Below are 40909 nucleotides of genomic sequence, written 5' to 3' on the forward strand. Positions count from 1 at the left end.
ATTTCTGCCAAAGAAAAAATTGGTGTTGACGATTTAAAGAATGAATTGCTTTCGTTTGTTAATACTGGCGCTCTACGAAATAATGAGACAATTGTTACCAATACTCGTCATTATGATTCTTTATTAAAAGCACTTGATGAAATCCAGAAAGTGAAATTCGGATTGGAGACTAATCTTTCCAGCGATCTGATGGCATTAGATATTCGGGAAGCTTTATATCAGTTTGGGTTGATTACCGGGCAAGTCACTAATGATGAACTGTTGGGAAATATTTTTGCTAATTTCTGCATCGGAAAGTAATTTAAATTCATCCTAAATAATTCAAAAAACCAATACATAAATTTTAACGCTATAGAATTAAAAATAACAAATTATCAATTGTTTCTATTTCCGCTGAAAATCTAGACTCATTTTAAAAAAAAAGACCAAACATTTTTCTTTAAAAACGTTTGATCTTAATGTAATATTAATCCAATTAATTATATAGCTTTAATAATTATCAAATTCTCTACGATTGTAAAAACTATCATCTTCACTATCAGACAAAAAACGAGATTCATCATCAGGATAATATGAATTCAATACTTTTCTTTCATAGTTTCTGTCGAAATTATGTTGTCTGTCGTATCTGCTTGTTTTTCTAAAAGTATCATATCCTATTTTATTAGCCATCACAATTTTGGTATCTTTATTTATGGTTACAGCCCCAATTGGAATAATAATGTGGCTGTCCCCGTCTTTATATACGAATTCCTTTCCACTATCGTTTGCGATTACATCGTGCACCTCATTAAGACTGTCTTCGATTAATTTTTTATCCAGATTTACATCTACATAAACAACGCGCTGCATATCTTTATTTACCCACAGATTATCTACTTTACCTATAGTGTGATTTTCAGCATCTACGATTTTCCATCCTCTTATATCAGAATAGTTTGAAGCAATCTTATAATCCGAAAGCTCATCTAATCTGTATAAATTTCTATCTTTCTTTTCCATACAATATTTTTTATAATTATAAATTAATTTGTCCTATTACGAGAATTATGTCACACTTATCATTGTAAGGGATTCCATAGTCATTATTAAGCTTTAGGCTTCTAATACTTCTAATAATTTCCTGAGTCGAAGAGTCATTTTCATTCCACTGCTTCAGCATTATTTTACAGTATCTGTACTTGTATTAACAGTATCTACATCTGTACTTGTACTATCAGCACTTGTAATGTTCTCAATTTTAGTGTTGTTATTATCTGTTTCTTTATCTTGAATGAAGAAGAAGTACACAAATGTTGCAATTAACAACAGGACTACAATCCACGGCCATACGGGCTTTTTTTTCTCGATTTTAATTTCTGCCATAACTTATTTCTTTAATATTAAACATTTTAACTTTCATTAAAGGTACAAATGAGGCAGTCCATAGCAATTATTTAATTTCAGACAGAAGTTATACAATTACCAGCAAAAAAATTAAAAGCAAAAAAAGGGATAAGCTTTTTCTAAATTTCTAAATTCTGAAACTTTTCAAATAAAAAATGAGTAATTCACCTATATTGTATTTTATTAGATTAAAAATTTAAAACGGCAATTACCTTTTATTTTCTCAAATTTGAGTATTATATAAGCAAGTAGGATTTTTGAGGATCGGTTTTATTTTATCTGAAAATGGAAAGAAAAAAAATCGAATTTTTAGGCAATATAAGAAAGCATATAGTTAAAGTAATCATTTAAATAAAGAACCCAAAAAATTTAAAAAATATAATTTTACATCAATGACATTACAAGAATTAATTGGAAATTATTCCATAACAGGAAGTAATCAAGATGAGAGTACAGCGATGACCTACAATGGGATTCTGACATTATCACTTGATGAAAATAACCGAATTATCGCCAAATGGCTTATTAATAATTCACAACAGCAAAAAGGTTACGGTTTCTTTAAAGATGATATTTTGGTTATCAATTTTAATTATAAAGGTGACGACAATAAAACGTACAAAGGTGTTGCGGTTTATCGCTGTATCACCAAAGATTTCTTAAAAGGTTTTTGGTCTGAAAAACACGGCAATCCACTTTATTTGGGCACTGAAAATTGCCTAAGAATAGAAAGTACTGAAAAATTAAATTAATCTCAGGATTCTTATTTAATCCTCATCATCGCCAAAAAAAACATCAATATTGAATTCTCATCATCAAATTTTCTGCTAGTTAACCATAATTACAATAACTTTGCAAAACATCAGTAATTTTAGAAGCAAATGGATATAGTCAAATTCAAAATCACATCAAAAACTATTAAAGTTGAAGTAAGAAATTCAAATAATTATGTTTTTAATTTTAATAGCGCTTTAGATATAAAAAAAGAAGACAAAGATGTTTTATTGAGATTGTATAATGCATTAGACCTGCTTTTTAAGAAAGAAAATGTAGTTGAAAACAAGAATTATATTTCGCCAAATCAAACTAATATACTTGACCAAATTTCTGCTGTTGACAGTTTAGAACAGAAGTAAAATAGCATTCAAAAGTCAGATTTAGAAGGAAGAATCAGAAAAGATTTGTTTGGTGAAAAGTAAAATGAGCTAATAATATGAAAAAGCGAATTTATAACCAAACCTCTCTTTTTGGACCTCTCTACGCTTTTTTGGTCGTATTATCTCCGCCTGAAAATATAAAAGCCGATATTGCCAAAATAAAGAAAGAACTTAACGCAATTGCAGACATCAGGGATCGTAATCTACATTCTATTGCCCATATAACACTTACCGATAAATTGACAGACGATGCCGATTTTGCACAAACCATTTCGAGTTTAATTGGTTCCATTCAACCATTTACCATTAAAATAAAAGGATGGAATGTTTTTGATCATGGTCATAGCGTAACTGTTTATTTAAATATCGAAAATCCTGAGCCAATAATAGAACTTATGGGTTTAGTGAAATCTTCCAACAAAACTCCTCACATTAGCCTTGCCAAACGAATTTCGCATGAGAGCTTTGAGCGCATTAAAACATATTTGGAAAATCTAGACTACAATGCCGAATGGATTTGTACCGAAGTTAATGTTCTCCGCAAATTGATGTCTGAAAAGCATTTGGGATTTAAAGAAAGTTTTAAAATTTCATTAGATTCAAATTAACTTCTCTCTTTCATCATACAAATTGTATTGTATAAGTTTTTTTATATAATAAATTATAAACTTTTGATTATTAAAATTATATAAATCCAAACTAGAATTCTGTAATTATAAGTTTAATCATGACTTTACATTTGATAGTAATGAATTGGACATTATATGCCCATATCCATATCGTGTAAAATTTTGCTGATATTTTTTCGGAGATAAGGCAATAATAACAACTACATTAAAAATATTGTCATGAAAAATATGGAAGATATTGACGAAAAATTAACTAATGGCAAACACCATTCGTATTGGATTGATTCAGTCCAGCCTTTGGCATATTCAAGGATAGAGGAAAATAAAGAGACGGACATTTTAATTATTGGTGGTGGAATTGCGGGACTTTCGACAGCCTATAATCTTTCAAAATCTGGCAGAAAAGTAATTTTGGTAGAAAATGGTTATTTGGGTAGCGGCGAATCAGGTAGGACAACCGCTCAAATTACTTATGCTTTAGATGACCGCTATTTTGAACTGGAAAAAATATATGGTACAGAAGTGACCAAAGAAATAGCTTCCAGTCACAAAAATGCTCTTAAATGGATACAGTCTGTTATCGAAGAAGAGAAAATCGATTGTGATTATAAAATTGTCAATGCCTATTTATTTCCTTCAGAGAACGATAATCCAGAAAATCTTCAAAAAGAATATTCAGCAACTAGAAGAATGGAACTGGAAACAAAAATTTTAAATGACATTCCTTCTTTCAAAACAGATCAACAGAGAAATACCATTCAATTTTCGAATCAGGCTCAATTTCATATTTTAAAATACTTAAAAGGACTTGCCGATGCAATAATCAGAATGGGAGGAGAAATTTATACCAATTCAAAAGCTGAAAAAATTTCAAAAAGTGGAGCGGTTTGTAATGGTTTTACAATATCAGCCAATCAAATCGTTGTAGCAACCAATACTCCAATTAACAATATTTTTACTATTCATACCAAACAATGGGCTTATAGATCGTATGTAATTGGTGCCAAAATACCAAAGGGAACACTACCTTATGCCATGTGGTGGGATACTGGAAATCAAGAATCTAAGTGGGCAACAAAACCTTATCACTATGTAAGGCTGCAACCTTTGGACGATGAATATGATCTACTAATAAGTGGCGGCGAAGATCACAAAACCGGACAAGCAAATGAGCAAAACTTGACCGAACACCAACGTTTTGAAAATTTAATCCAATGGACAAATTCACACTTCCCTTATTTCTCTGAAGTTCAATACCAATGGACTGGTCAGTTAATGGAACCTGTTGACTCTTTAGCATTCATAGGAAAAAATCCTGGAGACAAAAATATATTTATAATTACCGGACATTCCGGAAACGGCATGAATTACGGAACTATTGGCGGAATCCTAATTAGTGATTTAATTAATGGGAAAAGTAATTCTTGGGAAAAATTATATAGTCCAGCACGCATTACATTAAAAACCGGTAATGTATATATGCAAGAAGTTGGTAATATGGCTGTAAACATGGTCAAAGGCTGGTTCAATTCTGATATTTCTAAAACAACCAAACTTCCTGCCAATTGTGGCGCCATTATCAATAATGGACTTGAAAAAATTGCTGTTTACAGAAACCCTTACGGAAAACTAATAGCTTTCAGTGCCGTTTGTCCCCATATGGGGGGAATTCTCAAATGGAACAATGAAGAAAAGACTTTTGATTGTCCACTTCATGGGTCACGATTTAATACTCAAGGTCACGTTGCCTGTGGTCCGGCAATATCAAATTTGAAAGAAAAAAAAGTACCTAAAGATTAGCCTGACACCAACTTTTGAAACGTATTATTTTAAAATATTCAATTATGGATTTTAATAGCTTTTTTCAAATTTTAATAGCTTCAATTGTGGCAACATCTGCAATGACATTGTTTAGCTATGCGGTTTCCGAAAGTTTTAGAGAGTTGTACAAGGAACCTGTACTATTAACTTTTATACTTAAAAGTATCAACATCGAAGTTTCGGATAAATCCAAAAAAATTATAGCATGGCTATTACATTACGCCATAGGCTTTGGATTTGTATTGGCGTATCATTTTTTATGGTCCCATAATATTTTAACGATCTCTATTGTTAACGCATTTTTATTGGGTGCAATTAGTGGCATAATTGGTATTATCGGTTGGGTGATTATGTTCAAAGTTTCAAATTTTAAACCATCCATTGATTTCAAAGGATATTATCTTCAATTGTTCTTTGCTCATGTTATTTTTGGTTTAGTCGCAACTTTCACCTATTCTATTTTCAATAATTTCATTTAAAAAAAATTTAGAAACGCAAAGTAATTACTAACCAAAAACCTGATAATTATATAATTACAAATTTCAATTGTATAAATCAAAATGAAACGTTAGACTTAAATTTGGAATATAGTAATTATTTAAATTTTTAATATCATGAAAACAACACCATCAAATGACAGTAAAAAAATGTCAGATCAGAAAAAAGGATCTGCCGATAAAGCTGCAGCCAAAAAAAGCACCAAAGCTGTAAAGAAAAGTCCAGCGAAAAAGTAAACTGATTCTTTAATCAAATGAAGAAAAAATAAGCCCACAACTTATATTTATACAGGTTTTGGGCTTGTTTTTAAAACATTATCCTTAGAATAAATCAAAAAGACAAATTATAATTAAAATAGATTATCTAACAAAAAAATTAAACACAATGGTATCAACAAAAGGAATATGCGCATTATTGACCGGCGTGGCAATTGGCGCAACAGTAGGAATGTTATTTGCTCCAGAAAAAGGAGAAGATTTAAGAAATAAAATAGCAGATATAAAATCTGATTACTTGAATAAATTGAAAGATAAACTAAGCAATATTACAAATTCTTCAACTTCTGATTCTAGTTCAGCAAACCAGCCTGCTTAATCTTTTAGCAAACGAAAACTAAAAACAATACCCTAGTTGCTTTGTCGCAAGTAGTTTGCTATTCTAAAAAAGTCTGCAATTCGCAGGCTTTCTTTATAAATTAAAATGTAGATATGGAAACAAATTTAAAGCTATTAAGTAGTAAAGTTGCAATAAATTCCACCGGAGATCAACTATTTATCGTGCAATTGTTACTATTAAAGATCACGCCTAACTTGGATTATATACCAAAATGAAAGATGTATTTTTTAAAGACTGGCAAAGTATAGGTTACGTAGCAATGACCACTGTTATAGGTTTTATAACACTATTTCTTTTTGTCCGAATTTCTGGAAAGCGAACATTAGCCAAATTAAATGCTTTTGATTTTGTGGTTACCATTGCATTGGGATCAACTTTATCTTATATGATGCTGGCTTTAGTTCCTTTGATTGAAGGTGTTGTTGTATTGTTTCTGATTATAATTATGCAATATGTTTTTGCTTTATCAGCCAGATCATCTGTTAAAATGGAAAAATTCATCAATACCGTTCCGCAAATTGTTTTTTACAATGGAAAATTTCAGGAAAAAGTATTATCAAGCGAAACCATCACCAAAGATGAAGTTTATGCTGCAATCCGTAATGCCGGCATTGACCAAATGGACGAAGTAAAAGCTGTTGTAATGGAACTCAACGGAACTATGACCGTTATAAAAAAATCAGGAGAGAATGGACAAAGTTCATTGGATAATTTGGAAACTGGTGAATAAATTTATTTCCATTCTGCACTTACTTCATTTGTCATCGTTGGCGAACCTCCATTATAAAGAATTCCAAAACCGCCAAAATCATTAGGATTAATTGTTGCTTTTAATGCAAGATCGGATGAAACCTCAGATTTTTTTGATACTGATTCAGGAATATTGGATGAAGCTTTGACAATTAATTCATTTCCGATCACTTCAATATTAATAGTACAAGTTCCTTTAAAAGCGGTAGTAGTTTTGGCTGTAGTTATTTCAGTTGGAACACCATTTTTATATTCTAATAAAATGCAATCTACAGCGTCATGATATTTGGTAGTTCTGATGAATCGCAAAGCATACCCGGTCATCGTTTTAGTATCAAATTTGATCAGCAAATCCATATACAAATTAGCAACGCTAAAACCCTGACCAGCGGTTTTAAAAGGAGTTACACTCAGTCCAAGTTTCATATCAGAATATTTTCTTTCAATTGGAGTATAAAGCAAAGTTGCACTACGTCCTGTTTGTAATAATCCGTACTGATTGTCTGCACCATCAACTCCTTTTCCAAAATACCAAGCATCTTTTGTATCGCTTCCCTCCTTTTCAAATGGTTTTAAAGTCCAAAAACCTGGAATAATCTGAAGTTGATTTTTGGTAGAACTATTTTTAAAATTAGTATAAAGCAAATTTTTATCAACAGGAATGTCTTCGGGTGAAATTGGCTTTTGAGTAATTGCTGTAAAAGATTTTCCAGCATCGCTTCTAATATTTTTTGGAGCGACCGAAGCCATAATGTAATAGCCCGTATCACCACTATTCAAAGTATATTGCACTAACGGAATATCATTTCTGGAAACAAAAACTTCTATTGGATTATTTCCTTTATTATCAGTACATCTAAACCAACTTACTTGAGACTGATCTTTAAGAGAAGTATCTAATTTATAATACACTTTTAGAGTTCCATTATTGATTTTTGAAAGTTGTGGAGTTTCTTTAAATTTTGGACTTTCTAATTTTGGAGGAGCAACATAAATCACAGAAGCCGCTTCTAAACCTGAAGGAGTTTTAGCAGTTATAATTACAGTACGAACTTCATCATTTGGGTTGTTTGGAATTACTTCACACTCGCTTCCGTCATCATTTGGTTTAAGGCTTACGAAAGATTTGTCTTTAGCATCAACTGACCAGGATATTTTTTGGCCTTTTAATTCATAGTTACCAAAACGATTTACCGTTGCTTTCAAAAGTGCTGTATTCTTGTTGGTTTCTACAGAAATCTGAGTAGGACTAATCAAAAGTTGTGTCGGAAGCTGGGTGTATTTTTTTTGTTCTTCTTTTTCGGTTGCCAAAACAACTTCTTTTATCTGCATCGGATCCCAATTATCATTGCCTGACAAAAGGTTGTAAGTGTTATAAATAGTTTTTCCTTTATAATCAAATCGATATGCATGCAGAACCTCCAAACCTTTCATATCTACAGTAGAAGCTGGATTATTTTCATTAATAATGACTGGCAATTTATTAATGATGACGTTGTATTGATAATTGCGGGTCTCTTTTGGCAGATTGTCGTTCCAACCTAATTTAATATCATTTTTGGCCAAAAATCGAGTGTCAACAACTGCTAATTGTCCATTAGCTTTGGTAAAAAATTGATCACCAGCAGTGAATAATTGTATATCGCAATTCAAGAAAACGGCACCCGTTCCGCGTGTCCAATAAAAAGGCTTAGAGCTATAAAAATCAAAAGTCGAGTTAAGATAAACCGCTGTTCCGCACAGAGCATCGTCAGTTGATTCGAAATGGCACTTATCAAAAAGAACGCGTTTACCTCCAACAAAAGGGCAAAGATTAAGACGACTTATAAATCGAGTATTACGAGCCACTATTTTGTCACCATCACAATGAATGAGTTGTGCCTGAACAATTGCCGAAGCTCTTTTTGGTCTGTTCAATTCTGGCTTTAAAGGAAAATTTAAATCAACATTACAGTAGTTTCCAAAAGTGATATTCTCGGAGCTTGTTCCCTCACCTGAAAATTTAAAAAGTGTATAATTTCCAACAGCTCCGATCGTTTGTCCGCGATTTGCAGCAATTACTATGTTCTCGGGATTGTCGCTAAGTCCATAAAATCGCAACCAATCACATTTTACGATCAAGCCATAAGGAACAGTGCTATTTCCTTCGGGTTTTCTAATTTCGGGATCATCTGGATTGTCAATCCAATAGACGTTTGGCGCAATGTACAAAGTCATTGGAACGGCTTCCGAACCATCTGTAAGGTGCTTAACTGCTGCATTTATCGAATTAAAAGTATAAGGATATTTTGCTACTTGAGCATCACTTAATTCACGATCGATAAAAAATGATTTAGGACCTAATTCTATCGTTTTTCCTTTATAAACAATCGTTTTTCCTTTGAATAAAATCGGGTTTTTGGAATCCAGCGATTGATATGAAATTTTTTCTTGTGCGTTCGAAAAGAAGCAAAGAAAAAGCAGTAGAATGAGTAAAAATATTCGTTTCATATACTGTGATATTTATTATAAAAATAATGCTTTTTTAAATCCAAAAGTTGATTAAACAGCATTGCATGAGGGATGGAAATGGCATCTCCCGATTTAGAAAAACAAGGCTTTTTTGCCGTAGTTTTTGTTAATTGGGAATATAATGGACAGCCCGACCTCGTTGCTGAAAATGCTGTTTCAAAGAATAAATTTTGTTCAACGAGGGCATGCCCAAAATATAATTATAGACTTTAATGTTGATTTATAAAAATTAGAGTTTTCCTGTTTTCGCCATTCCAAATAAAATAACAATTGGAATTGCCAATAAAACGGTCATTAAAGTATGGTCCTGAATCAATTGAGGATTTCGTACCAACGTAATCAAATAACCGCCAACTGCACCGCCAAAATGCGCTGTATGTCCGATATTATCGTTTTTGGATTTCATTCCGTAAATCGAATACAACAAATACACAATACCAAATATATAAGCTGGCATAGGAATTATAAAAAAGATCCCTAACATCATGTCTGGTTGCAACAAAATAGCTGAATATAAAACACCTGTTACTGCTCCCGAAGCCCCAACGGCTCTGTATCCGTATTGGTCTTTATGGAATGATAAGGTCAATAAACTTCCAAAAATTAAACTTCCAAAATACACCAGGATAAATGAAAAGTTTCCTAAATAACTTAGCACTACTGGCGCAAAAAAGTAAAGTGTCAACATATTAAACAACAAATGTCCCATATCTACGTGCAGGAATCCAGACGACAACATGCGGGTTTGTTCTCCGGCGCGAATACTCCCTACGTGAAATTCATATTTTCTAAAGAAATATTGATCGTTAAAACCTTTGTAACTTATTATTACATTGGCAACAATAATTGCAATCAAAATGATGTTCATAAAATTGGTATTTTTTAAAAAAATTTACTGTAAAGCTAACTATAATTGATTTGGAAATAATAATCTCTTTTGATAAAATATAGATAATTCTTGTTTTTAAAATGTATTTCACACTATTTGTTGCACAATCGATAGTTATTGGATTAAAAATCGATAAACTGCATTCAAATATCGTTTAAAAACCTATATTTGGCTAAATTAAAATCAATGAAATACATCATTTACCTAATTGTTTACCCTATTTTATGGTGTATTTCAATGCTTCCTTTTCGATTATTATACTGGCTTTCGGACTTTGTAAATTTGCTTTTATACCGTGTTATTGGTTATAGAAAAAAAACGGTGCGAGAAAATCTAAGCTTAGCATTACCCCATTTATCGAATAAAGAACGTTTGATTATTGAAAAGAAATTCTATCGTCATTTATGTGATATGTTTTTGGAAATGATCAAAACAATGAATATTTCGAAAGAAGAAATCTGTAAAAGATACGTTTTCAAAAATTATGAAATTTATTCGGAACTAGAAAAACAAGACAAAAGCGTTGCTCTTATGTGCGCCCATTATGCAAGTTACGAATGGGTGGTGTCAATGAATTATTATACAAAATTTAAAGGCTACGGAATTTATAAACAAATCAAGAATCCCTATTTTGACAAATTAGTACATAAAATACGATCTAAATTTAATGCGACTTTAATCACTACCAAAGAAACAATCCCGACAATTGCGGCCAATTGCAAAAACAAAAACTTATCCATTTACGGATTTGCAAGTGACCAATCTCCAAAAGAAAACTCTGCTTATCATTGGGCTAGTTTTATGGGACATGAAGTTCCTGTTCATACCGGAGCCGAAATGCTATCCAAAAAATATGACATGAATGTTATTTTTCTAAAAACCAAAAAAGTCAAACGCGGGTATTATGAAGCAACTATGGAAGTTCTTTCTGAAAATGCAAAAGATGTTCCAAATTACGAAATAACAGATCAATTCCTAAAACTTGTAGAACAGCAAATCCATGAAGCGCCAGAATATTATTTGTGGACACATAAAAGATGGAAACATGCTAAAAGTAAAAATTAGAAAGCAGAAAGCAGAAAGCAGAAAGCAGAAAGCAGGAGGCTCAAGGCTCAGGGGCTCAAGGCTGAAAATTCAGTTAAGAAAAGACTTAGAGGCTTAGTACCTTAGCAACTTAGTAACTCATCTACCAGCGGTAAAAAATATTATTTTATCTTTGCATAAATTTTGACTACATGCAATATCTCATATATTTACTTGCCTACCCGTTGATTTGGACTATTTCAATGCTTCCCTTTCGATTATTATATTTAGTTTCTGATGTTGTTTATTTCTTTGTTTATAGAATTATTGGATATCGTAAAAAAACTGTGCGCGAAAATCTTGCTTTGGCACTTCCAAAAATATCAGATAAAGAACGTTTAGTTATCGAAAAAAAATTCTATCACCACATGTGTGATATGTTTCTTGAAATGATAAAAACAATGAATATTTCTGAAAAAGAAATACGTCAACGATTTGTTTTCAAGAATATAGACATGTACAAAGAAATCGAAAAACAAGGAAAAAGCGTTGCTATTATCTGCTCCCATTACGCTAGTTACGAATGGATTATATCAATGAACTATTATTCAGATTTTGTTGGTTACGGAATTTACAAACAAATTAAGAATCCCTATTTTGATAAATTAGTTCATAAAATCCGATCTAGATTTAATGCCAAATTAATTACTACAAAACAAACGGTTCCAACTATCATCAATAACAACAAGAATCACATTTTGTCTTTATATGGTTTTGCTAGCGACCAATCTCCTAAAGCAAAAGCGGCTGTTCATTGGGCTAAATTTATGGGAATTGAAGTCCCTGTTCACATAGGTGCTGAAATGCTTTCGAAAAGATACAACATGAATTTGATTTATTTAAATACCAAGAAAGTTAGCAGAGGTCATTATGAAGCTACTCTTGAACTTCTCTCTGATAACCCAAAAGAAGTTCCAAACTTTGAGCTTACTGACCAATATTTAAAACTTCTGGAAAAACAAATTTACGAAGCTCCAGAATTTTATTTATGGACACACAAAAGATGGAAATATAGAAGATAATATCATTTGTCATAAAAAAACACCTTTAGAAGAAGTTTTCTGCTAAAGGTGTTTTTGGTTTTAGGAATGATCTTTTGAAATCAAACTTTTATTTAGGAAAAACTTTAGTCAAAAAGTTATCGATGTACTGAATTGTTGGTTCAAACCAAGGATTAAAAAGACAGAATGCATGAGGCGAATTTTCGAATTCATGAACTTCTGAATAAATATTATTTTCATTCAAAACCTTTCGATAATCATCTCTTCCAGCGTGCATTCTGGCAACCGAACTGTTTATAAATAATGTTGGAGGCGTATTTTTATCGACATAACTTAATGGAGAAGCCGCTTCCCACAATTTTGGATTGTCTTTTTTTGAATAACCAAACCAATATGTTCCTGCTGACGTTTTTTTGCTATCATCACCTTCGCTACTTTCCGGATGTACGAACGATAATGTTCCATCAATATCAACTACGGCATTAACCTGTGATTGCGAATTCGAGTTGGTTACCACGCCTTCAAAAAGAGGCATATTTCCAGTAGTCCCCATAAAAGCCGCTATTTCGCCACCGGCAGAGAATCCAAGACTCACAATTTGATTTGGATTAACATTATATTTATCGGCATTTTCACGAACCCAGCGAATGGCAGCTTTGATATCATAAATCGCTGCTGGAAAAAGTGCTTCGGTAGAAAGGCGATATTCCGGAGTGAAACATACATAACCCAAACTAGCCAGCTTTTGCGCCATTTGGTGATGCTGCTCCTTACTTCCGGAACGCCAGCCACCGCCATAAATGATAATTATTGCAGTTTGTTTTTTGTTTTGATTTTCATTAAAAAAAACATCCAGTTTCATTTTGCGTTTTCCGTAACTGCAATAAACAATGTCATTTTTTTGTTTTACAAAATCAAAATGCATTTCGGCAACCTTCGTGCTATTGGGATAATTTTTCAAAATTTTTGAAAACGCACTATTTGTTGTAAACGAAGTATCTCTCACATTGGTTAATCCCTTTAAATCTTGTGCGTTCGAACTTTGAAAAGAGAACATAAAAAATAAAAATAATAGTATTTTCAAATCTCCATTTTTACCCAACTTTTGCATTAGTTTCATTAGTATTTTTAATTTATTATTATTACGCTAAAATAAGTAAATCGTTCAGACGAAATCTAAAAAAATGTAATTAAACACATTCCAACAAAGCATAAAAAAAACCGACTTTCGTCGGTTTCATTTTTTTTAAATTCCAGCTATAGCCTTTATTTCATCAATAATACGAAGTGCCAAATCATCTGCTAATTGTTGTGTAGCAGCTTCAGTATAAATACGAATAATCGGCTCAGTATTTGATTTTCTTAAGTGTACCCAATTTTCGGCAAAATCAATTTTTACACCGTCAATTGTCGTTATGTTTTCGTTCTTATATTTTTCGGTCATTGCAACAAGAATCGCATCAACATCGATTTGTGGAGTCAATTCGATTTTGTTTTTGCTCATATAATATTCAGGATACGATGCACGCAAAGCCGAAACTGACATTTTTTTATTTGCTAAATGTGTCAAAAACAAAGCAATTCCTACCATACTATCACGACCATAATGTGATTCCGGGTAAATGATTCCGCCATTACCTTCACCTCCAATGATAGCATTATTCTTTTTCATTAATTCTACCACATTTACTTCACCTACGGCGCTGGCTTCATAACTTCCTTTGTGATTATTAGTAACATCACGCAAAGCACGAGAAGACGACATATTTGACACTGTATTTCCTGGAGTTTTACTCAAAACATAATCAGCTACAGCAACCAAAGTATATTCTTCTCCAAACATTTCTCCATCTTCACTAATAAAAGCCAAACGATCTACATCTGGATCAACGACAATTCCTAAATGTGCTTTTTCTGTTACAACCAACTCAGAAATATCAGTTAAATGCTCTTTCAAAGGTTCTGGATTATGAGGGAAATGACCGTTTGGTTCGCAGTATAATTTAACCACTTCAACACCCATTAATTCCAATAATTTCGGAACAATAATTCCTCCTGATGAGTTTACACCATCAACAACTACTTTGAATTTGGCTGCTTTTACGGCTTCAATATCTACCAAAGGTAAGTTCAATACTTCATCAATATGAATGTCCATATAAGCATCATTTACAGTGATTTCACCCAAACTATCAACATCTGAAAAATCAAAAGCTTCGTCTTCGGCAATCTCAAGTATTTTTTCTCCAGCAGCACCACTTAAAAATTCCCCTTTTTCATTCAACAATTTCAATGCATTCCATTGTTTTGGATTGTGAGAAGCAGTCAGGATAATTCCACCATCAGCTTTTTCCAAAGGAACAGCTATTTCAACAGTTGGAGTTGTTGATAAACCCAAATCAATCACATCAATTCCCAAACCAATAAGTGTATTGATAACCAAATTGTGAATCATAGGTCCCGAAATACGGGCATCACGACCAACTACAACGGTTAACTTTTCCTTTTTAGAATAATTTTTCAGCCAAGTCCCGTAAGCCGAAGCAAATTTTACAGCATCAACCGGAGTTAAATTATCACCTACCTTACCCCCTATTGTTCCTCGAATACCAGATATTGATTTTATTAATGTCATTGTTTTTTTGTTATTATATTAATTTGCTACAAATATAAAAAAGATGCTGAGTTTCTGAGACGCTAAGATCCTAAGTTTTTTTAAAATGAATTTTGGAACCGAGTTCGTAAAAACAATAAAAATACATTTGTTATGAAGGTTTAATTTTTGAAAGAATCAGTAAAAAAGTTCATACTTTTACCAAACCTACTTAGAATTTTAGCATCTCAGAAACTCAGCAACTCAAAAAAATGAACTTTCTAGCTCACATTTATTTATCCGGAGACGACGAGTTGATAAAAATTGGAAATTTTATGGCCGATGGTATTCGCGGAAAACAATTTGAAAATTATCATTCCGATATTCGAAAGGGAATTCTGTTGCATCGATTCATCGATACTTATACCGATTCACATCCGGTTTTTAAACAAAGTACCAAGCGTTTGCATGAAAAATATCATCACTATGCAGGAGTTGTAGTAGATGTTTTTTATGATCATTTTTTGGCAAAAAATTGGAATCAATATTCAGACGAAAAATTAGAAGATTTTGTTGCTCGTTTTTATCAATCATTACAAGATAATTACGAATTACTTTCTGAAAGAATTAAAGGATTAATGCCTTATATGATTGAATACAATTGGTTAGTTAGCTATCAAACCATTGAAGGAATTCATCGGATTTTGACCCAAATGGACAGCCGAACCAAAAATGAATCCAATATGAGATTTGCATCGAATGAGCTCAAGGAATATTACACAGAATTTGAAACAGAATTCACCACTTTCTTTGAAGATCTGAGAACCGAATCTCACCAAAGATTAATTTCAATGTGAAAATAATTAAATAATTTATTTCCAGTTTTAAACAACTTTAAACTTTAAACAATATTAAACTGTCAAACCTGAATTCTCCATGAAAAGAATAGCTCTCTTAATCACTTTTATAAGTCTAAATTGTTTCGCCCAAAATGAAACCAAACATACTACTGGTCTTATTGTTGATAAAGCTATGGTGGTTTCGGCAAGAGAAGAAGCTTCAAAAATCGGTGTCGAAATCATGAAAAAAGGTGGGAATGCTTTTGATGCAATGGTTGCCACCGAATTAGCTTTGGCTGTAGCTTATCCTTATGCAGGCAATATTGGTGGTGGGGGTTTTATGGTATTTCGCAAAGCAAATGGAGAAATTGGATCGCTCGATTATAGAGAAAAAGCGCCCTTGGCAGCGACTAAAAATATGTATCTGGATAAAGACGGAAAAGTGATCAAAGGAAAAAGCACCGAAACTCCACTCGCAATTGGCGTTCCCGGAACAATCGCAGGAATGTTTGCAGTTAATGAAAAATATGGTTCGATGCCAATATCTGAAATTTTGAAACCCGTGATTGCTTTAGCCGAAAAAGGTGTTATTGTAACTAAAAAACAAGAGGCAACACTTATCAAATATAAAGAGTCAATCATCAAAGCCAATGGAGAAAAATCCACTTTTTCTACTTCAAGCAAAGAAAAAGATACTGTAAAATATCCCGCTTTGGCTGAGACATTTAAAAGAATTGAAAAAAATGGAAAAGATGAATTTTACAAAGGGCAAACTGCAAAAATATTAGTAAAATATCTTCAGGAAAAAGGCGCAATAATTACACTAAAAGATCTGGCCAAATACGAAGCAAAATGGAGAACTCCGCTATCTTTTAATTATAAAGATTTAAAAGTTATTTCGATGCCACCTCCAAGTAGCGGTGGAATTTGTCTGGCACAAATATTAAAAATGATTGAGCCTTATGATCTAACAAAAATGGAACATAATTCGGCAGATGCAATTCAAATTATTGTAGAAGCAGAACGCAGAGCTTATGCTGACAGAAGTTATTTTTTAGGCGATCCTGATTTTGTAAAAATCCCGTTAAAAGGACTTTTGTCAGACGATTATTTGAAGCAAAGAATGTCCAGTTTTAATTTAGATAAAGCAACACTATCATCTGAAATTAAAGAAGGTAAAGTAAATTATAATGAAAGCTTGGAAACCACACATTACTCCATTGTAGATCAATTCGGCAATGCCATTGCTGCAACCACAACTTTAAACGACGGATATGGTTCGAAATATTACTGTGACGAATTAGGCTTTTTCCTAAATAACGAAATGGACGATTTCAGTGTTAAACCAGGTGAACCAAATATGTTTGGTTTAGTTGGAAATGAAGCCAATAGTATTGCTCCGCAAAAAAGAATGCTAAGCTCCATGACACCAACCATTGTAGAAAAAAACGGAAAGCTTTTTATGGTTGTTGGCTCTCCTGGCGGTTCCACAATTATTACTTCGGTATTGCAAACAATTTTGAATGTTCATCAATATAATTTAGGAATACAGGAGGCTGTAAATGCTCCAAGATTCCACCACCAATGGTTGCCAGACGTTATTACATTCGAACCAAATACGTTTAACACATCTACTTTTGAAAAATTAAAATCTAAAGGATATATCATCAACGAAAAAACAACTCCTGTAATCGGAAAAGTCGATGCCATATTGGTTCTCCCGGATGGTAAATTAGAAGGCGGTGCAGATTTTAGAGGCGATGACAAAGCTTTTGGATTTTAATAAAAACTAGAACGTTTTCGGTTAAAGTTAATGGTAAATTCAATTTTAATTGACGAAAGTTCAGCTGCTTTTAGATTTTAAAGTCTTATTTTTGCAATAAACACGAAGTAAGACACAATGTTAAAAAAAATATTATTAAGAGCAGAACAATTAATCGCTTTATCACAATCAATATTAGGAGAAAAACAATTTATCCTTGTATCGAGTGTTTTAGTTGGTATTTCTTCTGCATTGGCAGTAATTATATTAAAAACATTCGCGCACTCGGTTTTTAGATTTGCAACCTATGTGACTGTGCATCTCAATTTCTTTAACGTAGGATTTATTAAAATAATGCTTCCTGTAATTGGTATAATGCTCACTGTTTTTGTGATCAATCGATTTTTAGGAGGCTCTATCGAAAAAGGAACATCACAAATTTTATATACTGTAGCCAAAAAAGCAAGTATTATTCCCAAAAAACAAATGTATGCTCAAATTGTAACGAGCTCGCTTACTGTTGGTTTAGGAGGTTCTGCTGGTTTAGAAAGTCCAATCGTAGTAACTGGTGCTGCATTTGGTTCTAATTACGCTCAAAGATACAAACTACAATATCGAGACCGGACTTTATTGATTGGATGTGGTGTTGCCGCCGGTATTGCAGCAGCTTTTAATGCTCCAATTGCTGGCGTTTTGTTTGCCGTAGAAGTTTTACTTGTTGATGTCAGCATTTCGGCATTTACACCTATCATGATTGCAGCAGCAACTGGTGCTCTGGTTTCTGCAATTGCATTGGACGAAAGTATATTGTTAAATTTCCCAACCCGAGAAACTTTCAATTTCCATAACATTCCTTACTATGTACTTTTAGGGATATGCACTGGTTTTGTAGGTGTTTATTATGCTAGAAATTTCCAAAGAGTCGAGCATTATTTTGCACACTTACGTCTTTCTCCCTATAAAAAAGCTTTTTTTGGTGCTTCAATCTTGGCTTTGCTAATATTTATTTTTCCAACACTTTTTGGTGAAGGGTATGAAACTATTCGAACTCTAGCAGATAAAGATCCTAACGAACTAATGCAAAACACTCTTTTCAGAGATTTTCGAAATAATGACTGGGCTTTATTGGTATTTATTGGCTGTTCATTTTTACTGAAAGCTTTTGCCACAGGAATCACTTTAGGAAGTGGTGGAAACGGAGGTAATTTTGCTCCTGCCCTATTTCTGGGTTCGTATGTTGGTTTTTTCTTTTCAAAGTTCCTGAACATGATAGGATTAACCAATTTGCCAGTGAGCAATTTCACAATGGTTGGAATGTCCGGAATCTTGAGCGGTTTATTTCATGCTCCACTGACAGGAATATTCTTAATAGCCGAAATTACTGGTGGCTACGGATTAATGATTCCACTGATGATTGTTTCTTCACTTAGTTTTGTTATCTCCAAACGATTTGAAGTACACTCATTGGACGTTAAACAATTAGCCAAAAAAGGTCATGCTTTCACAAGCAATAAAGACACTAATGTTTTATCAACTCTAGATACAAATGCTATCATTCAGACAGATTATCTAACTGTTTCTCCTGATGAAACTCTTGAAAAATTAGTAGATTTAATTTCTCATTCGAACCAAGTTATTTTTGCTGTTGTTTCTAAAGAAAATAAGCTGCTTGGAATAGTTCACTTCAATGATATTAGGGAAATTATTTTCAATCCTTACCGAGTAAAATATACTTTGATTAAAGAAGTTATGGTCCAACCCGTTGATATTATTTATCCTTTTAATAGCATGGAGGTTGTTATGAATAAGTTCGAAAAATCTAAAAAAGCCTTTCTACCTGTCGTTAGGGATAACAAATATTATGGATTTATATCAAAATCGGTAGCGCTTGAAGCTTATAGATCAAAATTAAAAGCTATGATATTTGAATAAGTTAATATCGGATAGAAAATAAATTTTTATTATCCGATATTAGTAATATCTTTGTGGTTATGTGGAATATAGACATAACATATCGCGACGAATTTCAATCAACCTTTGAAAGATTATACCAAAAAAAGCAAGATTTGCAAAATAGCAGACCATTGCCAAATATCGCTTTGAATAAAATCAGAGAGAGTTTATCCATAGAATGGACTTATAATTCTAACAGCATCGAAGGCAACACACTAAGCCTTAGAGAAACACAAATGGTAATTCAAGAAGGAATTACAATCAAAGGGAAGTCATTAAGAGAGCATTTTGAAACACATAATCATGATAAAGCAATAGATTATTTGTATCAAATAGTAAAAGACAATTACGTTCTACGAAGTTTAGATATTCTTTCTTTGCATGGTTTAGTATTGCGATCTATAGAAGATGATTTTGCTGGCAGGATTAGAAACGGTGGTGTTCGTATTTCTGGAGCAAATTTTGTTCCTCCAAATGCGAATAAAGTGTCGGATTATCTAGACGAGCTTATTGATTTTATAAATACGAATCCATTACAATTGAATGACATTGAATTGGCTACTATTTTTCATCATAAATTAGTTTGGATTCATCCATTTTTTGATGGTAATGGACGAACAGTTCGTTTAAGTATGAATTTACTATTGATGCGTTGCGGTTTTCCACCAGCAATTATTCTCAAAAACGATAGAAAAAAATATTACGAAGCTCTCAATCAGGCAAATAATGGTAATTATCAAAAATTAATTCTTCTGATGTGCCAAGCATTAGAACGAAGCTTAAATATCTATCTAAATGCAATGCCAGACAATACCAACGATTATCAAAAAATATCAGACATTGTTAGTGAGCCTGCCTCTCCCTATGGCCAAGAATATATCAGTTTATTGGCTAGAACAGGAAAAATTGATGCATATAAAGAAGGACGAAATTGGTACACCACCAAAGAAGCTATTGAAGACTATATGTCAACTCGAAAAAGAAAACGCTAACTTAGGTTGGCGTTTTTTTTATGTCTATTTTAAAATATAAACTTCAAGACTTTTATTCGAAAGAATCAATCAAAATGGTAACTTTGCTTTTTTGCTAAAATTATGTTAGACACAGACAATACGATTGAAGTTCAAGGCGCACGCGTACACAATCTAAAAAATATAGACGTTTCCATTCCAAGAGAAAAACTAGTCGTAATCACTGGTTTATCTGGTTCGGGAAAATCATCTTTGGCATTTGATACCATTTATGCCGAAGGGCAACGTCGTTATGTAGAAACTTTTTCGGCTTACGCCCGACAATTTCTTGGAGGATTAGAACGTCCGGATGTTGATAAAATTGACGGCCTTTCGCCTGTAATTGCCATTGAACAAAAAACAACTAGCAAAAGTCCTCGCTCTACAGTGGGAACTATAACCGAGATTTATGATTTTCTTCGTTTGCTTTACGCACGTGCCGCAGACGCTTATAGTTACAATACTGGCGAAAAAATGGTTTCTTATTCTGATGATCAGATAAAAGAACTTATTATTGAGAATTTTACTGGCAAAAGAATTAATATTTTGGCGCCTGTAATTCGTGCCAGAAAAGGACATTATGCCGAATTATTTCAACAAATAACCAAACAAGGATTTCTAAAAGTTCGTGTAAATGGTGAAATCTTAGACATCGTTTCTGGAATGAAACTGGATCGTTATAAAACCCACGATATCGAAATTGTGGTCGATCGAATGGTGATTGAAGACACACCAGAGAATGACAAACGTTTATCCGAAAGTATCAATACAGCGATGCATCACGGAGAAGATGTTTTGATGGTTTTAGACCAAGATACCAATGAAGTTCGCTATTTCAGCCGAAATTTGATGTGCCCTTCCACTGGAATATCGTATCAAAATCCGGAGCCTAATTTATTCTCTTTTAACTCTCCAAAAGGCGCTTGCGAACATTGTAACGGATTAGGAACAGTTAATGAAATTAATATTGGAAAAATTATTCCGAATCCTAAATTATCAATAAAAGCAGGAGGTTTTGCGCCTTTGGGCGAATATAAGGCTTCTTGGATTTTCAAACAATTAGAGATAATTGGTGAAAAATTTGGTTTCAAATTGACAGACCCTATAGAATCCATTTCTGAAGAAGCTATGCAAATGATTTTGAACGGTGGCAAAGAAAAATTTGCAATCCAATCAAAAGTTTTGGGAGTAACCAAAGAATATAAAATTGAATTTGAAGGAATTTCGCATTTCATAAAGAATCAACATGACGAAAGCGGCTCTACAACCATAAAACGTTGGGCCAAAGAATTCATGGACGAAGTAAAATGTCCAGTTTGTGAAGGCTCTAGGTTGAAAAAAGAAGCCAATTATTTTAAAATTTATGAGAAAAACATATCCCAATTATGCGATATGGATATTTCGGATTTGACAACTTGGTTTTTAGATTTAGACAAACATTTATCCGATAAGCAAAAAAAGATTGCTAGTGAAGTCGTTAAAGAAATCAACGACAGACTGGCTTTTTTGATGAATGTAGGTTTGAATTATTTGGCTTTAAGCCGAAGTTCTAAATCACTTTCGGGTGGTGAAGCGCAACGCATTCGTTTAGCCACGCAAATTGGTTCGCAGTTGGTTGGTGTTTTGTATATTTTGGACGAACCGAGTATTGGTTTACACCAAAGAGATAATGAAAAATTGATTCATTCTTTGGAGCAATTGCGTGATATTGGAAACTCTGTTATTGTGGTTGAACACGACAAAGACATGATTGAGCAAGCCGATTATGTAATTGATATTGGTCCAAAAGCCGGAAAATATGGTGGCGAAATTATTAGCATTGGAACTCCAAAAGAAACTTTAGCATCCAATACAATTACTGCTCAATATTTGAACGGTAAAATGAAACTGGAAATTCCGAAAGAAAGACGCAAAGGAAATGGAAAGTTTTTGAAACTGACTGGAGCTACCGGAAATAATTTAAAAAACGTTTCGATTGAATTACCTTTAGGCAAAATGATTTGTGTCACAGGAGTTTCAGGCAGTGGAAAATCGACTTTGATTAATGAAACGCTCTACCCTATTTTGAATGCCTATTATTTTAATGGTGTCAAAAAACCGCAACCTTACAAGAAAATTGAAGGTTTGGAACATATTGACAAAGTAATTGATATCGACCAAAGTCCGATAGGAAGAACACCACGTTCGAATCCTGCAACTTACACCGAAGTTTTCTCCGAAATTAGAAACCTGTTTACGATGACTTCTGAGAGTATGATTCGTGGGTATAAAGCGGGACGTTTCAGTTTTAATGTAAAAGGTGGACGTTGCGAAACCTGCGAAGGTTCTGGAGTTCGTACTATCGAAATGAACTTTTTACCTGATGTTTATGTTGAATGCGAAACTTGTCAAGGAAAACGTTTTAACAGAGAAACTTTAGAAATTCGTTATAAAGGAAAATCGATTTCAGATGTGTTAAATATGACTGTTGATGAAGCTGTCCCTTTCTTTGAAAACATTCCGAAGATTTATCGAAAAGTAAAAACAATTCAGGATGTTGGTTTAGGCTATATTACACTTGGACAACAAAGCACAACACTTTCGGGTGGTGAAGCACAACGTATAAAACTGGCTGGAGAATTATCCAAAAAAGATACTGGAAATACTTTTTACATTCTTGATGAACCAACGACAGGACTACATTTTGAAGACATTAGAGTTTTGATGGATGTCATCAACAAATTAGTTGACAAAGGAAACACGATTTTGATAATTGAACACAACATGGACGTTATCAAACTTGCAGACTATATTATCGACATTGGCCCAGAAGGCGGTAAAGGTGGCGGACAATTAGTCGCCAAGGGAACTCCCGAAGAAGTAGCAAAAAACAAGAAAAGTTATACGGCGAAGTTTTTGCAAAAAGAGTTGTCTTAGTTTTAGAACAATGCCGTATTTTGAAATTTGAAAGGATTAAAAATCAATATTAATAATGAAGTTTTTAAAGATAAATATCCTTAGTATTTTATAATTGGTTGTTGAATCAATTACTTTAATCTTGAAACCAAATGCCCTAGCCCTGATGGGAACGACATCCTTTTGTGCCGGGGTTCGGCACAAAAGATATAGTGGACAGCAGGATTAGCTTCTTATAAAATTAATAAAAACACTAAACATATATGAAACTAGAAGATTTCGATAATGAAGAAGACAGAGTGATTCAGGATAGTTTAAAACAAAAAACTTGGAATGAAATAAGAACCAATGACAGTTGGGGAATTTTTAAAGTGATGTCCGAGTTTGTGAATGGATATGACACGATGGGACGTATCGGTCCTTGTGTTTCAATTTTCGGTTCCGCGAGAACAAAACCAGATGATCCATATTATATTCTTGCAGAAAAAATTGCCTATAAAATCAGCAAAGCAGGTTATGGAGTGATTACTGGCGGCGGTCCTGGAATCATGGAAGCTGGAAATAAAGGAGCACATCTTGGCGGTGGAACTTCGGTAGGATTGAATATTGAATTGCCTTTTGAACAACATTTCAATCCGTATATTGATCATGATAAGAATCTTAATTTTGACTATTTCTTTGTTCGAAAAGTGATGTTTGTAAAATATTCACAAGGGTTTGTAGTAATGCCGGGAGGTTTTGGAACTTTGGATGAAATGTTTGAAGCCATTACTTTAATCCAAACCAAAAAAATAGGCAAATTTCCAATTATTTTAGTTGGTACCACATTTTGGTCAGGCTTGATTGATTGGGTAAAAACAGTACTGGTCGAAAGAGAACACACCGTAAGTCCTCAGGATTTGAACTTATTTAAAATAGTAGACACTGAAGATGAAGTTGTTGAAGTCCTGAATAAATTCTACAAGAAATACGATTTAAGTCCTAATTTTTAATATTAAAAGCCGTTTTGAAAACGGCTTTTTGATTTTAACGGCTTTCGGTGCTTTTTATCTCACGAAATACTGTACTTTTCTTAAATATTTGTAAATTGTATTAGCTTTTATACAATTAATTAAACTAATACAACCCCAGATTGAAAACTAGCGGTAAAATTATCCTAATTCTTATTGTTTTATTGGTTGCCCAAAAACAATATGCACAGCATCAATCCAAGATGACTGTTGTTGCGGATATGAATAAGAATGTGCTAGTAATTGATCAGGAAATCACTTTTTTTAACCAATCAAATGATACGCTGACTTCTATCGTCCTGAATGATTGGAACAATGCGTTTTCTGATAAAAAAAGTCCTTTGGGAAAACGATTTTCAGACGAGTTTTATAATAAGTTTCACATGGCTCCGGCAAAAGATCTCGGAGGAACTTTCGATTTGATAATTAAAGATGATAATCAAAGTTTTTTTACTTGGGAACGATCCAAAAAAAATCCGGATTACATTACAATTATATTAAATAAAGCATTATATCCACAGCAAAAAGTAAAAATCCATCTTACGTATACCGAAAAAATTCCCAGTGACAGATTCACAAGATATGGTCATTTTGAAAAATATGGTATGCATCTCAAAAACTGGTTTCTTACACCAGCGCGTTATGAAAATAATGATTTTATAAAATACAGTAACGAAAACCTTGATGACATTGCTAATGCGAATTGTGATTTTGATATTGACTTAAAAATTAATGGAAAAACTGCCATTACAACTGATTTAGCTATTGAGCATTTAGCACAGACTGATAAAGAAACGAATGCTAAATTAATCGGAAAAAATAGAAATGATATTGATCTCATTATCGAAAAAGCATCAAGTTACACTAGTTACAAAGTGGACAACATAGAGATTTTTTCGAATATTCAATCAGGTAGATTTGATGATTCTCTAAAAGCTCAAATTATAAAAAGAGTTGTTGATTTTAGCACCAATCAAATTGGGAAATATCCTTTTGATAAGATAATTATTTCAGAAAGAGATTATGATAAAAATCCTTTCTACGGTCTCAATCAATTGCCGAAATTCATGCGTCCTTTTCACACAGATTTTTTATTTGAAATAAAATTTTTGAAAACCTATTTGAATAATTATCTAAAAAATAGCTTGCGATTAGATCCAAGAAAAGACAATTGGATTTATGACGGAATGCAAATTTTTACGATGATGAATTATATCGATCAGTATCATCCAAATAGTAAAATGATGGGATCGGCTTCTAAATATTTTTTACTTAGAAGCTTTAAAATGGCGCAAACAGATTTTAATGAACAATATAGCTATTATTATATGCTGATGGCAAGAAAAAATCTGGATCAACCACTTAATGCTCCTAAAAATGTATTGATAAAATACAATGTTCAAATTGCCAACAAATACAAAGCAGGCTTAAGTTTGAAATATCTTGATGATTACCTTGGAAATGAATTGGTTTTATCTGGAATTAAACAGTTTTACAGCCTTAACACCCAAAAACAAACAAGTAGAAGTGATTTTGAAGACTTATTAAAATCAAAAACATCCAAAAATATCGATTGGTTTTTTGATTACATTATTGATACCAGAGAGACAATCGATTATAAATTTAATAATGTTTCAAAAACTAAAGACAGCGTAACTTTTACCGTAAAAAATAAAGGCATTCCATTGGTTCCAATGCCAATTTTTGGAATAAGAGACAAACAAATTATTTTTAAAAAATGGCTTGAAACCGACCAAATAGACAAAGAACTTAAACTCGAAAGAAAAAGCATAAACAAACTGGCTCTTAATTATAACAATGAAGTACCCGAATTTAATCTGCGAAACAATTGGGCGTCATTGCACGCCGTTTCATTAAATCGCCCGCTGAAAATGACTTTTTTCGAAGATCTCGAAGACCCGCATTACTCGCAATTATTCTACGTACCTACCCTGTTTTACAACAAATACGATGGTTTTGCGCCAGGCGTTAGCTTATACAATTATAGTATTTTTGACAAGCCGTTTATGTTTGTTTTCAATCCAATGTATTCTATTAACACCAAATCATTAATTGGTAGTTTATCATTGATGTTTAATCAGTATTTAAGAGAAAGCAAGTTATACAATATCCGTTATTCTCTAAATGGTTCTTACTATCATTATGCTTCAGATGCGGCTTATTTGAAATTATATCCAATTATGACATTTTTGCTAAGACAGCCCAGCTATCGCGATAATAGAAAACAAGCCATAACCGCAAAATATAATATAATTTACAAAGAGCCATCGAAAATTGTAATTGACAGCACCGATAATTATTCGATCCTAAACTTTAAATATTACAACATAAAAACTGAGGTTACGAGTCATGTGAAATTCTTATCAGATCTTCAATTCGCGAGTTATTTTGGTAAAATATCTGCCGAAATGGAGTATCGAAAATTATTCAATGACAACCGATATTTCAATGCCAGAATTTTTGCCGGAACTTTTCTTTACGACAATACTGTCAACGATAATTATAATTTTGGTGTTTCTCGCGTCAACGATTATTTATTTGATTATTCTATGTATGCAAGATCGGACGACACAGGAATATTAAGCCAGCAATACATTATCGGACAGGGAGGTTTTAAATCTTTTGTAAACCCATCTGAAGCCAGCAAATGGTTGGTAACTACGAATTTGAGTTATTCCCTACTCTGGGATTGGGTGGATGCCTATGCCGATTTTGGTTTTGTGAAAAATAAAGGAGTCCAAACCGAATTTATTTACGACAGTGGAATACGTCTAAACTTAGTTCAGGATTACTTCGAATTGTATTTTCCGATGTATTCGATCAATGGATTTGAGCCTGCACAAAAAAATTATGGAGAGAAAATCCGTTTTATCTTTGTTTTTAATCCAAAATCATTAATTAATCTTTTTACACGAAAATGGTTTTAATTCAAAATAAAAAGTTGAAAATTTTAAATTATTAACCAAAAATCAACTTTAAAATTATATATTAAATAAAAATATATTCGTTTTACTAAAAATTATTTGCTAAAAATTCACAAGAATACAGAAATGTATTATGCTTAATAGATAGTTTTAATTAAATTTGCAGCACTAAAGCTATACTTTTAAATTATGATAAAAGAGAAAGTCGATACTAGTTTAACATTTGAAGACTTTAAAACCGAAGTCCTGAATGATTACAAAATCGCTGTAATAAGCAGAGAATGTAGCTTATTAGGTCGTAAGGAAGTATTAACTGGAAAAGCCAAATTTGGTATTTTTGGTGATGGTAAAGAAGTCCCTCAGCTAGCCATGGCTAAATGTTTTAAAAACGGAGACTTTCGTTCTGGTTATTATCGCGACCAGACATTCATGATGGCAATTGGCGAATTGACTATCGAACAATTTTTTGCTGGATTATATGGTAATACCGATATTGAATTGGAACCAATGTCAGCTGGAAGGCAAATGGGCGGTCACTTTGTAACCCACAGCTTGAACGAAGACGGATCTTGGAAAAACCTCACTCAACAAAAAAATTCCAGCGCAGATATTTCTCCTACAGCTGGACAAATGCCGCGATTATTAGGACTTGCACAAGCTTCAAAAATATATAGAAACGTTCCTGGAATCCCAAATGCGGATCAATTCTCTATTGATGGAAATGAAATTGCATGGGGAACAATCGGTAATGCTAGTACTTCTGAAGGATTATTTTTCGAAACTATAAATGCCGCTGGAGTGCTACAAGTTCCAATGGTTATGAGTGTTTGGGACGATGAATATGGCATTTCGGTACATGCAAGACATCAAACTACAAAAGAAAGTATTTCTGAAATATTAAAAGGGTACCAAAGAGAAGAAGGAATTAACGGCTTTGAAATTTTAACTGTAAAAGGTTGGGATTATGTAGATTTAATCGCAACTTATGAAAAAGCTGCCGAAATAGCTCGCGAAAATCACGTACCTGTTTTGATACATGTGCAACAATTAACACAACCGCAAGGTCACTCTAGTTCTGGATCGCACGAAAGATATAAAAATGCCGCTCGTCTGGCTTGGGAAAAAGAATTTGACTGCATTCGTCAAATGAAATTATGGATGATTGCTATCAATATTGCTTCACCAGAAGAACTTGACGCAATAGATTTGGATGCCAAAAAAGAGGTTTTTGAAGGCAAAAAAACAGCTTGGACTGCTTTTATTAATCCAATTATTGAAGAGCAAAATGAATTAATTGCCATTTTAGAAAGAGTATCAGCTACAAGCGCTAAAAAGGAAGAAATTCTAAAAAATATTTCTACACTAAAAAGCATTAAATCACCTCTGAAAAAGGAGATCATGATAATTGCCAGAAAATCACTTCGCCTAATAGTCAACGAAAGTGACAAAGCAGAATTATCAAATTGGATTACCAATTATATCAATAAAACTCAGCCAAAATTTAGCAGTAATTTATATTCTGAATCGGATAAAAATGTACTTTCTGTAAAAGAAGTTTTGCCAAAATACACAAAAGATGCTGTTGCAGATACTGATGGGCGAATGATTCTGAGAGATAATTTTGATGCTCTTTTCACTAAATATCCAGAGACCTTAATTTTTGGTGAAGATGCCGGAAATATTGGTGATGTAAACCAGGGGCTTGAAGGAATGCAGGAAAAATACGGAGAATTACGTGTAGCCGACGTTGGCATTCGCGAAGCCACAATATTAGGTCAGGGAATCGGAATGGCTTTAAGGGGATTGCGTCCAATTGCAGAAGTTCAATATTTGGATTACCTGTTGTACGCCATCCAAATTATGAGTGACGATTTGGCCACATTACAATATAGAACCGTAGGAAAACAAAAAGCCCCATTGATTATCCGTACTCGTGGACATCGTTTAGAAGGCATTTGGCATTCTGGTTCGCCAATGGGGATGATAATTAATGCAATTAGAGGAATTCATGTTTTAGTTCCTCGAAACATGACCCAAGCTGCTGGTTTTTACAATTCATTATTAGAATGTGACGAACCTGCATTGGTTATCGAATGTTTAAACGGTTATCGTTTAAAAGAAAAAATGCCTACTAATTACGGTGAGTTCAAAACTCCAATTGGCGTTGTCGAAACATTGAGAAAAGGAACAGACATCACATTAGTTTCATATGGCTCAACCTTAAGATTAGTTGAACAGGCGGCCAAAGAATTATTTGAAATTGGTATTGATTGTGAAATTATCGATATACAATCTTTGCTACCATTTGATGTAAAATATGATATTGTAAAAAGTATCAAAAACACTAATCGATTATTAGTTATTGACGAAGATGTCCCAGGTGGAGCATCAGCATTTATTTTGCAACAAATAGTTGAAGAACAAGATGCTTATAAATATTTAGACAGTAAACCACAAACGTTATCTGCAAAAGCACACAGACCAGCTTACGGAACCGATGGCGATTATTTTTCAAAACCATCAGCAGAAGATATTTATGAAAAAGTTTATGAAATGATGCATGAAGCAAACCCATCCAAATTTCCTTCATTGTATTAATCTAGAAAAGTAATATTCAAAATCCCAATCTGAAAAGGTTGGGATTTTTTTTATCTTTATTCCAACCTAAAACACTTTTAAATGACATCCTTAGAAACGCTATTTTTAGATTTAAAAAACATCAAAGTAATTGACAGTACTATTCCCTACTCGCAATATTTCTCTTTAGATTTATCTGATTCAAATACTGAACTCAAACAACTCAATCAATCCAATGCTATTGAATTTGAAGCTTATATTGAATTTTATTTGAAAAAAAACAAAGCTACAGTTGCTTACGGTGGCTATAATGAAAATCGAAGTTTGTATAAGCGAAGTACTTTTTTTAATGATCTCAATTCTGACGAACGTAATATTCATATTGGAATCGATCTATGGATTAAAGCTGAAACGCCCGTTTTGGCAGCTTTAGATGGCAAAGTGCATAGTTTTCAAGACAACAATAATTTAGGAGATTATGGCCCAACAATTATATTAGAACACCAATTGGAAAATCACACTTTTTATACTTTGTATGGTCATTTAACAAGAGAGAGTATCTCATCACTCAAAGTTGGTGATTTTTTTGCAAAAGGTCAACAATTAGCTTCTTTAGGAGACGCATCTGTAAATGGCGATTATGCTCCTCATTTACATTTCCAAATTATCAAAAATATTGAAGACAATCTCGGTGATTACCCTGGAGTTTGCAGCAAAAACAAATTAGCTTACTATTTGGATAATTGTCCTGATCCTAATTTACTTTTAAAAATCACTAAATAAATAAAAATCAAGTTGAGTTTCTTATCAACTTCAAATGTATTTTAATTTTATAAAAAATTGTATTTTTACTTTATAACCTAATCAAATGACTGAAAAAGAAGAGTTAATACAAAAATTTTATACTGCCTTTGGTAATAATGATGCAAAAACAATGTGTGAATGTTACCATCCAAATATTCAATTTAAAGATCCTGTTTTTGGAAAACTGATCGGCCATGATGTTTGCAGAATGTGGCAAATGCTATTAGAAAGAAGCAAAGGAAATATTAAAATTGAGTTTTCCGACATTCAGGCAAATGACTATTTAGGTTCTGCTCAATGGATTGCTACCTATAATTTTAGTAAAACCAACAGATTGGTAGTAAACAGAATTTTTGCTCAATTTCAATTTGCTGATGGATTAATTATAAAACATACCGACAGTTTTGACGTTTGGAAATGGTCAAAACAGGCATTTGGATTCAAAGGTTATTTATTGGGATGGACTGGATTTATGCAAAAACAGATCCAAAAACAAGCCAAAACTTCATTAGAAAGATATAACAAAACTCATATATAATGACAACAACAATAGAAATTTTAAGAAGCATATTTATTCGTGATCTCAATAAATTAAAATTAGAAATTTCATCATACAATAACGATGACAGAATTTGGCAAATAGAGAAATCAATATTAAACTCAAGCGGAAATCTATGTTTACACTTAATTGGAAACTTAAACAATTATATAGGAGCTCAAATTGGAGAGACAGGATACATCAGGAATCGTGACTAAGAGTTTTCTGATAAAAATGTTCCAAGAGAAACCCTACTTGCCAATATCGAAGCAACAATTACTATGATAAATCATACTTTTAATCAATTAACGGATTCAGATTTAAAAAAAGAGCATCCTTTTCTGGTGTTTGAATCTAAGTCGTCTATTGAATATTTATTAATGCATTTGGCAACACATTTAAGTTATCATTTAGGCCAAATAAATTACCATCGAGGATTATTAGATAATTAACATAAATTTTACATTTTTATCATTTCAACTACGGATTAAAGAGTAATTTATCTCTTACGTCAGGTGTTAAATAAAAATAATGTAATTACCTTCCTTTTTTTGAGTAAAAAAAATCATGAAGTAACGAAATTCGACGAAAAATTTTTTTTTAGTAAACAAAAACCTACTAAATGTATTTTTTTTCAATTCTTTCTAAAACGTAATAGCTTTAAATAATAATCAACAAAAAAAGCAAAACAACGAGCAAACCAAACCGCTTATTATTAATATGTTAAACATAATTCAAAAATAAACATTAACATCAATCTAATCTTAAAAATCCTTAAATTTACTGGTATAAATTATTTGATAACAAATAACTCATACTAACAACATATAATTTGATTAAAAATGAAAAGTACAACAGAAACGCTATCTTTTAAACAAGGAAATTGGAATATAGCAATTGATGTTTATGATTTTGTATTGCAAAACGTTAGTCCTTATGAAGGAGATTCTAAATTTTTGTCTGGACCATCACAAAGAACCCAAAAACTTTGGGATGTTTGCAAGGAAAATTTACTTGAAGAAAGAAAAAACAACGGTTGTTTAGCTATAGACACCAATGTCATTTCAAATTTAACCTCATTTGGTCCTGGATACATTAATAAAGAGAATGAAACTATTGTAGGTTTACAGACAGACCAACTTTTAAAAAGAGCTATGAAGCCTTTCGGAGGAATCAAATTGGTTCAATCTGCACTAGCTGAAAGAGGATTAAAAGTTTCGGATGAAGTGGTTAAGATTTTCAATTATGCTAAAGATCACAATCAGGCTGTTTTCAGTGCTTACGATAGTGAAATTAGAGCTTTCCGTTCTAAACACTTATTAACAGGATTACCTGATAATTATGCAAGAGGAAGAATTATTGGTGATTTTAGAAGAATTGCTCTTTACGGAGTTGATCGTTTAATTGAAGCAAAAAAAGCTGATTTTGCTGCTGTTGGAGGTGAAATGACAGATCATAAAGTACGTCTTAGAGAAGAAATCACGTCTCAAATAAGTGCGTTGGAGGATATGAAATTAATGGCACATACTTATGGCATTGATATTTCTGTACCGGCAACCAATGCTCATGAAGCTGTTCAATTTACATACTTAGCTTATTTGAGTGCTGTAAAAGAACAAGACGGAGCTGCAATGTCACTTGGAAACGTATCTTCTTTCTTAGATATTTATATCGAACATGATTTAAAAGCAGGTCTTATTACCGAAGAAGAAGCACAAGAATATATTGACCAATTCGTAATGAAACTGCGTTTGGTTCGTCACTTGCGTCCAGGAAGTTATGATGAAATTTTTGGTGGAGATCCAACTTGGGTAACTGAAGCTATTGGTGGTCAATTCAATGACGGAAGAACTAAAGTAACTAAAACTTCATTCCGTTTCTTACAAACACTTTATAACTTAGGAGCTTCTCCTGAACCAAACTTGACTATTCTTTGGTCACAAAATTTACCACAAGGATTTAAAGATTTCTGTGCTCAAGTATCTATTGATACTTCATCTCTTCAATATGAAAATGATGATTTGATGCGTCCAAACAGAGGTTCTGATGATTACGGAATCGCTTGTTGCGTTTCTTACCAAAAAATTGGAAAAAGAATTCAACACTTCGGAGCTCGTGCCAACTTGCCAAAAGCTTTATTAATGTCTTTGAATGGAGGTCGTGAAGAAGATAAAGGGGCAGTTGTAATTAAAAACATCCCTCAAATCGCTGACGGTACTCTTGATTATGATACTGTAATGAACAGCTTCAAAGTTACTTTGGCTGAACTTGCAAGAGTATATGCAAAATCAATGTACATCATTCACTACATGCACGACAAATACTATTATGAAAGAGCTCAAATGGCTTTAGTTGATAGTGACCCAGGTATTGATATTGCTTACGGTGCTGCTGGTATTTCTATCATTGCCGATTCACTTTCTGCAATTAAATATGCTAAAGTGACTCCAGTAAGAAACGATATCGGATTAACTGTAGATTTCAACATCGAAGGTGATTTCCCTAAATATGGTAATGATGATGACAGAGTTGACAGCATTGCACAGGAAATTACTAAAATCTTTATTGCTGAATTAAGAAAACACAGAGCTTATAAAGATGCTACTCCTACTCTATCACTATTGACTATTACTTCAAATGTGATGTATGGTTCTAATACAGGATCTACTCCGGACGGACGTAAAGCTGGTGAAGCTTTCGCTCCAGGAGCAAACCCAATGCATGGTAGAGATGTAAATGGTGCTATTGCTTCATTAAACTCAGTAAGTAAATTAAGTTATGAAGATGCTCAAGATGGTATCTCTAATACTTTTAGTATGGTGCCAAAATCTTTAGGGTCTGACAAAGAAGAGCAAATCACCAATTTAGTGGGTATCATGGACGGTTATTTTGCAAGAAATGCACACCACTTAAACGTGAATGTTTTGGATAAAGAAACACTAATGGATGCATACGAACACCCAGAAAATTATCCTCAATTAACTATTAGAGTTTCTGGATATGCAGTGAACTTCGTAAGATTGTCAAAAGCACACCAATTGGAAGTTATTACAAGAACTTTCCACGAAACAATGTAAACTTGAAACAAAATTTTTAATTTTGAAATAAACTCGAAAACCTGTCTAAAAACTTTTTAAGTATCATTTTAGACAGGTTTTTTTTAAACCCTTCTTTTGTATGTATTTTCCACAGCAACAACTAACAGACGATTCAATCGATGCTCATAATCCAGACTTACTGCGAATTCATTCCATCGAAACATTAGGAACACATGATGGTCCTGGAATCAGGATGGTAGTTTTTGCTCAAGGTTGTCAATTCAGATGTTTGTATTGTCAAAATCCAGATACGTTGGATATTCATGGTGGCTCTTTTATACCAATAGAAGAATTAGTAGATAAAGCAATACATCAAAAAACGTATTTTGGAAAAAAAGGAGGTGTAACAGTCTCTGGTGGTGAACCCTTGTTGCAACGCGAAAAACTGATTACTTTTTTTGACCGTTTGCACGAAAATGGGATCAACACTTGCCTTGATTCTAATGGAAGAGTTTTGGATTCCAAAACAGAACAACTATTGGAAAGAACCGATTTGTTACTCTTAGATGTCAAACACATCAACAAAGAATGGCATAAAAAACTAACAGGACTAAAAAACAAAACAACATTGCGAGTTGCTGAATACAGAGAAAGTACAGGCAAACCAATGTGGTTACGTTATGTATTAGTTCCAGGTTGGAGTGACCAAGAGGAATACTTACATGAATGGGGAAAGCATTTTACTTCATATAAAACTGTTGAAAAAGTCGAAATTATTCCTTTTCATCAGTTAGGAAAACATAAATGGGAAATGTTAGGAATGGAATATCAATTGGCAGACACCATTCCACACACAAAAGAGGAAGTAAACAAAGCTGCCGAAATCTTCAAGCTTTATTTTAAAAATGTAAAAATAAAATAAACAATTTATAAATTTTAGAATTCACAATCATGTCAAAAAATAAATATTTGATAGTATTAGCAGGAATGATTATGCAACTATCAATAGGATCTATTTACGCCTATAGCAAATGGATTGAACCTTTATCTAAAGAGTTAAACTGGGATGCACATGATACCAAAACAGGTTTTAGTTTAGCCATTTGCTTTCTGGGGTTAACGGCTGCTTTCATGGGTAAATTTGCTCAAAAAATAGGTCCAAAAAAAGGTGGATTAATTGCAACAGTATTTTTAGCAATAGGGTTATTAGGTGCCGCTTATGCTGTAAAAATTGATTCAATGTATCTATTCTACCTAACCTTTGGTGTTTTACAAGGAATTGGTTTAGGATTTGGATATATCGTACCCGTTTATACTGTTGTAAAATGGTTTCCTGATAAACCAGGTTTGGCTTCAGGGATTATTATTATGTCATTTGCCTTAGGTTCCTTGCTGGCGTCATTTTTAATTAGCGGTTTGTACGCTTCAGTAGGATTGACCAATGCGTTTTTAATCCTTGGAATTGCTTACGGAATTTGTATGCTATTAAGCGCATTATATTTGGCTAATCCTGAAACTACCACTGATCATCACCATGCTCATGTCGATCTTACTGCAAAAGAAATCCTTACAGACAAACGTTTCATTGCTTTGTGGTTTATATTATTTTTAAATGTTTGCGGTGGAATTGGAATCATTTCAAAAGCTGCTGTTCTTGGAGAAGAAGTTGTCGGAATGGATACTGCTCAAGCAACTTTGTTTGTTGCAATCATAGGATTATTTAACGGAATTGGTCGTTTATTCTGGTCTAGTATTTCAGACAAAATTGGTTGTTGGAAAACCTTTATGATTTTCCTTGGAATCAATGCTATTTGTTTTGCTTTAATCCCAACATTCGCAACCAATTCAATTTCATTCCAAACCTTAACCTATATCATTATTGCAGGATATGGCGCCGGTTTTGCAACTATGCCTTCTTTTGTAAAAGAAATTTTTGGAGCTGATAAATATGGCCCTGTTCTTGGTTACACTTTAACAGCTTGGTCGGCTGCTGCATTTGTTGGTCCATTATTATTAGGTCTAACGGCGGATATTTCAATATTTTATTTATTTGCCGGATTGTTATTAGTTTCTTTACTAGTTGGATTATGGTTAAAAACGCTTTTGCAAAAACCTGTTATTGCTTAAGTTTTAAATAATAATCGTATAAACCCGTTGGTTGAAATTCTAAAAATGAAAATTAACCACATAGAAACATAGATTTAATAGCAAATCATTAAAGAACGAATAGAAATAGCACTATTTTCCACATAGTCAATCTATGTGAGAAGTGAAACGGTTATCAAACTCTTTTTTTTAAAACTATAAATTCTATGTTTCTATGTGGTAAAAAATAATTTCGCCCAACGCGTGAGTATAAAAAATTTGAGGCTGTCTAATTTAGATAGCCTCTTTTATTTGTATAAGTCTGTCTAAGAAAGATTAGAAAGTTAATCAATTTTAATAAAGTTCTTTTGGGCGTGACCCCGTTGAGCAAAGGGGCTTACATATAGCAGTGTTCATAAAGCCCCTTTACTCAACGCGGTCGGGCTATCCGCACTACTTCGGTAGTTTGCTTCTATCCCTCACGCAGCTGACAAGATCATTACAACAATAGATATTAATTCATCTTTTTTCATTTATTTGCAATCATACTAAAGTCAGCCTTTAAAGCTTATCAAATCTATGGAAAACTATTTTCCGACTATGCATTGTACAAAAAACAACAAACTAATTAACAATTATAATGATTAATCTTAATTACTTTTTAATTTTATTCGGAACCAGATAATTATTAATAAATACAGAAAATTCGTATATTTACTTTAAATACAAAATCAAAGTAATATGAATTGGTCATCAAAAATAATATATCATAAAAACGAGCAAAGAATCGCTATTTATTTCGAAAAGAATATACAATTGATAGACCGTATAAAACAATTTGAAGGTGCAAAATGGAGTCAAACCCTAAAAGCTTGGCACGTCCCTGATAATGAAGTAAACCGAATTCGATTCAAAGTTGTACCCCTTCCCCATTCTATTCCATCGCCTGAAGGAATAGAAAATATCACAAAATTTAAGCAATGGCTCAAATCCAAACGTTACAGTGAAAGTACTATTTCTACTTATAGCGAAGCTTTAAAATCGTTCTTGATTTTTTATAGAGAAAAATCAATTGCAACAATTACCAATGAAGATATAGTTGTATATAATAATGAATTCATACTCAAAAATAATCTATCTGCATCCTACCAAAACCAAGTTGCAAATGCCATTAAACTATTTTTTGCAACCGTTTTGGAAACCAAAATAGAAATTGATAAAATTCATCGTCCAAAAAGAGAAAAAGTATTGCCCAATGTATTAAGCAAAGAAGAGGTAAAATTGATACTAAATGCTCACTCCAACATTAAACACAAAACAATGTTAAGCATGATTTATAGTTGCGGATTGCGATGTGGTGAATTACTAGCTTTACAACCCGTACATATTGATTCGAAACGTAATATAGTTTTGCTTAAAAATTCAAAAGGTAAAAAAGACCGCATTACTCCATTAAGTCCAAAAGTTCTTGAGATGCTTCGAACCTATTACACATTATACAAACCCAAAACTTATTTATTTGAAGGCAATAAACCAGGGAATCCGTATGATGCCAGAAGTTTACAACAAGTTCTAAAACAAGCCTTAAATAAGACAAAAATAACCAAACCAGTTACTCTCCATTGGTTAAGACATAGTTATGCCACACATTTGCTTGAAAGCGGAACCGACTTAAGATACATTCAAGAGCTCTTGGGACACAATAGCTGTAAAACAACAGAAATTTATACACACGTAAGTACAAAAAACATACAACAAATAAAAAGTCCATTTGATGATTTGTAACTTTTTATGTATATATTAGCAACATTACAAAACGGCTACTTTATAGCGCCTATCTACCGCTCAGTTTGGTATATATACGCTACAGTGTAGCGAGTATATACTAGTTATAGGCTAGTTGAAAAAGAGCTTTTCATTTAAAAACACGTTTTTTAAAAGCCGAAAGTTACGCCGAAATTGGAATTTGATTTTAGAATTTGAAAGCAGACCCGAGCGAAAGCGAACAGGCGAAGCAAACTTGAAAAGCTGAACTTGAAAATTGGAGTTTCTATTCTGAATCTGAAATGCAGAACTTGAAAAGCAGAAACTTAAAAACCAAGCTTGAATTTCGGAGTTTTTAAGCGGAACTTCAAAATCGGAATTTTAAATTAAATCGCGAAAACTGAAACGTAAAAATTGAAGTTTTCTTTGAGAATAAAAACAATCGTTTTGATTGCGAAATTGAAACGAAAAAAGGGAATAAAATTTAGCCAGGATTTGGGCAAGAACTAGGTTTTTTATCGGCCAAAGTTAGGCTGAAAATCGATTAACAATTAGGAATATCGGCCAGAAACAACCAGCCTATAACAGCCACTACAACGGATTTGGGCATTGGGCTTAATGGAAAGATGGTTTTGTATTTGGGATGATTTGGCAAGTCCGAGAATTGGGCTTAATTTAGTCCCAAACCCGCTGTAGTGCCAAGACGTTGTATGCTATGTTAAAAGAACAGAAGTTAATAAAGAGAAAATTTGAATTGGATAATTAGAAGCACGAAGAAATTGTATTGTCATACAAATCTAAATAATCTTTTAGATTCGTCGTGGATAGACATATCAGAATTTAATTGGTTAGTATCAGATTTAGACGTTGTGAATTTTTCAAAACAAGAACTCCCTATTGACTTCCGTGAAAATTATTCAATACTTTCTTCCGAAAATTTTAAAAAAATAATCGAATCAAATATTCAAATTATTTGGGGCGTAATTTCTGCCATAAAAAAGTCTCAAAATCCGAAATTTGATAAAGAAAACTTTCCTTTCGTTGAGGGAAATGATAACGTTTGGAAGAATGACAAATTTCAAGTTGAAAACGCAATTTTTGAAATAACTGCTTGGGATAGTTCATATACAATCGTAAAATTTAAAAATGCAGAATTATCAGAAAAATTTAAGAATCACTTTGACGAAGCGATAGAATTAGATAAATACAAATTTTAGAATATAAAAAACACAGCATACAACAGCTACTACAACGGATTTGGGCAATAGGCTTAATGGAAAGATGGTTTTGTATCTGTGATGATTTGGCAAATCCGAGGAATGGGCTTAATTTAGTCCCAAACCCGCTGTAGTAGCGGGACGTTACCAGCTAGTTGAAAAAGAGCATTTCATCTAAAATCACGTTTTTTAAAAGCGTAAAGTTGCGCCGAAATCGAAATACAGAAATTTAAAATTGGAGTTTTAATTAGAACTTGAAAAACAAAACTTGAAAATTGGAGTTGCCAAACTGAATCTGAAAAACGAAACTTGAAAAGCAAAAACTTGAATTTTGGAGGTTCTAAACTGAATCTGAAAAGCGGAACTTGAAAATTGGAATTTTAAATTGAATCGGGAAAACTGAAACTTAAATATTGACGTTTTCTTTGAAAATAAAAACAATCGTTTTGATTGCGAAATTGAAACGAAAAAAGGGAATGAAATTTAGCCAGGATTTGGGCAAGAATTAGGTTTTGAGCCAGCCAAAAATAGGATTAGAATCGATTAATAATTAGGAATATCGGCCAGAAACAACCAGCTGGTAACAGCCACTACAACGGATTTGGGCATTGGGCTTGATGGAAAAATGGTTTTGTATTTGGGATGATTTGGCTAATCCGAAAATAGGGCTTAATTTAGTCCCAAACCCGCTGTAGTGCCAAGACGTTAGGCTCGATTGCTCCGTTGACGAGAAGCAGAGGGTTTTAATTAGGCATTTTAGCGAAGAAAAGGATTTAATGAAACTGAAACCAGGCTGACCGAAATCGAAGCCGAAATTCGATGTTTAATTGTTGCGGACAAACAAACGTGAACCGCTTTATGGAAAACCGAAAGCGGAATTTTTTTTGTCGTTTTTTTTTTTGAGATTTAACTGAAGTTTGAAATTAAAAAGCGAAAACTATTTGGAGCGGAAATCCAAAGGCGGAAAAGCTTTCTGAAATTGAAATCGATAATTGGAATGTCAAATCGGACGTGCTCAACAGGCGTGTCGCAACCCAGCCTAACAGCTACTACAACGGATTTGGGCATTTGGCTTAATTGAAAGTTGGTTTATATTTGGGATGATTTGGCAAATCCGAAGAATGGGCTTAATTTAGTCCCAAACCCGCTGTAGTACCAAGACGTTATGGGGCAGTTGAAGCCGAAATTACGCAGAAGAAAATAATCTGAAAATAACCATTTGTTCCCGCAGAAAACTTACAAAGCAGAAGCGTGAAAGTTGGAATCGCCAACAGAAATCGGAAAATCGGAATCTGACAATAAACTGACGAAAATCTGAAACGTGAAAGTTGGAACTGCCAACAGAAGCGTGAAAATTGGAATCTGAAAAGCAGAAGCGCAAAAACAGAAACGTTCAAAGTTTTGCGCAGAAATTAAAAAGAAAATAATTGAAAAAATACGCCGAAAATTGCAAGCGAAAAAGCGGAAACGTGAAAGTTGGAATCTGCCAACAGAAGCGTGAAAAATTTGCGGTTAAAACGTAATTTCGACAAAACAACC

Annotated in this window: 31 protein-coding genes and 2 pseudogenes; 27 read left to right on the forward strand and 6 right to left on the reverse strand. The window is 33.1% G+C overall.

The window, feature by feature from the left end; translation table 11 throughout:
- A pseudogene (locus tag VLC96_RS12140) lies at nt 1-300 on the forward strand (tRNA uridine-5-carboxymethylaminomethyl(34) synthesis GTPase MnmE); the annotation flags it as partial.
- A 189-nt stretch (nt 301-489) separates the two neighbouring features.
- On the opposite strand, the gene VLC96_RS12145 reads toward VLC96_RS12140, so the two are convergent.
- Together VLC96_RS12145 and VLC96_RS12150 are read right to left on the reverse strand one after the other, a co-directional pair.
- Complete coding sequence (locus tag VLC96_RS12145; RefSeq protein WP_325263254.1) at nt 490-1002, reverse strand: PRC-barrel domain-containing protein; 513 nt, start codon at nt 1000-1002, stop codon at nt 490-492.
- Nucleotides 1003-1161: 159 nt separating this feature from the next.
- On the reverse strand, nt 1162-1365 hold the full coding sequence (locus tag VLC96_RS12150) for a hypothetical protein (RefSeq protein ID WP_325263256.1): 204 nt from the start codon (nt 1363-1365) through the stop codon (nt 1162-1164).
- A 413-nt stretch (nt 1366-1778) separates the two neighbouring features.
- Between VLC96_RS12150 and VLC96_RS12155 the strand changes: the two genes are divergently transcribed.
- The 7 genes from VLC96_RS12155 (at nt 1779) to VLC96_RS12185 (ending at nt 6836) form a co-directional block, all read left to right on the forward strand.
- Nucleotides 1779-2138: a hypothetical protein gene (locus VLC96_RS12155; protein ID WP_325263257.1), complete on the forward strand. Its 360-nt coding sequence runs from the start codon at nt 1779-1781 to the stop codon at nt 2136-2138.
- Between the two features lie 129 nt (nt 2139-2267).
- Complete coding sequence (locus VLC96_RS12160) at nt 2268-2522, forward strand: hypothetical protein (RefSeq protein ID WP_325263258.1); 255 nt, start codon at nt 2268-2270, stop codon at nt 2520-2522.
- Between the two features lie 77 nt (nt 2523-2599).
- Nucleotides 2600-3151, forward strand: coding sequence for a 2'-5' RNA ligase family protein (locus tag VLC96_RS12165; RefSeq protein ID WP_325263261.1), 552 nt, complete (start codon nt 2600-2602; stop codon nt 3149-3151).
- A gap of 240 nt (nt 3152-3391) precedes the next feature.
- On the forward strand, nt 3392-4972 hold the full coding sequence (locus tag VLC96_RS12170) for an FAD-dependent oxidoreductase (protein WP_325263263.1): 1581 nt from the start codon (nt 3392-3394) through the stop codon (nt 4970-4972).
- 44 nt (nt 4973-5016) lie between these two features.
- Nucleotides 5017-5472, forward strand: coding sequence for a hypothetical protein (locus VLC96_RS12175; protein ID WP_325263265.1), 456 nt, complete (start codon nt 5017-5019; stop codon nt 5470-5472).
- A gap of 403 nt (nt 5473-5875) precedes the next feature.
- Nucleotides 5876-6085 carry a YtxH domain-containing protein gene (locus tag VLC96_RS12180; protein ID WP_325263267.1) on the forward strand — a complete coding sequence of 70 codons (210 nt, stop codon included), beginning with the start codon at nt 5876-5878 and terminating at the stop codon, nt 6083-6085.
- Between the two features lie 232 nt (nt 6086-6317).
- Entirely contained in the window at nt 6318-6836 is a 519-nt protein-coding gene (locus VLC96_RS12185) for a DUF421 domain-containing protein (RefSeq protein ID WP_325263268.1), read from the forward strand.
- Between the two features lie 2 nt (nt 6837-6838).
- Here VLC96_RS12185 and VLC96_RS12190 read toward each other — a convergent pair whose 3' ends face one another.
- Complete coding sequence (locus VLC96_RS12190) at nt 6839-9346, reverse strand: hypothetical protein (protein WP_325263270.1); 2508 nt, start codon at nt 9344-9346, stop codon at nt 6839-6841.
- Nucleotides 9347-9596: 250 nt separating this feature from the next.
- The gene (locus VLC96_RS12195) at nt 9597-10235 is read right to left on the reverse strand and encodes a rhomboid family intramembrane serine protease (RefSeq protein ID WP_325263272.1); all 639 of its coding nucleotides are present in this window, start codon (nt 10233-10235) and stop codon (nt 9597-9599) included.
- A gap of 207 nt (nt 10236-10442) precedes the next feature.
- On the opposite strand from VLC96_RS12195, the gene VLC96_RS12200 reads away from it, so the two are divergent.
- Together VLC96_RS12200 and VLC96_RS12205 are read left to right on the forward strand one after the other, a co-directional pair.
- The gene (locus tag VLC96_RS12200) at nt 10443-11321 is read left to right on the forward strand and encodes a lysophospholipid acyltransferase family protein (protein WP_325263274.1); all 879 of its coding nucleotides are present in this window, start codon (nt 10443-10445) and stop codon (nt 11319-11321) included.
- Between the two features lie 170 nt (nt 11322-11491).
- The gene (locus VLC96_RS12205) at nt 11492-12361 is read left to right on the forward strand and encodes a lysophospholipid acyltransferase family protein (protein WP_325263276.1); all 870 of its coding nucleotides are present in this window, start codon (nt 11492-11494) and stop codon (nt 12359-12361) included.
- Between the two features lie 88 nt (nt 12362-12449).
- Here VLC96_RS12205 and VLC96_RS12210 read toward each other — a convergent pair whose 3' ends face one another.
- The gene (locus VLC96_RS12210; protein ID WP_325263278.1) at nt 12450-13460 is read right to left on the reverse strand and encodes an alpha/beta hydrolase; all 1011 of its coding nucleotides are present in this window, start codon (nt 13458-13460) and stop codon (nt 12450-12452) included.
- A 126-nt stretch (nt 13461-13586) separates the two neighbouring features.
- Entirely contained in the window at nt 13587-14975 is a 1389-nt protein-coding gene (glmM, locus tag VLC96_RS12215; protein WP_325263280.1) for a phosphoglucosamine mutase, read from the reverse strand.
- 230 nt (nt 14976-15205) lie between these two features.
- Here glmM and VLC96_RS12220 point away from each other — a divergent pair, with 230 nt between their 5' ends.
- The 17 genes and pseudogenes from VLC96_RS12220 (at nt 15206) to VLC96_RS12300 (ending at nt 39370) form a co-directional block, all read left to right on the forward strand.
- Nucleotides 15206-15790, forward strand: a complete 585-nt coding sequence (locus tag VLC96_RS12220) for an acyl carrier protein phosphodiesterase (protein WP_325263282.1) — start codon at nt 15206-15208, stop codon at nt 15788-15790.
- 79 nt (nt 15791-15869) lie between these two features.
- Nucleotides 15870-17555 (forward strand): gamma-glutamyltransferase, encoded by a 1686-nt coding sequence (gene ggt, locus VLC96_RS12225; RefSeq protein WP_325263284.1) that lies wholly within the window; start codon nt 15870-15872, stop codon nt 17553-17555.
- 117 nt (nt 17556-17672) lie between these two features.
- A complete protein-coding gene (locus VLC96_RS12230; RefSeq protein ID WP_325263286.1) occupies nt 17673-19466 on the forward strand; it encodes a chloride channel protein in 1794 nt (597 codons plus the stop codon).
- Nucleotides 19467-19525: 59 nt separating this feature from the next.
- Nucleotides 19526-20479 carry a Fic family protein gene (locus VLC96_RS12235; RefSeq protein ID WP_325263287.1) on the forward strand — a complete coding sequence of 318 codons (954 nt, stop codon included), beginning with the start codon at nt 19526-19528 and terminating at the stop codon, nt 20477-20479.
- Between the two features lie 102 nt (nt 20480-20581).
- Nucleotides 20582-23413: an excinuclease ABC subunit UvrA gene (gene uvrA, locus VLC96_RS12240; protein WP_325263288.1), complete on the forward strand. Its 2832-nt coding sequence runs from the start codon at nt 20582-20584 to the stop codon at nt 23411-23413.
- A gap of 242 nt (nt 23414-23655) precedes the next feature.
- Nucleotides 23656-24384 carry an LOG family protein gene (locus tag VLC96_RS12245; RefSeq protein WP_325263290.1) on the forward strand — a complete coding sequence of 243 codons (729 nt, stop codon included), beginning with the start codon at nt 23656-23658 and terminating at the stop codon, nt 24382-24384.
- Nucleotides 24385-24524: 140 nt separating this feature from the next.
- The gene (locus tag VLC96_RS12250; RefSeq protein ID WP_325263291.1) at nt 24525-27350 is read left to right on the forward strand and encodes a gluzincin family metallopeptidase; all 2826 of its coding nucleotides are present in this window, start codon (nt 24525-24527) and stop codon (nt 27348-27350) included.
- A gap of 186 nt (nt 27351-27536) precedes the next feature.
- Nucleotides 27537-29945: an alpha-ketoacid dehydrogenase subunit alpha/beta gene (locus tag VLC96_RS12255; RefSeq protein WP_325263292.1), complete on the forward strand. Its 2409-nt coding sequence runs from the start codon at nt 27537-27539 to the stop codon at nt 29943-29945.
- 81 nt (nt 29946-30026) lie between these two features.
- Nucleotides 30027-30707, forward strand: coding sequence for a peptidoglycan DD-metalloendopeptidase family protein (locus VLC96_RS12260; protein ID WP_325263294.1), 681 nt, complete (start codon nt 30027-30029; stop codon nt 30705-30707).
- 85 nt (nt 30708-30792) lie between these two features.
- Nucleotides 30793-31266: a nuclear transport factor 2 family protein gene (locus VLC96_RS12265; RefSeq protein ID WP_325263295.1), complete on the forward strand. Its 474-nt coding sequence runs from the start codon at nt 30793-30795 to the stop codon at nt 31264-31266.
- Nucleotides 31266-31484, forward strand: coding sequence for a hypothetical protein (locus tag VLC96_RS12270; RefSeq protein ID WP_325263297.1), 219 nt, complete (start codon nt 31266-31268; stop codon nt 31482-31484). The genes VLC96_RS12265 and VLC96_RS12270 overlap by 1 nt, the downstream gene beginning before the upstream one ends.
- Nucleotides 31485-31520: 36 nt before the next feature.
- Nucleotides 31521-31718, forward strand: a pseudogene (locus VLC96_RS12275) (DinB superfamily protein); the annotation flags it as partial.
- A gap of 390 nt (nt 31719-32108) precedes the next feature.
- Nucleotides 32109-34343, forward strand: coding sequence for a formate C-acetyltransferase (gene pflB, locus VLC96_RS12280; RefSeq protein WP_325263299.1), 2235 nt, complete (start codon nt 32109-32111; stop codon nt 34341-34343).
- Nucleotides 34344-34443: 100 nt separating this feature from the next.
- A complete protein-coding gene (pflA, locus tag VLC96_RS12285) occupies nt 34444-35226 on the forward strand; it encodes a pyruvate formate-lyase-activating protein (RefSeq protein WP_325263300.1) in 783 nt (260 codons plus the stop codon).
- A 29-nt stretch (nt 35227-35255) separates the two neighbouring features.
- Nucleotides 35256-36431: an L-lactate MFS transporter gene (locus tag VLC96_RS12290; RefSeq protein ID WP_325263303.1), complete on the forward strand. Its 1176-nt coding sequence runs from the start codon at nt 35256-35258 to the stop codon at nt 36429-36431.
- A 699-nt stretch (nt 36432-37130) separates the two neighbouring features.
- On the forward strand, nt 37131-38174 hold the full coding sequence (locus VLC96_RS12295; RefSeq protein ID WP_325263306.1) for a tyrosine-type recombinase/integrase: 1044 nt from the start codon (nt 37131-37133) through the stop codon (nt 38172-38174).
- 728 nt (nt 38175-38902) lie between these two features.
- Nucleotides 38903-39370 carry a hypothetical protein gene (locus VLC96_RS12300; protein WP_325263308.1) on the forward strand — a complete coding sequence of 156 codons (468 nt, stop codon included), beginning with the start codon at nt 38903-38905 and terminating at the stop codon, nt 39368-39370.
- The last annotated feature ends 1539 nt before the right edge of the window (nt 39371-40909 follow it).

The sequence above is a fragment of the Flavobacterium sp. genome (genome assembly GCF_035456085.1).
Lineage (GTDB): Bacteria > Bacteroidota > Bacteroidia > Flavobacteriales > Flavobacteriaceae > Flavobacterium.

What these genes read in the sequence shown, in the direction of transcription:
- VLC96_RS12145 (WP_325263254.1), bottom strand. Translation starts at nt 1,002, where the DNA reads ATGGAAAAGAAAGATAGAAATTTATACAGATTAGATGAGCTTTCGGAT.
- VLC96_RS12150 (WP_325263256.1), bottom strand. Translation starts at nt 1,365, where the DNA reads ATGGCAGAAATTAAAATCGAGAAAAAAAAGCCCGTATGGCCGTGGATT.
- VLC96_RS12155 (WP_325263257.1), top strand. Translation starts at nt 1,779, where the DNA reads ATGACATTACAAGAATTAATTGGAAATTATTCCATAACAGGAAGTAAT.
- VLC96_RS12160 (WP_325263258.1), top strand. Translation starts at nt 2,268, where the DNA reads ATGGATATAGTCAAATTCAAAATCACATCAAAAACTATTAAAGTTGAA.
- VLC96_RS12165 (WP_325263261.1), top strand. Translation starts at nt 2,600, where the DNA reads ATGAAAAAGCGAATTTATAACCAAACCTCTCTTTTTGGACCTCTCTAC.
- VLC96_RS12170 (WP_325263263.1), top strand. Translation starts at nt 3,392, where the DNA reads ATGAAAAATATGGAAGATATTGACGAAAAATTAACTAATGGCAAACAC.
- VLC96_RS12175 (WP_325263265.1), top strand. Translation starts at nt 5,017, where the DNA reads ATGGATTTTAATAGCTTTTTTCAAATTTTAATAGCTTCAATTGTGGCA.
- VLC96_RS12180 (WP_325263267.1), top strand. Translation starts at nt 5,876, where the DNA reads ATGGTATCAACAAAAGGAATATGCGCATTATTGACCGGCGTGGCAATT.
- VLC96_RS12185 (WP_325263268.1), top strand. Translation starts at nt 6,318, where the DNA reads ATGAAAGATGTATTTTTTAAAGACTGGCAAAGTATAGGTTACGTAGCA.
- VLC96_RS12190 (WP_325263270.1), bottom strand. Translation starts at nt 9,346, where the DNA reads ATGAAACGAATATTTTTACTCATTCTACTGCTTTTTCTTTGCTTCTTT.
- VLC96_RS12195 (WP_325263272.1), bottom strand. Translation starts at nt 10,235, where the DNA reads ATGAACATCATTTTGATTGCAATTATTGTTGCCAATGTAATAATAAGT.
- VLC96_RS12200 (WP_325263274.1), top strand. Translation starts at nt 10,443, where the DNA reads ATGAAATACATCATTTACCTAATTGTTTACCCTATTTTATGGTGTATT.
- VLC96_RS12205 (WP_325263276.1), top strand. Translation starts at nt 11,492, where the DNA reads ATGCAATATCTCATATATTTACTTGCCTACCCGTTGATTTGGACTATT.
- VLC96_RS12210 (WP_325263278.1), bottom strand. Translation starts at nt 13,460, where the DNA reads ATGAAACTAATGCAAAAGTTGGGTAAAAATGGAGATTTGAAAATACTA.
- glmM (WP_325263280.1), bottom strand. Translation starts at nt 14,975, where the DNA reads ATGACATTAATAAAATCAATATCTGGTATTCGAGGAACAATAGGGGGT.
- VLC96_RS12220 (WP_325263282.1), top strand. Translation starts at nt 15,206, where the DNA reads ATGAACTTTCTAGCTCACATTTATTTATCCGGAGACGACGAGTTGATA.
- ggt (WP_325263284.1), top strand. Translation starts at nt 15,870, where the DNA reads ATGAAAAGAATAGCTCTCTTAATCACTTTTATAAGTCTAAATTGTTTC.
- VLC96_RS12230 (WP_325263286.1), top strand. Translation starts at nt 17,673, where the DNA reads ATGTTAAAAAAAATATTATTAAGAGCAGAACAATTAATCGCTTTATCA.
- VLC96_RS12235 (WP_325263287.1), top strand. Translation starts at nt 19,526, where the DNA reads ATGTGGAATATAGACATAACATATCGCGACGAATTTCAATCAACCTTT.
- uvrA (WP_325263288.1), top strand. Translation starts at nt 20,582, where the DNA reads ATGTTAGACACAGACAATACGATTGAAGTTCAAGGCGCACGCGTACAC.
- VLC96_RS12245 (WP_325263290.1), top strand. Translation starts at nt 23,656, where the DNA reads ATGAAACTAGAAGATTTCGATAATGAAGAAGACAGAGTGATTCAGGAT.
- VLC96_RS12255 (WP_325263292.1), top strand. Translation starts at nt 27,537, where the DNA reads ATGATAAAAGAGAAAGTCGATACTAGTTTAACATTTGAAGACTTTAAA.
- VLC96_RS12260 (WP_325263294.1), top strand. Translation starts at nt 30,027, where the DNA reads ATGACATCCTTAGAAACGCTATTTTTAGATTTAAAAAACATCAAAGTA.
- VLC96_RS12265 (WP_325263295.1), top strand. Translation starts at nt 30,793, where the DNA reads ATGACTGAAAAAGAAGAGTTAATACAAAAATTTTATACTGCCTTTGGT.
- VLC96_RS12270 (WP_325263297.1), top strand. Translation starts at nt 31,266, where the DNA reads ATGACAACAACAATAGAAATTTTAAGAAGCATATTTATTCGTGATCTC.
- pflB (WP_325263299.1), top strand. Translation starts at nt 32,109, where the DNA reads ATGAAAAGTACAACAGAAACGCTATCTTTTAAACAAGGAAATTGGAAT.
- pflA (WP_325263300.1), top strand. Translation starts at nt 34,444, where the DNA reads ATGTATTTTCCACAGCAACAACTAACAGACGATTCAATCGATGCTCAT.
- VLC96_RS12290 (WP_325263303.1), top strand. Translation starts at nt 35,256, where the DNA reads ATGTCAAAAAATAAATATTTGATAGTATTAGCAGGAATGATTATGCAA.
- VLC96_RS12295 (WP_325263306.1), top strand. Translation starts at nt 37,131, where the DNA reads ATGAATTGGTCATCAAAAATAATATATCATAAAAACGAGCAAAGAATC.